This is a genomic window from Micromonospora trifolii (assembly GCF_022229005.1).
GTDB classification, from domain to species: domain Bacteria; phylum Actinomycetota; class Actinomycetes; order Mycobacteriales; family Micromonosporaceae; genus Micromonospora; species Micromonospora trifolii.
This window is the reverse complement of record NZ_JAKKFD010000037.1, coordinates 57,672-113,690: the sequence shown is the minus strand read 5'-3', so window position 1 is coordinate 113,690 and position 56,019 is coordinate 57,672. Positions and strand designations below refer to the sequence as shown.

At 71.5% G+C, this 56,019-nt stretch carries 54 protein-coding genes, 2 tRNA genes and 2 pseudogenes (1 of these 58 cut by a window edge); 19 read left to right on the top strand and 39 right to left on the bottom strand.

What is annotated here, in order from left to right; all coding sequences use genetic code 11:
* From NIE79_RS22705 to NIE79_RS22685, 5 genes are all read right to left on the bottom strand, one after another.
* Window positions 1-332 carry the 5' portion of a hypothetical protein gene (locus NIE79_RS22705; RefSeq protein ID WP_238680472.1) on the bottom strand. It extends 79 nt beyond the left edge of the window, so the window shows 332 of its 411 coding nt (coding positions 1-332); the start codon lies at window positions 330-332; its stop codon lies off the left edge, out of view.
* Window positions 329-1,051 (bottom strand): glycosyltransferase family 2 protein, encoded by a 723-nt coding sequence (locus NIE79_RS22700; RefSeq protein WP_238680471.1) that lies wholly within the window; start codon window positions 1,049-1,051, stop codon window positions 329-331. Before NIE79_RS22700 ends, NIE79_RS22705 begins: the two co-directional genes overlap by 4 nt.
* 170 nt (window positions 1,052-1,221) lie before the next feature.
* Window positions 1,222-2,097, bottom strand: coding sequence for a sugar ABC transporter permease (locus tag NIE79_RS22695; RefSeq protein WP_238680470.1), 876 nt, complete (start codon window positions 2,095-2,097; stop codon window positions 1,222-1,224).
* A 108-nt stretch (window positions 2,098-2,205) separates the two neighbouring features.
* Window positions 2,206-3,849, bottom strand: a complete 1,644-nt coding sequence (locus tag NIE79_RS22690; RefSeq protein ID WP_238680469.1) for an ABC transporter permease subunit — start codon at window positions 3,847-3,849, stop codon at window positions 2,206-2,208.
* A complete protein-coding gene (locus NIE79_RS22685; RefSeq protein WP_238680468.1) occupies window positions 3,849-5,096 on the bottom strand; it encodes a sugar ABC transporter substrate-binding protein in 1,248 nt (415 codons plus the stop codon). The genes NIE79_RS22690 and NIE79_RS22685 overlap by 1 nt, the downstream gene beginning before the upstream one ends.
* Window positions 5,097-5,294: 198 nt before the next feature.
* On the opposite strand from NIE79_RS22685, the gene NIE79_RS22680 reads away from it, so the two are divergent.
* The 3 genes from NIE79_RS22680 to NIE79_RS22670 all read left to right on the top strand — a co-directional run bounded on the left by NIE79_RS22680 (window position 5,295) and on the right by NIE79_RS22670 (window position 8,587).
* The gene (locus NIE79_RS22680) at window positions 5,295-6,341 is read left to right on the top strand and encodes a LacI family DNA-binding transcriptional regulator (RefSeq protein WP_238680467.1); all 1,047 of its coding nucleotides are present in this window, start codon (window positions 5,295-5,297) and stop codon (window positions 6,339-6,341) included.
* A 32-nt stretch (window positions 6,342-6,373) separates the two neighbouring features.
* Entirely contained in the window at window positions 6,374-8,008 is a 1,635-nt protein-coding gene (locus tag NIE79_RS22675) for a glycoside hydrolase family 13 protein (RefSeq protein ID WP_238680466.1), read from the top strand.
* Window positions 8,009-8,215: 207 nt separating this feature from the next.
* Complete coding sequence (locus tag NIE79_RS22670; RefSeq protein ID WP_238680465.1) at window positions 8,216-8,587, top strand: VOC family protein; 372 nt, start codon at window positions 8,216-8,218, stop codon at window positions 8,585-8,587.
* Window positions 8,588-8,591: 4 nt separating this feature from the next.
* On the opposite strand, the gene NIE79_RS22665 is transcribed toward NIE79_RS22670, so the two are convergent.
* From NIE79_RS22665 to NIE79_RS22640, 6 genes and pseudogenes are all read right to left on the bottom strand, one after another.
* A complete protein-coding gene (locus tag NIE79_RS22665) occupies window positions 8,592-9,029 on the bottom strand; it encodes a hypothetical protein (protein ID WP_091394593.1) in 438 nt (145 codons plus the stop codon).
* A gap of 81 nt (window positions 9,030-9,110) precedes the next feature.
* Window positions 9,111-9,497 (bottom strand): GntR family transcriptional regulator, encoded by a 387-nt coding sequence (locus NIE79_RS22660; RefSeq protein WP_238680464.1) that lies wholly within the window; start codon window positions 9,495-9,497, stop codon window positions 9,111-9,113.
* Window positions 9,497-10,423 (bottom strand): YihY/virulence factor BrkB family protein, encoded by a 927-nt coding sequence (locus NIE79_RS22655; protein ID WP_238680463.1) that lies wholly within the window; start codon window positions 10,421-10,423, stop codon window positions 9,497-9,499. The genes NIE79_RS22660 and NIE79_RS22655 overlap by 1 nt, the downstream gene beginning before the upstream one ends.
* A 124-nt stretch (window positions 10,424-10,547) precedes the next feature.
* Window positions 10,548-11,117, bottom strand: a complete 570-nt coding sequence (locus NIE79_RS22650; RefSeq protein ID WP_238680462.1) for a 2'-5' RNA ligase family protein — start codon at window positions 11,115-11,117, stop codon at window positions 10,548-10,550.
* Window positions 11,118-11,142: 25 nt separating this feature from the next.
* On the bottom strand, window positions 11,143-12,168 hold the full coding sequence (gene trpS, locus NIE79_RS22645) for a tryptophan--tRNA ligase (protein WP_238680461.1): 1,026 nt from the start codon (window positions 12,166-12,168) through the stop codon (window positions 11,143-11,145).
* Between the two features lie 240 nt (window positions 12,169-12,408).
* Window positions 12,409-13,371, bottom strand: a pseudogene (locus NIE79_RS22640) (hemolysin family protein); the annotation flags it as partial.
* A 250-nt stretch (window positions 13,372-13,621) separates the two neighbouring features.
* On the opposite strand from NIE79_RS22640, the gene galE reads away from it, so the two are divergent.
* Together galE and galK are read left to right on the top strand one after the other, a co-directional pair.
* Window positions 13,622-14,551: a UDP-glucose 4-epimerase GalE gene (galE, locus tag NIE79_RS22635; RefSeq protein WP_238680490.1), complete on the top strand. Its 930-nt coding sequence runs from the start codon at window positions 13,622-13,624 to the stop codon at window positions 14,549-14,551.
* Window positions 14,548-15,717 (top strand): galactokinase, encoded by a 1,170-nt coding sequence (galK, locus tag NIE79_RS22630; protein WP_238680460.1) that lies wholly within the window; start codon window positions 14,548-14,550, stop codon window positions 15,715-15,717. The genes galE and galK overlap by 4 nt, the downstream gene beginning before the upstream one ends.
* Before the next feature lie 168 nt (window positions 15,718-15,885).
* On the opposite strand, the gene NIE79_RS22625 is transcribed toward galK, so the two are convergent.
* From NIE79_RS22625 to NIE79_RS22590, 8 genes are all read right to left on the bottom strand, one after another.
* Window positions 15,886-17,214 carry a sulfate adenylyltransferase subunit 1 gene (locus NIE79_RS22625; protein WP_372471753.1) on the bottom strand — a complete coding sequence of 443 codons (1,329 nt, stop codon included), beginning with the start codon at window positions 17,212-17,214 and terminating at the stop codon, window positions 15,886-15,888.
* Window positions 17,214-18,125, bottom strand: coding sequence for a sulfate adenylyltransferase subunit CysD (gene cysD, locus NIE79_RS22620; protein WP_238680459.1), 912 nt, complete (start codon window positions 18,123-18,125; stop codon window positions 17,214-17,216). The genes NIE79_RS22625 and cysD overlap by 1 nt, the downstream gene beginning before the upstream one ends.
* Before the next feature lie 75 nt (window positions 18,126-18,200).
* Window positions 18,201-19,031 (bottom strand): 3'(2'),5'-bisphosphate nucleotidase CysQ, encoded by an 831-nt coding sequence (locus tag NIE79_RS22615; RefSeq protein ID WP_238680458.1) that lies wholly within the window; start codon window positions 19,029-19,031, stop codon window positions 18,201-18,203.
* Between the two features lie 132 nt (window positions 19,032-19,163).
* Complete coding sequence (gene pth / locus NIE79_RS22610; RefSeq protein ID WP_238680457.1) at window positions 19,164-19,754, bottom strand: aminoacyl-tRNA hydrolase; 591 nt, start codon at window positions 19,752-19,754, stop codon at window positions 19,164-19,166.
* Between the two features lie 95 nt (window positions 19,755-19,849).
* Window positions 19,850-20,539 (bottom strand): 50S ribosomal protein L25/general stress protein Ctc, encoded by a 690-nt coding sequence (locus tag NIE79_RS22605; protein ID WP_238680456.1) that lies wholly within the window; start codon window positions 20,537-20,539, stop codon window positions 19,850-19,852.
* Between the two features lie 333 nt (window positions 20,540-20,872).
* Window positions 20,873-21,853 (bottom strand): ribose-phosphate diphosphokinase, encoded by a 981-nt coding sequence (locus NIE79_RS22600; RefSeq protein WP_030329105.1) that lies wholly within the window; start codon window positions 21,851-21,853, stop codon window positions 20,873-20,875.
* 58 nt (window positions 21,854-21,911) lie between these two features.
* A complete protein-coding gene (glmU, locus tag NIE79_RS22595) occupies window positions 21,912-23,444 on the bottom strand; it encodes a bifunctional UDP-N-acetylglucosamine diphosphorylase/glucosamine-1-phosphate N-acetyltransferase GlmU (RefSeq protein WP_308193208.1) in 1,533 nt (510 codons plus the stop codon).
* A 110-nt stretch (window positions 23,445-23,554) separates the two neighbouring features.
* Window positions 23,555-23,626, bottom strand: a tRNA-Gln gene (locus tag NIE79_RS22590).
* Window positions 23,627-23,938: 312 nt separating this feature from the next.
* Here NIE79_RS22590 and NIE79_RS22585 point away from each other — a divergent pair.
* Both NIE79_RS22585 and NIE79_RS22580 read left to right on the top strand, forming a co-directional pair.
* Window positions 23,939-24,904, top strand: coding sequence for an acyl-CoA desaturase (locus NIE79_RS22585; protein ID WP_238680455.1), 966 nt, complete (start codon window positions 23,939-23,941; stop codon window positions 24,902-24,904).
* 224 nt (window positions 24,905-25,128) lie between these two features.
* Window positions 25,129-25,836, top strand: a complete 708-nt coding sequence (locus tag NIE79_RS22580) for a TetR/AcrR family transcriptional regulator (RefSeq protein WP_238680454.1) — start codon at window positions 25,129-25,131, stop codon at window positions 25,834-25,836.
* Between the two features lie 6 nt (window positions 25,837-25,842).
* Here the strand turns inward: NIE79_RS22580 and NIE79_RS22575 are convergent, their stop codons facing one another.
* The 7 genes from NIE79_RS22575 to NIE79_RS22545 form a co-directional block, all read right to left on the bottom strand.
* Window positions 25,843-26,319 carry a DUF4383 domain-containing protein gene (locus NIE79_RS22575; protein WP_238680453.1) on the bottom strand — a complete coding sequence of 159 codons (477 nt, stop codon included), beginning with the start codon at window positions 26,317-26,319 and terminating at the stop codon, window positions 25,843-25,845.
* Window positions 26,320-26,537: 218 nt separating this feature from the next.
* Window positions 26,538-26,993 carry a DUF4383 domain-containing protein gene (locus tag NIE79_RS22570; protein ID WP_238680452.1) on the bottom strand — a complete coding sequence of 152 codons (456 nt, stop codon included), beginning with the start codon at window positions 26,991-26,993 and terminating at the stop codon, window positions 26,538-26,540.
* 100 nt (window positions 26,994-27,093) lie between these two features.
* Entirely contained in the window at window positions 27,094-28,899 is a 1,806-nt protein-coding gene (locus tag NIE79_RS22565; RefSeq protein WP_238680451.1) for an ABC-F family ATP-binding cassette domain-containing protein, read from the bottom strand.
* A 120-nt stretch (window positions 28,900-29,019) separates the two neighbouring features.
* Window positions 29,020-29,967, bottom strand: coding sequence for a 4-(cytidine 5'-diphospho)-2-C-methyl-D-erythritol kinase (locus NIE79_RS22560; protein WP_238680450.1), 948 nt, complete (start codon window positions 29,965-29,967; stop codon window positions 29,020-29,022).
* Window positions 29,964-30,548 carry a Uma2 family endonuclease gene (locus NIE79_RS22555; RefSeq protein WP_238680449.1) on the bottom strand — a complete coding sequence of 195 codons (585 nt, stop codon included), beginning with the start codon at window positions 30,546-30,548 and terminating at the stop codon, window positions 29,964-29,966. Before NIE79_RS22555 ends, NIE79_RS22560 begins: the two co-directional genes overlap by 4 nt.
* A gap of 32 nt (window positions 30,549-30,580) precedes the next feature.
* The gene (rsmA, locus tag NIE79_RS22550; RefSeq protein WP_238680448.1) at window positions 30,581-31,450 is read right to left on the bottom strand and encodes a 16S rRNA (adenine(1518)-N(6)/adenine(1519)-N(6))-dimethyltransferase RsmA; all 870 of its coding nucleotides are present in this window, start codon (window positions 31,448-31,450) and stop codon (window positions 30,581-30,583) included.
* A 46-nt stretch (window positions 31,451-31,496) separates the two neighbouring features.
* Window positions 31,497-32,396 (bottom strand): TatD family hydrolase, encoded by a 900-nt coding sequence (locus NIE79_RS22545; RefSeq protein ID WP_238680447.1) that lies wholly within the window; start codon window positions 32,394-32,396, stop codon window positions 31,497-31,499.
* Window positions 32,397-32,525: 129 nt separating this feature from the next.
* On the opposite strand from NIE79_RS22545, the gene NIE79_RS22540 reads away from it, so the two are divergent.
* On the top strand, window positions 32,526-33,773 hold the full coding sequence (locus tag NIE79_RS22540) for a hypothetical protein (RefSeq protein ID WP_238680446.1): 1,248 nt from the start codon (window positions 32,526-32,528) through the stop codon (window positions 33,771-33,773).
* 46 nt (window positions 33,774-33,819) lie between these two features.
* Here NIE79_RS22540 and metG read toward each other — a convergent pair whose 3' ends face one another.
* Complete coding sequence (metG, locus tag NIE79_RS22535; RefSeq protein WP_238680445.1) at window positions 33,820-35,622, bottom strand: methionine--tRNA ligase; 1,803 nt, start codon at window positions 35,620-35,622, stop codon at window positions 33,820-33,822.
* A 149-nt stretch (window positions 35,623-35,771) separates the two neighbouring features.
* Between metG and NIE79_RS22530 the strand changes: the two genes are divergently transcribed.
* Window positions 35,772-36,833: a hypothetical protein gene (locus NIE79_RS22530; protein ID WP_238680444.1), complete on the top strand. Its 1,062-nt coding sequence runs from the start codon at window positions 35,772-35,774 to the stop codon at window positions 36,831-36,833.
* A 30-nt stretch (window positions 36,834-36,863) separates the two neighbouring features.
* Here NIE79_RS22530 and rsmI read toward each other — a convergent pair whose 3' ends face one another.
* Window positions 36,864-37,703, bottom strand: a complete 840-nt coding sequence (rsmI, locus tag NIE79_RS22525; RefSeq protein WP_274524511.1) for a 16S rRNA (cytidine(1402)-2'-O)-methyltransferase — start codon at window positions 37,701-37,703, stop codon at window positions 36,864-36,866.
* A 140-nt stretch (window positions 37,704-37,843) separates the two neighbouring features.
* Here rsmI and NIE79_RS22520 point away from each other — a divergent pair, with 140 nt between their 5' ends.
* The 3 genes from NIE79_RS22520 (at window position 37,844) to NIE79_RS22510 (ending at window position 41,930) form a co-directional block, all read left to right on the top strand.
* Complete coding sequence (locus NIE79_RS22520) at window positions 37,844-39,505, top strand: dolichyl-phosphate-mannose--protein mannosyltransferase (RefSeq protein WP_274524510.1); 1,662 nt, start codon at window positions 37,844-37,846, stop codon at window positions 39,503-39,505.
* A 365-nt stretch (window positions 39,506-39,870) separates the two neighbouring features.
* Window positions 39,871-41,148, top strand: coding sequence for a VWA domain-containing protein (locus NIE79_RS22515; RefSeq protein ID WP_238680441.1), 1,278 nt, complete (start codon window positions 39,871-39,873; stop codon window positions 41,146-41,148).
* On the top strand, window positions 41,148-41,930 hold the full coding sequence (locus tag NIE79_RS22510) for a peptidase (RefSeq protein WP_238680440.1): 783 nt from the start codon (window positions 41,148-41,150) through the stop codon (window positions 41,928-41,930). Before NIE79_RS22515 ends, NIE79_RS22510 begins: the two co-directional genes overlap by 1 nt.
* Window positions 41,931-41,976: 46 nt before the next feature.
* On the opposite strand, the gene NIE79_RS22505 is transcribed toward NIE79_RS22510, so the two are convergent.
* The gene (locus tag NIE79_RS22505) at window positions 41,977-42,246 is read right to left on the bottom strand and encodes a hypothetical protein (RefSeq protein WP_203122828.1); all 270 of its coding nucleotides are present in this window, start codon (window positions 42,244-42,246) and stop codon (window positions 41,977-41,979) included.
* Window positions 42,247-42,444: 198 nt separating this feature from the next.
* Between NIE79_RS22505 and NIE79_RS22500 the strand changes: the two genes are divergently transcribed.
* Complete coding sequence (locus tag NIE79_RS22500; RefSeq protein ID WP_238680439.1) at window positions 42,445-43,101, top strand: 4'-phosphopantetheinyl transferase family protein; 657 nt, start codon at window positions 42,445-42,447, stop codon at window positions 43,099-43,101.
* 202 nt (window positions 43,102-43,303) lie between these two features.
* The gene (locus NIE79_RS22495) at window positions 43,304-44,074 is read left to right on the top strand and encodes a DUF4352 domain-containing protein (RefSeq protein ID WP_238680438.1); all 771 of its coding nucleotides are present in this window, start codon (window positions 43,304-43,306) and stop codon (window positions 44,072-44,074) included.
* Between the two features lie 72 nt (window positions 44,075-44,146).
* On the opposite strand, the gene NIE79_RS22490 is transcribed toward NIE79_RS22495, so the two are convergent.
* The gene (locus NIE79_RS22490; protein ID WP_238680437.1) at window positions 44,147-45,232 is read right to left on the bottom strand and encodes a Gfo/Idh/MocA family protein; all 1,086 of its coding nucleotides are present in this window, start codon (window positions 45,230-45,232) and stop codon (window positions 44,147-44,149) included.
* A 59-nt stretch (window positions 45,233-45,291) separates the two neighbouring features.
* On the opposite strand from NIE79_RS22490, the gene NIE79_RS22485 reads away from it, so the two are divergent.
* Window positions 45,292-46,041 (top strand): hypothetical protein, encoded by a 750-nt coding sequence (locus NIE79_RS22485; protein WP_238680436.1) that lies wholly within the window; start codon window positions 45,292-45,294, stop codon window positions 46,039-46,041.
* A 302-nt stretch (window positions 46,042-46,343) separates the two neighbouring features.
* Here NIE79_RS22485 and NIE79_RS22480 read toward each other — a convergent pair.
* The 6 genes from NIE79_RS22480 to NIE79_RS22455 form a co-directional block, all read right to left on the bottom strand.
* Window positions 46,344-46,417, bottom strand: a tRNA-Ala gene (locus NIE79_RS22480).
* A 236-nt stretch (window positions 46,418-46,653) separates the two neighbouring features.
* Entirely contained in the window at window positions 46,654-47,436 is a 783-nt protein-coding gene (gene sepX, locus NIE79_RS22475) for a divisome protein SepX/GlpR (RefSeq protein WP_238680435.1), read from the bottom strand.
* 200 nt (window positions 47,437-47,636) lie between these two features.
* On the bottom strand, window positions 47,637-48,287 hold the full coding sequence (locus tag NIE79_RS22470; RefSeq protein ID WP_238680434.1) for a GNAT family N-acetyltransferase: 651 nt from the start codon (window positions 48,285-48,287) through the stop codon (window positions 47,637-47,639).
* Between the two features lie 111 nt (window positions 48,288-48,398).
* The gene (locus tag NIE79_RS22465; RefSeq protein ID WP_238680433.1) at window positions 48,399-49,712 is read right to left on the bottom strand and encodes a molybdopterin molybdotransferase MoeA; all 1,314 of its coding nucleotides are present in this window, start codon (window positions 49,710-49,712) and stop codon (window positions 48,399-48,401) included.
* Window positions 49,709-50,671, bottom strand: coding sequence for a UTP--glucose-1-phosphate uridylyltransferase (locus NIE79_RS22460; protein WP_238680432.1), 963 nt, complete (start codon window positions 50,669-50,671; stop codon window positions 49,709-49,711). Before NIE79_RS22460 ends, NIE79_RS22465 begins: the two co-directional genes overlap by 4 nt.
* Before the next feature lie 9 nt (window positions 50,672-50,680).
* Window positions 50,681-53,038, bottom strand: coding sequence for a diguanylate cyclase (locus NIE79_RS22455; protein ID WP_238680431.1), 2,358 nt, complete (start codon window positions 53,036-53,038; stop codon window positions 50,681-50,683).
* 85 nt (window positions 53,039-53,123) lie between these two features.
* Here NIE79_RS22455 and NIE79_RS22450 point away from each other — a divergent pair, with 85 nt between their 5' ends.
* Window positions 53,124-53,801, top strand: coding sequence for a 5-formyltetrahydrofolate cyclo-ligase (locus NIE79_RS22450; RefSeq protein ID WP_238680430.1), 678 nt, complete (start codon window positions 53,124-53,126; stop codon window positions 53,799-53,801).
* Window positions 53,798-54,004: pseudogene (locus NIE79_RS34070) on the top strand (FmdB family zinc ribbon protein); the annotation flags it as partial. The gene NIE79_RS22450 and the pseudogene NIE79_RS34070, both read left to right, overlap by 4 nt.
* 14 nt (window positions 54,005-54,018) lie before the next feature.
* Here NIE79_RS34070 and NIE79_RS34065 read toward each other — a convergent pair.
* Window positions 54,019-54,246 (bottom strand): hypothetical protein, encoded by a 228-nt coding sequence (locus tag NIE79_RS34065; RefSeq protein ID WP_238680493.1) that lies wholly within the window; start codon window positions 54,244-54,246, stop codon window positions 54,019-54,021.
* Window positions 54,247-54,529: 283 nt separating this feature from the next.
* Here NIE79_RS34065 and NIE79_RS22435 point away from each other — a divergent pair, with 283 nt between their 5' ends.
* Window positions 54,530-54,778: a hypothetical protein gene (locus NIE79_RS22435; RefSeq protein ID WP_238680429.1), complete on the top strand. Its 249-nt coding sequence runs from the start codon at window positions 54,530-54,532 to the stop codon at window positions 54,776-54,778.
* A gap of 22 nt (window positions 54,779-54,800) precedes the next feature.
* Here NIE79_RS22435 and NIE79_RS22430 read toward each other — a convergent pair whose 3' ends face one another.
* Window positions 54,801-54,983 (bottom strand): hypothetical protein, encoded by a 183-nt coding sequence (locus tag NIE79_RS22430; RefSeq protein ID WP_238680428.1) that lies wholly within the window; start codon window positions 54,981-54,983, stop codon window positions 54,801-54,803.
* Between the two features lie 143 nt (window positions 54,984-55,126).
* Here NIE79_RS22430 and NIE79_RS22425 point away from each other — a divergent pair, with 143 nt between their 5' ends.
* Complete coding sequence (locus tag NIE79_RS22425; RefSeq protein ID WP_238680427.1) at window positions 55,127-55,498, top strand: hypothetical protein; 372 nt, start codon at window positions 55,127-55,129, stop codon at window positions 55,496-55,498.
* 37 nt (window positions 55,499-55,535) lie between these two features.
* On the opposite strand, the gene NIE79_RS22420 is transcribed toward NIE79_RS22425, so the two are convergent.
* Complete coding sequence (locus NIE79_RS22420; RefSeq protein WP_238680487.1) at window positions 55,536-56,018, bottom strand: DUF2231 domain-containing protein; 483 nt, start codon at window positions 56,016-56,018, stop codon at window positions 55,536-55,538.
* Between the last annotated feature and the right edge of the window lies 1 nt (window position 56,019).

Genomic DNA, 56,019 nt, shown 5'->3' with positions numbered 1-56,019 from the left:
TAGTCCCGCGGCGCGCCCTCGACGACCACACATCCGTGCAGCACTGCCAGCTCACTCAACCGCTGACGCCACAGGTCCCTGTTGGCCCGGGCCGGGGTGAGCGAGATCCGGCTGCCCGTGGGCACCTGCTCGACGAACTGGCCCCAGAGCGTCTCCAGGTCCACCTGGTGCTGTAGTGCGGGGAGGTCGTGTTCCCGGTCACTCATCAGGGCGGCGCCGCGGCCGGTGGCCTGCACGGCACCCTGGACGGTCAGGAGCAGGCAGCCCACCCCGACGAGCGCCACGACGATCCGAGCGATAGTGGTCGGATTCCGGTACGTCGTGGTCGTCATCGGTCAGCGAGCGTCTTGGCGGGGACGCCGTGGGGACGACGCCGGGCCCGTTCCCGGCCCAGGATCCACAACGCCTCGACCCCGTCCCGCCAGGTGATCTTCTTGCCCTCGTCCCGGCCCCGCGCCCGGTAGGTGATCGGCACGTCGTAGGGGCGGATCCGCCGCCGCAGCAGTTTGCCAGTCACCTCGGCCTCCATGCCGAACCCGCGGGAGCGGATGTTCAGCGACCGGTACAGCTCCACCGGCATCAGCTTGAAGCACGTCTCCAGGTCACCGATGTAGGAGTTGAACAGGACGTTCGCCGCCGTGGTGACTCCCCGGTTTCCGACCACGTACCAGAAGCTGTAGGCGCTGTGGCTGCCGAAGGTGCGGTTGCCGTAGACGACTGTCGCGTGCCCTTCCAGGACCGGTGCCAGCAGCCTCGGAATGTCCTGTGGGTCGTACTCCAGGTCGGCGTCCAGGATCACCATGTACTCGCCACGGGCGCTGTCCGCTGCCGTCTTGATCGCCGCGCCCTTGCCCGCGTTACGCGGGTGCGTCACGACCCGCAGCCGCGCGTCATCCATCCGACCGAGGATCTCCGCAGTTGCGTCAGTACTGCCGTCGTCGACCACCACGATCTCAATCTCGCACGGGTACCGCACGGCGAGGGCCTGCTTCAGTGCCTCCGCGACGCGTTCCGCTTCGTTGTAGACCGGCATCAAGATCGACAATTGCACGAGAGTTCTCCCCGGGAACCGCACCGGACGGCGGATGAAGAGGCGGTGGAACCGCCAGCGGCTAGTGAAGCAGGCGCGCCACCGTTCGCTGGCCCGCTCTCGCTGAGCAGCGTCGTGGCGGTGCCGAAGCACAGTACCTCGCGCCACCGGAGGTCGACCGCCCCCCGGCCTCAACCCTTGACGGCGCCCGAGGTCAGCCCGGAGACGATGTACCGCTGGAGGAACTGGAAGACCAGCACCGTCGGGATCGCGGTCAGCAGGGTGCCGGCCGCGAAGATCCCGAAGTTGTTGTTGCGCTCATTGCCCTCCAACAGGCCGTACATCCCCACCGCCAGGGTCTTGGAGTCCGTGCTGGTGAGGAAGACGTTGGCCATCAGGAACTCGTTGATGGTGCCGATGAAGGCCAGCAGCCCGGCGACCGCCAGGATCGGCGCCACCAACGGCAGCATGATCCGGAAGAAGACCTGGGCGTGCGAGGCGCCGTCCATGGTCGCCGACTCGTCCAGCTCCCGGGGCAGCGTGTCGAAGAAACCCTTCATCAACCAGGTGTTCACCCCGAGTGCACCACCCAGGTAGAGCAGCAGCAGGCCCCAGGGAGTGTTGAAGCCGATCGACGGCCACAGGTCGGTGATCGTGCCGAAGATCAGGTAGATCGCCACGATCGCCAGGAACTGCGGGAACATCTGGATCAGCAGCAGCGAGAGCAGCCCCACCCGGCGGCCACGGAACCGCATCCGGGAGAACGCGTACGCGGCGAGCGCCGAGAGGAACACCGAGGCGAACGACGCCACCCCGGCGATCAGCAGTGAGTTGAGGAACCACCGGCCGAAGGCGGTTCGCTCGAACAGTCCGCCGAAGTTGCCGAGGGACACCCCGCCGGTCGGCACCAACTCGGTGGTGGACAACGTGCCGAGCGGGTTCAGTGCGGCGGAGAGCACGAACACGATCGGGAAGAGGCTGAACAGCACGCCGAGCACTGCCACCAGATGCCGCCAGCCGACCTGGGCGAACCAGCGGTTACGCCGCACCCCGTTCCTCGCGCTCACGCGAGCCACCTTTCGTTCGCGACTGCGGGGCTCGCAAGCTCACTCCTCGCGCTCACGCGAGCCACCTTTCGTTCGCGACTGCGGGGCTCGCAAGCTCACTCCTCGCGCTCACGCGTACACCTCTTCCTGTTGGCGGGTCCGCCGGAAGCTCACCGCGGAGACCACCGCGACGATGGCGAAGATGAACAGTGAGATCGCGGCGGCGAAGCCGAACTGCGCGCCCTGCCCGCCGAAGGCCAGCCGGTAGGTGTACGTGATGAGCAGGTCGGTGGCACCGTTGGCCGGGTTGTCAGCGGGGAAGGGCGCGCCCTCGGTGGTCAGGTAGATCGCGTTGAAGTTGTTGAAGTTGAACGCGAACGACGAGATCAGCAGCGGGGAGAGCGCGACCAGCAGCAGCGGCAGGGTGACCGCCCGGAAGGACTGCCAGGGCGATGCCCCGTCGACCGATGTGGCTTCGGTCAGCTCACGCGGGATGGCCTGCAACGCGCCGGTGGCGACCAGGAACATGTACGGGTAGCCGAGCCAGAGCTGCACGAGGATGACCGCGAAGCGGGCCGTCCACGCCTGCCCGAACCAGTCCACATTCACCCCGAACAGGCTGTTGATCAGCCCGAAGTCGGCGTTGAACATGTCCCGCCAGGCCAGCAGCATCGCGAACGACGGCATGGCGTACGGCAGGACGAGCAGCACCCGGTAGAAGTTGGTGCCGCGCATCCGGGGCGAGTGCAGGACCAGGGCGATCAGCATGCCGAGCAGGAACGTTCCGCCGGTGGAGCCGATGGCGAAGGCGAAGTTCCAGATGAGACTGCTCAGGAACGGGCCGGAGATGTTCTCGTCGGTGAGCACCCGGGTGAAGTTGGTCAGCCCGACGTTGACCTTCCAGCCCTGGGCCAGCCGCTCACCGTCGGCGGCGACGAAGGCGCCCGCCTCGGCGTCGGCGGTCCAGGTCTGCCCGGTCTCGGCGTCCCGGACGCAGTCGCAGCCGGCGTCGTACGCCCGCACCGCCTTGCCCTCGTACGCGCGGGACAGTCCGCTGGAGCGCACCGCGCCGCCCGGGGTGGGCACCACCAGATCGGTGATCTCCTTGCTGCGGGAGCTGGCCTGGCCGACGGTCAGCACTGTGTACCCGTCGGCGGCGGTGACCCGGCCACCGGTGGCGACAGTGACGTCGGCGGGGTCGAGTCGGCGCAGCCCGTCAGTGTCGCCGACGGAGACCGCGCCGGTGCCCGGGTCGGTGACCAGGAAGACCAGCGCGCCGGTGGCCGGGTCGCCCTTCGTGGCGATGGACAGGGCGTACTCGGCGGACCCGGGTACCTGGGTGACCGACGAGGACCCGATGGCGACGATCGCGTCGTCCTTGCTGCCCCGGTGCCCGTCGCCGAAGTTGGTGAAGGCGGTGCTGGCGGTGTAGAGCACCGGGAAGACCTGGAAGGCGATCAGGAACAGGGTTCCCGGGACCAGGTACTTGGCCGGGATGTGCCGGCGGGTGAGGTACAGGTAGAACAGCCCGGCGGTGCACGCCGCCAGCAGTGCCAGGCCGGGCCACATTCCGGCGGCGATGAGCGGGAACGCCGCCCAGACCGCGACACCGGCGGTCAGGCCGAGCAGGAGCACCTTGCCGGCGAGACCGGTCAGGCTGATCGGCGCGTCGTCGCGGGTACGCGACGGGCGAGAGCGCGGGGGGCGGGAGCCGGCGGGCTCCCGGCCCGGGGCCTGCGTGGCAGACCCCGGGCCGGACAGCGGCGTACTCATTACTTGATCTGGCCGGAGATGGTCTTGCCGGCCGCGGTGATGGTGCTGGTCGGGTCCGCCCCGCCGATGACGGCTGCCTCGGCCTTGCCGAACGGGTCCCAGATCGCCGCCATCGCCGGGATGGCCGGAAGGACCTGCCCGTTCCTGCCCGCCTCCTGGAACTTGGCCAGGTCCGGGTCGGTGCCCTTCACCTGGTCGAGGGCGGCGGTCAGCGCCGGCGGGCGGGGCTCGGCGTTGTACAGCGCGACGGCCAGCTCGGGAGTCGTGGTGTAGTTGGCCACGAACTCCTGGGCCAGCGCCTTGTTCTTGCCCTTGGCGGCGACGTAGAACGCCTGCACGCCCACGAACGGCTGGGCCTCCTTGCCACCGGCGAAGCCGGGGATCGCCGAGATGTCGTACTTGATGTTGGCCTTCTTCACGTCGGCCACGGCCCAAGGCCCGGAGACCAGGTACGCGCACTTCTTGCCGGTGAAGGTGGCGATCGAGTTGGTGTCGGCGATGGAGCGCTTGAGTACGCCCGCGCCCTTCTCGCCGAGCGCGCCGATCTTCTTGAAGGCTTCGATCGACTCGGGCTTGCCCACGCCCAGGTCCTTCGGGTCGTAGTCCCCGTTGGCGCCGGTCCCGAAGAGGTAACCGCCGGCCGAGGTGTACAGCGGGTAGATGTGGTACGCGTCGCCGTTCTGGCCGACCTGGAGGCAGAGCGTCTCGGTGGCCTTCTTCGACGCCTTGAGCGTTTTGCCGGCGGCGACCAGGTCCTCGATGGTCTTCGGCGCCTCCGGGGCCAGCTCGGTGTTGCGGATCAGCGCCAGGTTCTCCTGCGCGTACGGCACTCCGTAGAGCTGGCCGTTGAAGGTGACAGCCTTGATGGCTGTCGCGTTGAAGGCGCTCTTCTGCTCGGCGGCGAGCTGCACCGGGTCGATGGCGCCGTTCTGCACCAGGTTGCCGATCCAGTCGTGCGCGCCGACCACCACGTCCGGCCCGCTGCCCTGCTGGGACGCGGTGACGAAGTTGGTCTGGAGGTCCTTGCTGACGGCCTGGACCTCGACGGTGACGCCGTTCTCCTGGCCGAACTTCTCGGCGAACGGCTTGAGGGCGGCGGTCCGCTTGTCGTCCGCCCAGATCACCAGTTTGCCGCCGGCGGCCTTGGGGGTGTCCTTCGCGGCCGGCTCGTCGCTGTCGCCACCGCAGCCCGAGGCGGCGAGCGCCAGGGCGAAGAGGGCGACCACACCCGCGGTACGGATGCGCATCGGTGCTCCTGTCGTCATGGCGGTCCGCCGGGGGAAGGGCGGCCCGCCAGTGGAAACCTCTGGAAGTTCTTGCCATCCGGCGCACGGATGCTGCGCCGCTGCTCTCGCATGTTGCGGGGACGTTAGCAAGACGTTGCAAGTAATGGAAGGGCTTGCAAGACACCCCGCAAGAACTTGCCGGTGGGCTAAAGTGCCGCCATGCGCGCTCGACTGTCCGACATCGCCCAGCAGGCCGAAGTCAGCGAGGCCACGGTGTCGCGGGTGCTCAACGACCGCCCCGGCGTGGCCCCGGAGACCCGGCAGGCTGTCCTCACCGCCCTCGACGTGCTCGGGTACGAGCGCCCGGCCCGGCTGCGTAAGCGCAGCGCCGGGCTGGTCGGCCTGGTGGTGCCGGAGCTGGACAACCCGATCTTCCCCGCCTTCGCCCAGGTCATCGAGTCCACACTGGCGCAGAGCGGGTTCACCCCGGTGCTCTGCACCCAGACCGCCGGCGGCGTGACCGAGGACGAGTACGTGGAGATGCTGCTGGACCGGCAGGTCTCCGGGATCGTCTTCGTCTCCGGGCTGCACGCCGACACGGCCGCCAACCACGACCGCTACCGGGCGCTGCTCGCCCGGCCGTTGCCGGTCGTGATGATCAACGGGTACGTGCCCGGCATCGGCGCGCCCTTCGTCTCCTGCGACGACCGGGAGGCGGCCGAGCTGGCCGTCGCCCACCTGGTCGCCCTCGGGCACCGGCGGATCGGCCTGATCACCGGCCCGGACCGGTTCGTTCCGGTGCAGCGCAAGGTGGCCGGCTGGCGCTCCGCGATGACCCGACTGGCCGGCGTCGCCGAGGCCGACCTGGGTCCGCTGGCCGAGCTGTCACTGTTCGGAGTGGAGGGTGGCGAGGCCGCCGCCGGCCGCCTGCTGGACCGCGGCGTCACCGGCGTGGTCTGCGGCTCGGACCTGATGGCGCTCGGCGCGATCCGGGCCGCCCGCCAACGCGGCCTCAACGTCCCCGACGGCCTCTCCGTGGTCGGCTACGACGACTCCCCGCTGATGGCCTTCACCGACCCGCCGCTGACCACGATGCGGCAACCGGTCACCGCGATGGCGGTGGCCGCCGTCCGCGCCCTGGTGGACGAGATCAACGGGCACGGCGCCCCGCACTCGGAGTACCTGTTCCGCCCGGAGCTGGTGGTGCGCGGTTCCACAGCTGTCGCGCCGAGTTCCGCCCGTCTGTCTTACGCAAGATCTGCTTGACTCTTGCAGCAGCCGGCCGGCATATTGCTCGAATGATCAGCACCGCCACCCCGCCGCACGCCACCGACGACGACTGGTGGCGCTCCGCGGTCGTCTACCAGGTGTACGTCCGCAGCTTCGCCGACAGCGACGGCGACGGCACCGGCGACCTCCAGGGCATCCGGCAGCGCCTGCCGTACCTGCGCGACCTCGGGGTGGACGCGCTCTGGCTGACCCCCTTCTACACCTCGCCGATGATCGACGGCGGGTACGACGTGGCCGACTACCGCGACGTCGACCCGATGTTCGGCACCCTCGCCGATTTCGACGCCATGATCACCGACGCGCACGCCCACGGCCTGCGGATCATCGTCGACCTGGTGCCCAACCACACCTCCAGCGCGCACCACTGGTTCACCGCCGCGCTCGCCGCCGGCCCCGGCTCACCGGAGCGGGCCCGCTACCTCTTCGCCGACGGTAAGGGCGCGCACGGCGAGTTGCCTCCGAACGACTGGGAGAGCATCTTCGGCGGCCCCGCCTGGACCCGGATCGCCGACGGTCAGTGGTATCTGCACCTGTTCGACCCGTCGCAGCCGGACCTGAACTGGCGTCACCCGGAGGTCCGCGCCGAGTTCGAGGACGTGCTGCGGTTCTGGCTGGACCGGGGCGTCGACGGATTCCGCGTCGACGTGGCGCACGGCATGATCAAGGCGGAGGGGCTGCCGGACGTCGGCTTCAGCACGGCAACCACCGGCCAGCGCCAGGTCGAACTGCTCGGCAAGGGCCGGCTGCCGTACTTCGACCAGGACGAGGTGCACGAGATCTACCGGGCCTGGCGGCCCATCCTGGACAGCTACACGGGCGGTCGGATGGCGGTCGCCGAGGCGTGGGCCGAGACGCCACAGCGCCTGGCCCGCTACATCGGCCCGGACGAGCTGCACCAGGCGTTCAGCTTCGACTTCCTCGACGCCACCTGGTCGGCCGACTCGTTCCGCAAGGTGATCGACACCGCGTTGGCCGAGGCGACAGTGGTCGGGGCGCCGACCACCTGGGTGCTGTCCAACCACGACAAGCAGCGGCACGTCACCCGGTACGGCGACGGCGTCGAAGGGCTGCGCCGAGCCCGGGCCGCCAGCCTGCTGATGCTCGCCCTGCCCGGCTGCGCCTACCTCTACCAGGGCGAGGAACTGGGCCTGCCGGAGGTCCTCGACCTCCCCGACGAGCTGCGCCAGGATCCGGCGTTCCTGCGCACCGGCGAGAGCCGCGACGGCTGCCGGGTGCCCATCCCATGGAGTGGTGAGCTGGCCCCGTACGGCTTCGGGCCGGCCGGCAGCGAGCTGAGCTGGCTACCCGCCCCGGGTCTCTGGCAGGCGCTGTCCGTCACCGCGCAGACCGGCGTGCCCGGCTCGACCCTGGAGCTGTACCGGGCCGCGCTGCGGATCCGCCACGTCCACCCCGCGCTCGCCCTCGACGCCGACGGGGTCACCTGGCGGGAGAGCGAGCCGGGCGTGCTGGCCTTCTCCCGCTCCGCCGGCGCGACGGTGCTGACCTGCGTGGTCAACTTCAGCGGCGCTCCCGTCCTGATCGACGGGTACGGTCAGCCGCTCGTTGCCAGCGACGAGCTCACCGAACAGGGCTCCGGTCAGCTGCTGCCAATTGACGCGGCAGTCTGGTTGGAACGGCCCTGAACGGGTAACTCGTTGTCGACCTGGTCGTTCGTCGTGCCCCGCGCCGACGGGCGACTGGGCTACCGACCCCTTGTGGTGGGGGGTGAGGTGCCACCGGCGCCGCGCGGAGTCCGCTCCGCGTGGCGCCGGTGTCCGTGCGACGCCGGTGGTTACACCCGCGGACGTCACGGGTACCGCATTGGGCACCATCACTACGGAGGTGACCCCATGGTGGTACGGATCGCCCAGTGCACGCTCGACGTCGAGGACCTGGACCTGATGGTCTCGTTCTGGTCAGCGGCACTCGGCTACGAAATCGAGCAGGGCGACGACGGCAGCGCCAAGCTCTGGCCGCCGGGGCAGCCGTCCGCCGCCGCGCCCACTGTGTGGTTGCAGGGCTCGGGCACCGCCAAGCGGGGCAAGAACCGGCTGCACCTCGACCTGGTCGCGGACACGGACCCCCAAGCCGAGGTACGACGGCTGCTGAGCCTCGGCGCGCGGCAGGTCGACGTCGGGCAGACCGGGGCCGAACAGTTCACGGTGCTCGCCGATCCCGAGGGCAACGAGTTCTGCGTGCTGGACCACGGCCCGACCCGCTGACCTCCTACTTCGCGGTGAGCAACGCCGCGATCCGGGTGAAGCCGGCGCGTACCTCGGCCTCGTCCGGCGGTTCGGCGGGCTCACCGTGGCCGGCCTCGTCGGCCGCCGCGTCCAACTCCTCGTCGATCACGTCCTCGAAGTCCCCGTACAGGTCGGCCCCCTCCACCTGGCGGGCCTCGTCCTCGGCGGCGACCTGCGCTGCGGCGATCTCGCTGCGGATCTCGTCGGCGGACAGCGCCGGCAGCAACGGCTCCACCACGGCCATCAGTTGCTCCTCGGCCACCACCGCCTCGGCCAGGGCCAACGCGTGCGGTCGCTCGTACGGCCCGCAGACCACCGGCTCCCACTCGTCGAGATCACCGAGCGGTCCGAAGGTGATGATCCACGGCAGGCCGAGGAGCGGTGAGTCCGCCGGCAGGTCCAGTGTCATGAGTGCGCCCACCGGCTCATCATGGTCCGCGAACGCGAGCGCCGACGCCGTTCTGCTCGGTTATCGCCCGTCCGACTGTCGATCGGCGGCCGGTCAGCCGGGGCGGGCGGCGTCCAGGGCGGCGCGGACCAGGGCGAGCGCGGTGGCCGGCGGCACGCCGAGCCGGGCCGCCTCCGCCGCGTAGCCGGCCGCCGCGCGCTGCAACCGGTCGACAGCGTCGTCCCGTCCGGGGGCGACGAAGGTGCCGTTGCGTCCCCGCGTCTCCAGCAGCCCGGCCGCCTCCAACTCCCGGTAGGCGCGGGCCACGGTGTTCGCGGCCAACCGCAGGTCGGCGGCGAGCTGCCGGACGGTCGGCAGTCGGCTGCCCACCGGCAACCGGCCGTCGCCGATCAGCTCGGCGAGCTGCACACGCACCTGCTCGTACGGGGGCACCGACGAGTCCGAGTCGACCGAGATCAGCACCTGCGCGCCTTCCGTCATCAGCCCCCACCGCCCGGCGTACCGGGATCGATGCCCTCGTCGACATCCTTCGGTGGCGCGGGGGTTTCCGCCAGGTCCACCACTCGGCCGTTGGTGCTGGTCGCCAGGAGCGCCGCGCCGAACAGCACCAACTGGTTGAGCAGGTAGAGGTAGAGCAGCAGACCGACGGCACCGGCCACCACGGTGTACGCCGGGTTCCGCTCGGTCCGCACCACGTAGTACCGCCCTACCGTGTTCAGCAGCGTGATACCGACTGCCACCAGCACCACCACCGGGCGCAGCCGGGACCGGCTCATCCGCAGCCGGGGCACTGCCAGTAGCAACGCGGTGGCGAGCACTGTGTTGACCAGCACGCTGAGCACCGCGCTGATGGTGGTCAGACCCACCGACCCGGTGCTGCGCAGCAGGAAACGCAGCAGCGACTCCAAGGCGTCCACCGCCGCGACCGAGACGCCGAGCAGCACGAAGACACCGATCATCACGCCCAGGTCGACGAGCCGCCGCACCACCAGATTGCCCGGCTGCTGGTTGAGCTGGTACATCAGCCGCTGCGAGGACCGGATGGCCTCCACCCAGCCGATCCCGGTGAAGACCAGGATGACCAGGCCGACCACACCGACAGTGCCGCTGGAGTTGGCGATCTGCTCGGCGTCCAGGAACGGCAGATTCTCCTTGAGGAAGTCGGCAGCCGCCGCGCTGACCTCGTCGTTGTCCTCCAGGATCGCGCCGAAGATGGAGAACGCCACCAGGGCGAGGGCGAACACCGCGAAGAAGCCGTAGTAGGCGATCGCGGCGGCCAACCGGCCGGCCAGCACCTCGCCGTACAGCACACCGGCCCGCCACACATGATCGAAGAGCCCCGACCGGTGGCGCGCGGCGCTCACCCAGCGGTCGATGCCCGCCTCGATCTGGCCGATCACGTTCACGCGATCATCCTCGCCGATCTCCCACCGCTGTAGTGGCAACCGGCTCCCGATGCTCGCCGGCCGGCGCGTCGCCGACGCTTCAGGTGCTGGCGGTTCGGTTGCCGACGGTCTGGTTGCCGGCGCTTCAGTTGCCGAGGCAGAAGTCCCGACGCGGCTGCCACCTGGCCTGCCCGCTGTGCGAGAAGAGAGTGAACCCGTCGACCTCGAACATCGCGGAGAAGTCGGCCAGATCCTCGTACACCTTGTCCAGCGCCTCTGGTGTCACGTCCTGAGCCACTGTGACGTGCGGATGGTACGGGAACCGGAGTTCGCGGTGCAGGCCCGGCGCCGCGGCGATGGCCGCGGCGAGCAGCTCGCACTCGCTGATCCCGGCGGCCACCGCGACGAAGACCACCTGGGTGACCGGACGGAACGTGCCGGTGCCCCGCAGGTGCAGCGTGAACGGCAGGTGCGCGGCGGCGACGGCGGCCAGGTGCCGCTCGACCGCCGGCAGGTTGGCCGTTCGGATCTCGGTGGGCCCGAGCAACGTCACGTGCGCGGGCACCGCCAGCGGGTCACCGGCCTCGACCCGCCGCCGGGTGAGCAGGGCACCCCACGGCTCGGGGATGTCCACCGCGATGCCGATCTGGATGGTGTCGCCGGTCGGCGGCACCCCGCCACTGCGATCCACGCTTCGCGCCGCCCCTCCGACCACCGAGCCGTCCACCTGTACCGCGGAGCTACTCGCCGCGTACGGGCGGGAAGAACCCGACCCGCTCGTACGCGGACCGCAGTGTCGTCGCGGCCACCGCACGGGCCTTCTCCGCGCCGGCCGCGAGAAGCTTGTCCAACTGCGCCGGGTCGTCGAGGTAGGCGCGGGTGCGCTCCTGGATCGGCCGGACGAAGTCCGTCACCACCTCGGCCAGTTCCTTCTTCAGATCGCCGTAGCCGCGGCCCGCGTACGCGGCCACCAGCTCGTCGATGCTGCGGCCGCTGAGCGCCGAGTAGATGGTCAACAGGTTGGACACACCCGGCTTGGTCTCGGCGTCGAAGACGATCTCGCGACCGGTGTCGGTCACCGCCGAACGGATCTTCTTCGCCGACCGGGCCGGATCGTCCAGCAGGTCGATGATGCCGGCCGGTGAGGACGACGACTTCGACATCTTCGCGGTCGGGTCCTGCAAGTCGGTGATCTTGGCAGTGTCCTTGACGATGTGCGGCGCGGGCACCGTGAACGTCGCGCCGAACAGCGAGTTGAAGCGCTGGGCCAGATCCCGAGAGAGCTCCAGGTGCTGGCGTTGGTCCTCGCCGACCGGCACCGCGTTGGCCTGGTAGAGCAGGATGTCGGCGGCCTGGAGGACCGGGTAGGTGAACAGCCCGACGCTGGCCCGCTCGTTGCCCTGCTTCTGCGACTTGTCCTTGAACTGGGTCATCCGGCTGGCCTCGCCGAAGCCGGTGATGCAGCCGAGCACCCAGGCCAGCTGCGGGTGCTCGGGCACCTGCGACTGGACGAACAGGGTGCTGCGTTCCGGGTCGAGCCCGACCGCGAAGAGCTGGGCCGCCGCCACCCGGGTGCGCTGGCGCAGCAGCGCCGGATCATGCCCCGCGGTGATGGCGTGCAGGTCCACCACGCAGTAGAACGCGTCGTGGGTGTCCTGTAGCGCCACCCAGTGCCGCACCGCGCCGAGATAGTTGCCGAGGTGGAACGAGTCGGCTGTCGGCTGGATGCCGGAGAAGACGCGGGGCCGGGCGGGAACGTCGGACATGGCGATAATTCTGTCAGCAAGCAACCCGGTCCGTCATGACGGGCCGGCGGGTCGGCTCCGGCCCGCCGGTGCCGGGGTGCTGACCTCGCGTGGTTCGCCCGCGCCGACCCGGCGCGTCGGCCCGACCGCGACCCGGCGGTGCTGCGCCGCCACCGTCTCCCGGACCTGCTCGGGGCCGCCCGCCGAGGCCGACGCGGCGTCGTACTCGCGGCGCCGCCCGGTGCTCTGACCGGTGCTCTGCTCGGTGGTGCGGGCGGCGGAGACGGCCAGTTGGGCCACGCGGCGGCCGTCCAACGTGAGCACCCGCAGCAGCCAGCCGGCCGGCAGTTCGGCCGGATCGGGCGCGCCGGCCCCGGCGGGCTCACCCGGCACCGGCACCTCGTCGCCGGTAACCGGGAGCCGCCCCAGCGCGGCCATGACGAACCCGCCCACCGTCTCGTACGGCCCGGCGGGTAGTGCCACCCCGGTCCGCTCGGCGAAGTCGGCGAGGTTGAGGCGGCCGTCCACCACGGCGGGCAGGCCGGCGTGCACCGGGTCCGGAGTGGCGTCGTACTCGTCGTGGATCTCGCCGATCAACTCCTCGATGAGATCTTCCAGGGTGACGATCCCGGCAGTGCCGCCGTACTCGTCGACCACCACCGCGAGGTGCTGGCCCTCCCGGCGCATCTCGGTCAGCGCGGCGAGCACCCGTTTGCTGCCCGGGAGCCGCTTCACCTCCCGGGCCAGCTCGCCGACGGTGAGGCACGGGTCGGCGTCCGGGCGCAGCAGCACGTCACGCAGGTGCACGAAGCCGACCACGTCGTCGTGCGTGCCGTCGGTGACCGGGTAGCGGGTGTGGGTCTCGGCGCGGACCAGTCGGGCGGCTTCGACGATGGTCAGCCGCGCCGGGAGGAAGACCACCTCGGTGCGCGGCATCATCACCTCGCGGATCAGACTGGCACCGGCAACCAGGACCTCGTCGATGATCCGCCGCTCGTCCGGGTCGAGCACCGTGTTCGCCGCGACCAGATCCCGCAGGTCGGCCTCGGAGATGTGCTCCCGGCCGGCCGTCGGACCGGTCCCGAGCAGGTCGGTGACGAGCCGGGTGGCGCCGTCCGCGGCGCGCACCAGCACCCGGGCGACGGCCCGGGCGAGCGGGCCAGGGTCGCGGCGGGGCTGTGCCCGCGCGTGTCGCCGGAGCCCGGTACGGGCCGCTTCCCGCATGACAGAGATGGTAGACACCGTGGGCCCACCGCACCGGGGATCACGCGGAGCGGCGGGCAGATGTTCGGCTCTGTTTAATCATGAGAGATTATGATGGAATGGGGTTGACGGTGGCAACGGCGAGAGCGCCGGCCACCGCCCTAGTGTGATCACCGAAGGGCCACGTCCCGGGCGGGCCAGGCAGGGAGGCAACGACGTGAAACTGCTCGTCACCGGGGGCGCCGGCTTCATCGGGAGCGTGGTGACCCGGATGCTGCTGGACGCGGGTCACCAGGTGGTCATCCTGGACGACCTGCGCACCGGCCACCGCGAGGCCCTCGCCCCGGACGCCACCCACGTGGAGGCGTCCATCCACGACGCCGCCCAGGTCGTCACAGCGGACGCCGGGTTCGACGGGGTGCTGCACTTCGCCGCCCTGATCGCCGCCGGCGAGTCGATGGTCAAGCCGGAGCTGTACTGGCAGAACAACACCATCGGCACGCTCGCCCTGATCGACGCGGTCCGGGCCGCCGGGGTGCCCCGGATGGTCTTCTCCTCCACCGCCGCCGTCTACGGCAACCCCACCGAGCTGCCCATCACCGAGAACGCGGTGAAGGCACCCACCAACACGTACGGCGCGACCAAACTCGCCGTCGACATGGCACTCACCTCCGAGGCGATCGCGCACGGGCTGGCCGCCGTGTCGCTGCGCTACTTCAACGTGGCCGGCGCCCACCTCGACGGCGACATCACCCTCGGCGAACGGCACGACCCGGAGACGCACCTGATCCCGATCGCGCTGGACGTCGCCGCCGGCCGGCGGGAGAAGCTCCAGCTCTTCGGGGACGACTACCCCACAGTTGACGGCACCTGCGTCCGCGACTACATCCACGTCGCCGACCTGGCCCGCGCGCACCTGCTGGCGCTGGACGCGGCCACCAGCGGCCAGCACCGGATCTACAACCTGGGCAACGGCAACGGCTTCACCAACCGCCAGGTCGTCGACGTGGTCCGCGAGGTCACCGGGCACCAACTGCCCGTCGAGGTCGCGCCGCGGCGGGAGGGCGACCCGGCCGAGTTGGTCGCGTCCTCCGCGCTGGCCCGCGAGGAGCTGGGCTGGGTGCCGCAGAAGCCGACCCTGCACGACATGGTCGGGGATGCCTGGGCGTTCTACCGCACGCACATCCTGGGGCAGTCATGACCGACCAGAGTGGTGACGTCGCCGAGCGTGCTGCCGCCGGCTTCGCCGCGCAGTACGGCGCCGAAGCCGCCGGCCGCTGGGCGGCGCCGGGCCGGGTCAACCTGATCGGTGAGCACACCGACTACAACGAGGGCTTCGTGCTGCCGTTCGCGCTGCCGATGCGTACCGTCGTCGCGGCCGACCGGCAGGACGGGGAGCAGTGGACGGTCTGGTCCGAGCTCTCCGGCGAGGCGATCACGTTCGGCGCGGACGACGTCGCCGAGCCGGGTCGAGTCACCGGCTGGGGCGCGTACGTCGCGGGTGTGGTCTGGGCGCTGCGCGAGGCCGGCCACCCGGTGCCTGGTGCCCGGCTGGCGATCGCCTCCGACGTGCCGCTGGGCGCCGGGCTCTCCTCCTCGGCCGCGCTGGAGTCGGCAGTGCTGGCCGCCCTGCTCGACCTCGGCGAGCTGGAGCTCGCCCCGGAACTGCAACCCCGGCTGGCGCAACGGGCAGAGAACGTCTACGTGGGCGCGCCGACCGGGATCATGGACCAGTCCGCGGCGATCCGTTGCCGCGCCGGGCACGCCCTCTTCCTGGACTGTCGCGACGAGTCGGTCGAGCACATCCCGTTCGACCTGGACGCCGACGGGCTGGCTGTGCTGGTCATCGACAGCCGGGCGCCGCACCGCCACGCCGACGGGGAGTACGCGGCCCGCCGTCGCTCCTGCGAGGCCGGGGCCAGTGCGCTCGGCGTTGCCGCCCTGCGCGACGTGGGGGTCGACCAGCTCGACGCCGCGTTGGCGCAACTCGACGACGAGGAGACCCGGCGACGGGTCCGGCACGTGGTGACCGAGGACCAGCGCGTACTGGACACTGTGGCGCTGCTCCGCGCCGCCCGGGTCCGCGACATCGGCCCGCTGCTGACCGCCTCCCACGTCTCGATGCGCGACGACTTCGAGATCACCGTGCCGGAGATCGACACCGCGGTCGAGGCAGTGTTGGCGGCCGGTGCGCTGGGCGCCCGGATGACCGGCGGCGGCTTCGGCGGCTGCGTGCTCGCGCTGATCGAGGCCGATAGTGCCGACGCGGTTGCCGCCGCCGTGACCGACGCGTACGCCGAGCGAGGCTTCACCGCCCCCACCACAGTGACGGTCCTCCCCTCCCCCGGCGCCACCCGCCTGCCCTAACCCCACCCCGCCCCTGCCCCACCCGCCCCGCCGGCCCAGTTCCGCTCCAACCGGAGGCGGAATGGAGATCGTGCTTGTTCATGGAAGTAGTGGCCTCGCCCGTTGGGCGAGGCCACTACTTCCTGGATCGAGCGCGATCTTGCGGGCGGGCGAGCCGGTGGGTTGGGGCTAGCTGGCTTCGACGATCATGGCGGCGCCTACCGTGCGGTTGGTCGCCTCGTCGATGATGACGAAACCGCCGGTGGTGCGGTTACGGCGGTACTCGTCGGCAAGCAGCGGCACCGTGGTGCGCAGTCGCACCCGGCCGATCTCGTTGAGCCGCAGTTCGTCGGCGGACTCGTCGCGGTGCAGGGAGTTGATGTCCAGCCGGTAGTGCAGCCCGCGCACGATCGCCCGCGCCGACCGGGTGGTGTGCTTGATCGCGTACCGGCCGCCGACCCGCAGGGGGGCCGTCTCGTCCATCCAGCAGACCATCGCCTCGATATCCTGGGCCACCGCCGGTGCGTTGTTCGGCCGGCAGATCAGGTCACCACGCGAGATGTCGATCTCGTCGGCCAGTCGTACCGTCACCGACATCGGCGGGAACGCCTCCGCGACCGGCCCGTCGGCGGTCTCCACGGCGGCGATCCGGCTGGTGAAGCCGGACGGCAGAACCATCACCTCGTCGCCCGGCTTCAGCACGCCGGAGGCGACCTGGCCGGCGTAGCCACGGTAGTCGGTGACAGTGGTGGACTGCGGACGGATCACGTACTGCACCGGGAACCGGACGTCGACCAGGTTGCGATCGCTGGCGATGTGCACCCGCTCCAGGTGGTGCAGCAGCGACGGGCCCTCGTACCAGGGCATGTTGTCCGATCGGGTGACGATGTTGTCGCCGCGCAACGCGGAGACCGGCACCACTGTCAGGTCCGGTGCGTCGAGCTTCGCCGCGAACGCGGTGAACTCGTCGGCGATCCGCTCGTAGACCTCCTGCGACCAGTCGACCAGGTCCATCTTGTTGACACAGAGGACCAGGTGCGGCACCCGCAGCAGGGAGCAGAGGAACGCGTGCCGGCGGGACTGCTCGACGAGACCCTTGCGCGCGTCGACCAGGATCAGCGCCAGGTCGGCTGTCGACGCCCCGGTGACCATGTTGCGGGTGTACTGGATGTGGCCCGGAGTGTCGGCGATGATGAACTTGCGCCGGGGGGTGGCGAAGTACCGGTACGCCACGTCGATGGTGATGCCCTGCTCCCGCTCGGCCCGCAGACCGTCGGTGAGCAACGCCAGGTTGGTGTATTCGTCACCGCGGGCGGCGCTGACCGCCTCCACGGCGGCCAGCTGGTCGGTGAAGAGCGACTTGGTGTCGTAGAGCAGCCGCCCGATCAGAGTCGACTTCCCGTCGTCCACGCTGCCGGCGGTGGCGAACCGCAGCAGGTCCATCGCCCGGGCCTCCGGCCCGGCCCCGGTAACAGCCCGGGCCTCCGCATTCGCGGACGCCATGATTTCGGTACTCATCAGAAGTAGCCCTCCCGCTTGCGGTCCTCCATGGCGGCCTCACTGACCCGGTCGTCACCACGGGTGGCGCCGCGCTCGGTGATCCGGGTGGCCGCCACCTCCTCGATGACCTTCTCCACGGTGTCCGCGTCGGAACGGACCGCGGCGGTGCAGGAGGCGTCGCCGACGGTGCGGTAGCGCACCTGCGCCTTGAACCGCTCCTCACCAGCGCGGGGGCGGAAGAACTCGTTGACGGCGTAGAACATGCCGTCCCGCTCGATCACCTCGCGCTCGTGCGCGTAGTAGATCGACGGCAGCGGGATGCGTTCGTGGGCGATGTAGTGCCAGACGTCCAGCTCGGTCCAGTTGGACAACGGGAAGACCCGGATCGACTCGCCCGGGTGGTGTCGGCCGTTGTACAGCGACCACAGCTCCGGCCGCTGGTTCTTCGGGTCCCACTGACCGAACTCGTCGCGGAAGCTGAACACCCGCTCCTTCGCCCGGGCCTTCTCCTCGTCCCGGCGGGCGCCTCCGAACAGCGCGTCGAAGCGGTGCTTCTCCACCGCGTCCAGCAGCACCGGCGTCTGGATCCGGTTGCGCATGCCGTCACCGGACTCCCGGACCATGCCACTGGCCAGGGCCTCCGGCACGCTCGCCACCACGAGCTGCAACCCCAGCTCGGCGACCCGCTGGTCGCGGTATTCCAGGACCTCGGGGAAGTTGTGCCCGGTGTCGACGTGCATGACCGGGAAGGGGACGTTGGCCGGGGCGAACGCCTTCTGCGCGAGCCGCAGCATGACTATCGAATCCTTGCCACCGGAGAAGAGCATCACCGGGCGTTCCATCTCGGCGACCACCTCGCGCATCACGAAGATGCTCTCCGCTTCCAAGGCGTCCAGGTGGGAGACCTGGTACGCCGCGGGGGTGGTCATGACACCGGCTCGATTCGCTCGCTCATCCGATTTCCAGACCTTTCCGGTCGGGCATGTCAAGAAAGTTCGCTCAGGCTACCCGGAATGTTTTTGCAGCGCTGCAAGCAACCGGGTGGCGAGATCCTCGCGGCAGACCAGGAGGTCGGGCAGCCGCGGATCCGCCTCGTTGTATTTCAGCGCAGAACCGTCGATCCGGGAAGCGTGCAGTCCGGTGGCCGTCGCCACAGCGATCGGGGCCGCCGAGTCCCACTCGTACTGCCCACCAGCGTGGATGTACGCGTCCACCTCGCCGGTGACCACGGCGGCGATTTTCGCTCCGGCCGAGCCCATCGGCACCAGGTGCGCCCCGACGTCCTCGGCCAGATCGGTCAGGAAGACCGGCGGTCGGCTCCGGCTCGCGGCCAGGCGGATCTTCCGCTCGCCGGCCGCCGCGGCCTCCACAGTCATCGGCGGGTACGCCGGCGGGTAGTCAGTGCCCAGCACCCGGTCCTGCGCCGGCAAGCCCACCGCCCCGGCGATGAGCCCGTGCGGACTCGGCGCGTTGCGCGCCCAGAGCGCCACGTGCACCGCCCAGTCCGAGCGGCCCTCCTCGGAGAACTCCCGGGTGCCGTCCAACGGGTCGACGATCCACACCCGGTCCGCGTTCAACCGCGACAGCGCTCCGGTGTTCACCTCCGCGGCCCAGGCCAACCGCGACCCCTCGTCCTCCTCGGAGAGCACCGCGTCGCCCGGACGCCACTTCGCCAACTCCGTGCGGATCAGGTCGTGCGACACCTTGTCCCCGGCCGACTTCAGCGCGCCGGCGTCGGCGAAACCCATCTCCGTGCGCAGGTCGAGCAGCGCCTGCCCGGCCCGGGACGCCAACCATCGGGCGAACGCGCCATCGATCATCGGAGGACTGCTCATCTGTCCGCTCCCGTCGCCTCGCCGCGCTGCCCGCACGGGCCGATCCGCCGCGACTCGCGTCGCCGGTCGCGGCACGCTGAAAGGCGCAGACTACCGGCCCGCCGTTTCCGATTCGGGTACGCCCCGCCCGGCTCAGCTGCCGTGGTAGAGGTTCTGGGTCGGCTCCACGCCCTTGGTGATCACCGACTCCACCACATCGGCGGCCCGGTCCACCAGGAAATCGAGCTCCTTGCGCTCGGCCGCGCCAAAATCCGACAGCACGTAATCCGCCGGATCCTGCCGCCCCGGCGGGCGGCCGACGCCGAACCGCACCCGGGCGTAGTCCTTCGTCCCCAACGACTTCGACATCGAGCGCAGGCCGTTGTGCCCGCCCTCGCCGCCGCCGAACTTGATCCGCACCTGACCGAAGTCGATGTCCAGCTCGTCATGCACCGCGATCACCTGCGTCGTCGGCACCTTGTAGAACTGTGCCAACGCCGCTACCGGCCCACCGGACAGGTTCATGTACGTCAGTGGCTTCACCAGCACCAGCTTCGGCCCACCGAACCCCAGCCGCGCCTCGGCCACCTCGGCCACCGCCCGCTTGTGCCTGCCGAAACGCGCACCCACCCGGCCGGCCAGCAGCTCGGCGACCATGAACCCGACGTTGTGCCGGTTGCCGGCGTACTCCCGGCCCGGGTTGCCCAGGCCGACCACCAGCCACGGCCCCGCCTCGTCCGTCACGACCCGTCCCTCCCGACGCCCATCCCACCGACTCCCGATATGCCGACAGGCGCCCCCGAACATCCGGGGACGCCTGTCGCAAAGGTACGAACCGATCAGGCCTCGGTGCGCGCCTCGGTGGCCTCGGCGGCCGCCTCGGTGTCCGCGCCCTCGGAGCCCTCGGTGGTCTCGCCGACCTCGGCCTCGGCCTCGTCGGTGGCAACCTCGACCTCGGGCAGCGTCGCCTCGAGCTGCTCGGCGGTCGGGGCGGCGGTGATCGACGCGACGGTCAGCTCCGAGTCGACGGCCAGCTCGACGCCGGTCGGCAGCTCGACGTCACCGGCGGTCACCAGGGTGCCCGCCTCCAGGCCCTCGATCGACGCCTCGAGGTGGTCCGGAACCTTGGTGGCGTCAGCGGTCACCGAGAGGGTGTCGTGGTCGTGCACGATCAGGGTGTCCCGGGCGGCCTCGCCGGTCAGCTGGACCGGAACGTCGACGGTGACCTTCTCGCCCCGGCGGACCAGGATGAGGTCGACGTGCTCGAAGCTGTCACGGATCGGGTCACGCTGGATCGCCTTCGGCAGCGCCAGCACCTGGGTGCCGTCGGCGATGTCGATCGCGAAGAGCTGGTTGGCACCGCCCTTGCGGATCGCGGCGGCGAACTCCCGCGACGGCAGCGAGATGTGCTTGGGCTTCTCGCCGTGGCCGTACAGCACGGCGGGCACCTTGCCGGCCCGGCGGGTACGGCGGGCACCACCCTTGCCGAACTCGGTACGGGGCTCGGCGCTGATCTTTACCTCGGACACGGGGAAACTCCTGATGCTTTTCGCTGCGGCGGCTTGTCGTCTAACGGTGCTGGGGCGAGGGGCTCGCTGGGGCTCATGCGTCATGAACGACTGCCCGGAGCACCGCGTCGATGACGGTGCCTCCGTGCGGCGCTTTTCAGCGGCCCGCCGGGCACCCTCGCCGTGGCAACCGCACCAGTCTACCCGAGCTGTTTCCAGGGTTTCCGGCAGTCCCCGATCACGGCTCAAGACCGGCGCGTCGGTGGTGCTCCCACCAGCGTGCCGGCCCCGTTTCCACCAGTTTGCCAGCCCCGTCCCCGCCAGCGTGTCGAGTGGCGGAAACGGGGCTCAGGATCAGCTCAGGCCGCCGAAGAGGGTGGTCACCGAGCCGTCGTCGAAGACCTCCCGGATCGCCCGCGCCAGCAGCGGCGCGATCGACAGCACTGTGAGCTTGTCCAGCTGCTTCTCCGGCGGGAGCGGCAGGGTGTTCGTCACCACGATCTCGCTGATCGAGCTGTTCTTCAGCCGCTCGGTGGCCGGGTCGGACAGCAGCGCATGGGTGGACGCGACCACGATCTCCGCAGCGCCCGACTCCTTGAGGATGTCGGCGGCCTTGGCGATGGTGCCCCCGGTGTCGATCATGTCGTCGACGATCAGGCAGACCCGACCCTCCACCTCGCCGACCACCCGGTTGGCCACTACCTGGTTCGGCTTCATCGGGTCACGGGTCTTGTGGATGAACGCCAGCGGGCAGCCGCCCAGCCGGTCGGTCCACCGCTCGGCCACCCGCACCCGGCCCGAATCCGGCGCCACCACTGTCATCGGCCGGCCGGCGTACTTGTGCTCCACGTACTCGGCCAGGATGTCCATCGCGAAGAGGTGGTCCACCGGGCCGTCGAAGAAGCCCTGGATCTGCGCGGTATGCAGGTCGACGGTGAGGATGCGGTTCGCGCCTGCGGTCTTCAGCAGGTCCGCCACCAGGCGGGCCGAGATCGGCTCCCGACCACGGTGCTTCTTGTCCTGGCGGGCGTACGGGTAGAACGGCAGCACCACGGTGATCCGCTTGGCCGACCCCCGCTTCAGCGCGTCCACCATGATCAGGGTCTCCATGACCCAGGTGTTCACCCCGTGCGTGACGGACTGCACCACGAAGGCGTCCGAACCACGTACCGAGTCCTTGAACCGTACGAAGATCTCGCCGTTGGCGAACTCGTACGCGTCGGCCGGCGTCGGCGCTACGCCGAGCACCTCGCCGATCTCCTTGGCCAACTCCGGAAAGCCACGTCCGGAAAAGAGCATCAGGCTTTTGCGGTTTTCGGCGACGATGCTGCCCATGGGCCCGTCTGCTCCCGTTATGTCGGCGGTACCCGACCCGGTGGTGGCGGGTCAGGGACTATTCGGTTGCAGTATCTCCCGCGCCGGATGCGCCGCCCACCGTCTCGGTCGCCCCGTGGATTGCCTCACTGTGGCTTGCGGCACCAGTCGTACCGGACGCACCCTTCGCGTCGCGGGCCCGCTGCGCCGCGTCCGCCGCGGCAGTGCCGGCGCGCCGCTTGACCACCCAGCCCTCGATGTTGCGCTGGCGCGCCCGGGCGACGCCCATCGCCCCTGGCGGCACGTCGTCGACGATCACCGAACCGGCCGCCGTGTACGCCCCGTCACCCACCTCGACCGGTGCCACGAACATGTTGTCCGCACCCGTCCGCGCGTGGCTGCCGATCACCGTGCGGTGCTTGTTGACCCCGTCGTAGTTCACGAAGACCGACGCGGCACCGATGTTGGTCTGCTCGCCGATCGTCGCGTCGCCGACGTAGGTCAGGTGCGGCACCTTCGCGCCGGCGCCGATCTGCGAGTTCTTCACCTCGACGAACGTGCCGACCTTCGCCTTCTCGGCCAACTGGGCGGCCGGCCGGAGGTACGCGTACGGCCCGACGGTCGCGCCCGCGCCCACCTCGGCGCCGACGGCGTGGCTACGGACCACCGACGCGGCGGGGCCGACGATCGTGTCGATCAGGGTGACGTCAGGCCCGATCAGCGCGCCCGCGCCGACGACGGTGCCGCCGCGCAACTGGGTGTTCTGGTCGACGACCGCGTCCCGGTCCAGCGCGACAGTCACGTCGATCCAGGTGGTGGCAGGGTCGAGCAGGCTCACCCCGGTGCGCATCCACGCCTCGTTGATCCGGTCGCGGAGCAGCCGGCGCAGCGTGGACAACTCCACCCGGTCGTTGCAGCCCAACGTCTCGACGTGGTCCACGGCGACGTGTACCGCCACCGGCTCGCCGGCGGAACGGAGCAGACCGAAGACGTCGGTCAGGTACTCCTCGCCCTGGTCGTTGTCGGTGGAGAGCTTGCCCAGCGCCTCGCGCAGCCGCACCGCGTCGAACGCGTAGATGCCGGCGTTGATCTCCCGAATCGCGCGCTGCGTCGTGTCGGCGTCGCGCTCCTCGACGATCTGCTTCAGGTGGCCGTCAGCGTCCCGGACGATCCGCCCGAGGCCGGTCGGGTCGGGCACCTCGGCGGCCAGCACTGTGGCCGCCGCGGCGGCGTCCTCGTGGGCGGTCACCAGCGCGCCCACCGTCTCGGGTCGTAGCAGGGGCACGTCACCGTTGATCACCACGACTGTGCCGGCACCGTCCGGTACGGCCTCCAGCGCGATCCGTACGGCGTGCCCGGTGCCGAGCTGCTCGGCCTGGAGCACCGGCGTGGCGTCCGGGGCGACCTCGGACAGGTGCGCCCGCACCTGGTCGGCGCCGTGCCCCACCACGACGACGGTGCGGTCGGCACCCAACGGGGCGGCGGCGCTCAGCACGTGACCGAGGAGCGTCCGACCGAGCAGGGGGTGCAACACCTTGGGCAGTGTCGACTTCATCCGCTTGCCCTCACCGGCGGCAAGTACGACGACGGTACGGAGGTGGGGCTGGGGCACGACGTGGCTCCCGTCGGGACGGCGGACACTCTCGCGGCCATGCTAGCCGCGAGGCCCGGCACGTTCTCCTCTTACCCCCACCGGACCCTAAAACGGACGTAGGTGGGCAGCTCGGCCGCCAGGGTTCGAACCTGAAATACGGGTACCAAAGACCCGGGTGTTGCCAATTACACCACGGCCGATCAGCGACGCGAGCACGTCGCACGAGGGATGGACATCCCGCCGCTACACCTTAGCGCCCCGGCCGTCGGACGCCAGCGCTCATCCCGCCGCACGGCGAGCGATCGATGCCTCAACCTTCCGGGGGTGGTCGGCCCGCACGTCGGCCGCCCGCCTCCCGGGTCGGTCAGGTAGCCGCCACCTAACCGGCTGACCTGCCACTTCGGGCAGTTACGCGAAGGGGATTCGAAACTTCCCCGTGCGATCTACGGTGCCGTAAGTTACGGTGACGTAGGCGTAGCTTTGTGATCGTTACCATCCCCCTGCGAGGTCCCATGTCCACTGCTCTGCTCGATCCCAACACCGCCGGACCCGGCCCCAAACCACTCACCGACGGCAGCCAGTCCCCCGGCATCCTGGCCGCCCTCTGGGCCTTCGTGGTGATCCCCTTCGTCGCGCTGCTGGTCGCCGTGCCGGTGGCGTGGGGCGGCTGGCTGGGCTGGAGCGACGTGATCATCGGCCTGGTCTGGTACGTCGTCTCCGGGCTCGGCATCACCGTCGGCTTCCACCGCTACTTCACGCACGGCTCGTTCAAGGCCAAGCGGTGGCTGCGGGTGACTCTGGCGGTCGCGGGTTCGCTGGCGGTGCAGGGCGAGATCATTCAGTGGGTCGCCGACCACCGGCGCCACCACGCGTTCTCCGACCTGGAGGGCGACCCGCACTCGCCGTGGCGCTTCGGCACCAGCTTCTGGGCGTTGACCCGGGGCCTGTTCCACGCGCACGTGGGCTGGCTGTTCCGCCGGGAGCTGTCCAACCGCGGGCGTTTCGCACCGGACCTCATCGCCGACCGGGACATCAGCCGGGTCGATCGGCTCTTCCCCGCGCTGGTGGCCATCTCGCTGCTCGGCCCGGCGCTGATCGGCGGCCTGGTCACCTGGTCCTGGCAGGGCGCGCTGACCGCGTTCTTCTGGGCCGGGCTGGTCCGGATCGGCCTCCTGCACCACGTCACCTGGGCGATCAACTCGGTGTGCCACGTCTACGGTGAGCGTCCGTTCGCGATGCGCCAGGGTGACCGCGCGTCGAACTTCTGGCCGCTGGCGATCCTGTCGTTCGGCGAGAGCTGGCACAACCTGCACCACGCCGACCCGACCAGCGCCCGGCACGGCGTGCTGCGTGGTCAGGTGGACATCTCCGCCCGGGTGATCTGGTTGTTCGAGAAGGTCGGCGCGGCAACGCAGGTGCGCTGGCCAAAGCCCGAGCGTCTCGCCGCCAAGCTGGTGAAGCCGGTCGCACCCCGCTGAAACCGGGCGGTGCACGACGATGCCTCCTGGCAGGATGGCCGGGTGACCGAGCCATGCGGGGGGACCGGGCGGCTCGGCGGACGGGGGGCCGAGCCCGATCCGGGTACGGTCGAACGGCACGTCAGGGCGGTCAGACCGCCCGACAGTGAGGCGACGACGTGAACGGGCACAGCGGAGGAACCATTCCACGGCAGGGCGTCACCGAGCGCCAGCGAGGCGGCGACATGCCCGAGGTCAGCGACGACGCGACGGCAGCTGTCGGCGGCCGACGGACGTCGCCGACGGCGGCGGCGGCGGCACCGAAAGTCAAAGCCCCCTCCCGGGTTCGCATGTCGGCCGCCCAACGCCGGGAGCAGTTGATCGCGACCGGCCGGCAGCTCTTCGCCGAACGCGGTTTCGACGCCACCTCCATCGAGGAGGTGGCGGCCCGCGCCAAGGTCTCCAAGCCGGTGGTGTACGAGCACTTCGGTGGCAAGGAAGGGCTCTACGCGGTGGTGGTGGACCGGGAGGTCCGGGCCCTGTTGGACCGGATCACCACGGCGTTGACCGCCGGGCATCCCCGGGAGCTGCTGGAACAGGCGGCGCTCGCCCTGCTGACCTACATCGAGGAGGAGACCAGCGGTTTCCGGGTGCTGGTCCGCGAGTCGCCGCTGATGTCCGGCACTGCCACTTTCAGCAGCGTCATGAACGACGTGGCGCACCAGGTCGAGCACATCCTGGGCGCCGAGTACAAGAGCCGCGGGTACGACCCGAAGCTCGCCGAGCTGTACTCGCAGGCACTGGTCGGCATGGTGGCGTTGACCGGCCGCTGGTGGTTGGAGGTGCGCAAGCCGCGCAAGGAGACGGTGGCGGCGCACCTCGTCAACCTGGCTTGGAACGGGTTGTCACACCTGGAGGCGAAGCCGACGCTGATCACCGCGCGGCGGCACTGACCCCGATCAGCTGCGGTGCACGTCGGCCACCGGGTGCTTGCGGTGCTCCAACTCCGCCTCGGCGGACTCCGGTGGGCCGACCTTGTCGTAGAGGCCGGTGCCGAGCAGGATCAGGCCGAAGAGCATCGACACGATCACTGTCGACATCGAGAAGTTGAGAAAGTTCGCTCCGGTCTGCAGCACCGACATGATCAGGATGCTGGTCACCAGGAACACCACGCCAGCGGTCAGGTTCATGTAGTGGCCGAGGTTGGTACGCCGCGAGGCCCCGATGATCAGGACGACCCCGAAGATCACCGAGGCGAGCGAGAAGGCCAGGTTGGTCCGGAGCCCGAGGGCCCAGGTGCTGCTGCGGGCAAAGAGCGGATCCCCGATCGTCTCGGCGACGCCCCAGACGCCGAAGATCAGGATGTAGACGCCGATCAGCCCGGAGAGGACCCGGTAGAGCGGCCGTGCCGGATGGTTAACCGGAAAATGCGGCATGCCCAGACCCCCTGATGTGACCGTTTCAGGGGAATTGTCGCCCAAGGCAGAGCCGACTGTCCGAGGAACCACAAAGCCGGAAGGTCCGCCGAAGGCTGGACCGAGTCAGGTTTTCGCCGGAGCCCGAGCTGCGCAGGGATCAAGCCTGACCGCCCGGAGCAGCTCGGGCTCCGGCGAAAACCCACGGCCGCAACCAACGGCCGAACCGCGAAAGAAGATCAGAGAACCAGACGAGCCTTCTGGAACGCCTCCGCCTCATCCTCCGTGCCGACCTTGCCGTACATGCCGACCATGAGCAGCACCAGGGCGGCCGACATGACCACGACCACAGTGGTGATGCTGAAGTTGAAGATGTTGGCGTCGGTCCGGATGAACGCGAGACCGGCCAGGCTGACCACCATGAGGCTGTACGCCAGCCACTGGTTGATCGCTACGTCGATGTTGCGGCCGAGCGCGGTGCCGACCAGCACGACGATCCCGAGCAGCACGCTGAGCAGCGAGAAGCCGAGGTTGGTGCCCTGACCGAGGACGCGGGTGTCGTCCTGGGCGAGGATCTCGTTGCCGGTGCTCGCGATGATGCCGAGCACACCGAAGACGACCAGGTACAGACCGGTCAGCCCGCCGATCGCCCGGTAGATCGGCCGCGCGGGGTGGTTGACGGGGGTGTGTGCCATGTCTGTGTCTCCAACGCCGTGGGGTAGGTGTCGCCGACGATTGTCTCGCATGTGGTGGTGTGACGCCGCACACGGGGCCCGGGCCGGCGCGCCCGACCGGTCAGCTCTCGGGCAGGTCCTCGGCGAGGGTCATCCAGCTCTCCTCGATCCGCTCCCGTTCGGCGCGCAGATCCTTGAGCTGGGTGTCCAACTCGGCGACCCGGGCATAGTCGGTGGCGTCCGCAGCGAGCTGATCGAGCAGCGTGGTCTCGCGCTGGTCGAGCTTGCTGAGTTGCCGCTCCAGCCGGGTCAGCTCCTTACGGGCCTGACGGACCTCGGCGGCGGACATGCCACCTCCCGAGGGGGCAGCGGGTGCGGAGGTCGAGGTGGCGCCCGCCCGAGGAGAGCCGGCCCGCTCGGCGGTCCGCGCGAGGTACTCGTCCACACCGCCCGGCAGGTGCACCAGGCGACCGTCGCCGAACATCCCGTACGCCGTGTCGGTGACCCGCTCGATCAGGTACCGGTCATGGCTGGCCACGATGATCGTGCCGGGCCACGAGTCGAGCAGGTCCTCCAGCGAGGCGAGGGTGTCCGTGTCCAGGTCGTTCGTGGGCTCGTCGAAGAGCAGCACGTTGGGCTCACCGGCCAGCAGCCGCAGCATCTGCAACCTGCGGCGTTCGCCACCGGAGAGGTCACTGACCGGGGTCCAGAGGCGGCGGTCGTCGAAGCCGAACACCTCGGCGAGCTGCGAGGCGGAGACCTCCCGGTCGCCGAGCTGAACCCGCCGGGCGACCTCCTCCACCGCCTCCAGCACCCGCAGGTGCCCGGGCAGCTCGGTGAGCTCCTGGGAGAGGAACGCGGGCCGCACCGTGGAGCCGGTGCCGAGGCGGCCGCCGTCGGGGCGGGTGATGCCGGCGAGCATCCGCAGCAGCGTGGTCTTGCCGGCGCCGTTGGCACCGAGGATGGCGATCCGGTCGCCGGGCCCGACCAGCCAGGTGACGTCGCGAAGGATCTCCTTCGGGCCGGCGTGCAGCTCGACGTTCTCCAGGTCGAACACCTGCTTGCCCAGCCGGGAGGTGGCCATCCGCTGCAACGACATGGTGTCGCGCGCCGGCGGCACGTCGGCGATCAACGCGTTCGCGGCGTCGATGCGGAACTGCGGCTTGGAGGTCCGCGCGGGCGGGCCACGGCGCAGCCAGGCGATCTCCTTGCGGAGCAGGTTCTGCCGGCGGGCCTCGGTGGCGGCGGCGACCCGCTCGCGCTCGGCGCGGGCGAGGGTCCAGGCGGCGAAGCCACCCTCGTAGGCGCGAACGGTCTGGTCGGCGACCTCCCAGGTGTTGGTGCAGACCGCGTCCAGGAACCACCGGTCGTGGGTGACCACGACCAGGGCGCCCTTGCGGCCGACCAGGTGCCGGGCCAGCCAGTCGACCCCGCCGACGTCCAGGTGGTTGGTCGGCTCGTCGAGGATGAGCAGGTCGGACTCGCGCACGAGCAGCGCGGCGAGCGCCACCCGGCGGCGTTCGCCACCGGACATCGGGCCGACCGGCTGGTCGAGGCCGAGGTGCGGCATGCCCAGGCCGTCGAGGATGGCCCGCACCCCGCTGTCGCCGGCCCACTCGTGCTCGGCGCCCATGCCCTCGGCGAGCCAGGCGGTGCCGAGCACCACGTCCCGGACGGTGGCCTCGGGGGCGAGGGTGAGCTGCTGCGGCAGCCAGAGCACACGCAGGTCACGGCGGTGGGTCACCCGACCGTCGTCGGGGTCCTCCTGCTTGGTGAGCAGCCGCAACAGGGTGGACTTGCCGGCGCCGTTGAGGCCGACCACGCCGATCCGGTCGGCGTCGTCCAGGCCGAGCGAGACGTCCGTGAGCAGCCGCCCGGCGGCGCCGTACCCCTTGGACACCCGGTCCAGATTGACGATGTTCGCCACGTTCCACCCTTCATGATCAAGGCGTCCCGGTGCCGGCGGGCACCTGGACGCCTGTCCCAAGGGTACGCGGAAGCCCCGAACGCCCGCGCCGCGCGCCAGCAGCTCCGGTGGAACGCGTCGTCAGCCGACGCGGGCGCCGGCTACCGGACCGTGCGCGACCCGCGCCTCCCGGCAGACGCCCGCGGCGGTCAGCTCGGCGGCGATCCGCTCCGCGTCGGCTGCGTTGGCGGCGAGAAACACGCAGGTCGGGCCGGAGCCGGAGACGATGCCGGTGAGCGCACCGGCCGCCTCGCCCGCCTTGAGCGTGTCGGCCAGCGCCGGGCGCATGGCCAGCGCGGCGTCCTGGAGGTCGTTGCCGATCGTACGGGCGAGCACCCGGGGGTCGCGCTGGCGCAGCGCGCCCAGCAACGCGTCGGTGCTGCCCAGCGGGGCGCCGGCGGCACCGGAGTCACGGAGCCGATCCAGCTCCCGGTACGCGGTCGGGGTGGACAGGCCGCCGTCGGCGATCGCCACCACCCAGTGCCAGGAGGTGGGGCGCGCCAGCACCGGGCTGATCGCCTCACCCCGGCCGGTGCCCAGCGCGGTGCCACCGTAGATCAGGAACGGCACGTCGGAGCCGAGGTCGGCGGCGATGCCGGCCAGCTCGTCGCGGGACAGCCCGGTGCCCCAGAGCGCGTCGCAGGCCACCAGCGCGGCCGCCGCGTCTGCGCTGCCACCGGCCAGGCCACCGGCGAGCGGGATCTGCTTGCGCAGATGCAGTCGGGCGTGCGGCAGCACCCCCGCGTACCCGGCGAGGGCATGCGCGGCGCGGATCACCAGGTTGGTGTCGTCAAGGGCCAGCTCGCCGGTGCCCTCACCCTCCATGGTCAGGGCGAGGGTGTCGCCCCGGCGGGCCGTCAGCTCGTCGTAGATCGAGATGGCGTGGTAGATCGTGTTCAGCTCGTGGTAGCCGTCCCGGCGCAGCGGGCCCACCCCGAGGTGCAGGTTGACCTTCGCAGGCACCCGCACCCGCACCGGGCCGATGGCCCCGCGTCGCTCGTCGTCGTCCGGTCGCCAGGCCTCGGTCACGGGGTGATGTCCCGCAGGTGCAGGCGGATGTCGAACGGCTTGGCCACGATCAGCTCCTCGGCGGAGTCGGCGGCCAGCTCGTAGCGGCCGTCGACCAGGTCGTACGCGTACACGTGCACCGGATTCTGCTCGATCCGCCAGTAATGCGGGATCCCGGCGTCGGCGTAGTCGGCCGGCTTCTCCAGCCGGTCCCGCCGGCGGGTGCCGGGCGAGACGACTTCGACGGCCAACACAACCTGCTCAGCCTCGAAGTAGTGGTGGTCGGCCGCCACCGGACGCTTCAGCAGGACGACGTCGGGTTCGAAGGAGTTCCGGTAGTTGATCGCCACCCCGACGGCGGTGGCTGGCGTCAGCTCGACCGGCGCGTGCTGCCGCAACCACATCCACAACAGGTTGCCGGTGTTCTGATGACCAAAGGTCGGGGAGGGGACCACGACGAGGACTCCGTCACGTAGCTCGACGCGGGGGGCGTCGTCGGGCAGGGCCAGCACGTCCTCGATGGTGTGGTTGGCCAGCCGCTGCCGGACAGGATCCGGACTCCACATCCCGTGGGCGGCGGGCTCGATCGGCTGCGCGGTCACTCGTACACCTCCTCGGCGGGCACGGCGTCAGCCTACTTCCCGGCCGGCGTACCGACCGGAGCCGACGCGGCGATGGCGGCGAACTGCTCGACGGTCAGTGACTCCCCCCGGGCGCCGGGGTCGACGCCGGCGGCGGTGAGCGCCGCGGCGGCCCGGTCCGCGCCACCGGCCCAGCCGGCCAGCGCGGCCCGCAGCGTCTTGCGCCGCTGCGCGAACGCCGCGTCCACCACGGCGAAGACCCGCTCCCGCGGTACGTCGGTGCGGGGCGGCTCGTGGCAGGTGAAGGAGACCAGGCCGGAGTCGACGTTGGGCACCGGCCAGAACACGTTCGGCGGCACCTTGCCGGCGCCCCGGGCCTGGGCGTACCAGGCGAGCTTCACCGACGGAATGCCGTACACCTTGGAGCCGGGACCGGCGACGAGCCGGTCGGCGACCTCCTTCTGCACCATCACCAGGCCGTGTCGCAGGGTGGGCAGCACGGCGAGCAGGTGCAGCACCACGGGCACGGCGACGTTGTAGGGCAGGTTCGCCACCAGCGCTGTCGGTGCCGGGTCGGCCAGCTCGGCTGCGGAGATCCGCAACGCGTCCGCGCGGTGCACTGTGAGCCGGGCGGCGTCGGCCCCGGCGTGCCGCGCGACGGTCTCCGGTAGCGCCCCGGCGAGCACCGGGTCGATCTCCACGGCGTGCACGTGCCCGGCGACCGGCAGCAGCCCCAGGGTCAGCGAGCCGAGCCCGGGCCCCACCTCCAGGGCCACGTCGTCGGGGGTCAGGCCGGCGGCGGTGACGATCCGGCGGACGGTGTTCGGGTCGTGCACGAAGTTCTGGCCCAGCTTCTTGGTGGGCGCGACGCCCAGCCGGGCGGCGAGTTCCCGGATCTCCGCCGGGCCGAGGAGACCGGTCATGGCTGGCAGCGTAGCGACGGGGTCGGTGCCGACCGTCGGGCCGGGCTCACCATGGGCCGAAGGCCCGGTCGCCGGTGGCCGAGATGGCCGCGCACAGCTCGTCCAGGTCGCTGCCGGTGGTCGCGGCGAGCGCGCGGACGGTGAGCGGAATCAGGTACGACGCGTTCGGCCGGCCGCGGTACGGCATCGGGGTGAGGTACGGGGCGTCGGTCTCCACCAGCATCTGGTCCACCGGGGTGAGCGCGGCGGCCTCGCGCAGCGCCGTCGCGCTGCCGAAGGTGACGGTGCCGGCGAAGCTCAGCAGGTAGCCGCGGCGGACGCACTCGCTGGCGAAGTCGGCGTCGCCGGAGAAACAGTGCAGCACCACCCGGTCGGGAGCGCCCTCGTCGTCGAGGATCCGCAGCACGTCGGCGTGGGCGTCGCGGTCGTGGATGACCAGCGTCTTGCCGTACCGCTTGGCGATGGCGATGTGCGCCCGGAAACTCTGCTCCTGCGCCGCGCGCCCCTCGTCGCCGGTCCGGAAGAAGTCCATCCCGGTCTCGCCGATCCCCCGGACCCGGTCGCGGGCGGCGAGTGACTCGATCTCCCGCAACGCCTCGTCGAGGTCGCCCAGCCGGGGCGCCTCGTTGGGGTGCAGCGCCACGGTGGCCAGCACGGCGGGGTACCGGTCGGCGGTGTCCGCGCCCCACCGCGAGGAGGCGACGTCCACCCCCACCTGGACCAGCCGGTCCACGCCAACCTTCGTGGCCAACGCGATGGCCACCGCGACCGGGTCGTCGGCCGGCCCGCCGCCGGGCACACCGGCCTCGCTGACTGTGATGTCCAGGTGGGTGTGGCTGTCCAGCACCGCCCGGGGCAACGATTCGGGGGCGGGCGGAAACTCTCCGGCCCGCCGGGCGGCACGCTCGCGGCGGGATTCAGTGGGCTCGCTCATCAGCGACAGCATCACACACCGGGCCTGTCCATCTGCCCGCCACCCGACGTTCACCTCGACTACGTCGCGCGACTCTACGGTCGCTCACGAGCGGACGCGACAGCGTGCGAACCTCATCCCACCGAGCAGGGAGGCGACGGCGTGAGCGTCACCCCCCAGGCCGGCGGCAGCGCCGGCGAACGGACCGGACTGCACGTGGCGTTCGACGGCGGCGTGTACCCGGCCGAGGAGATCGCCCGAGGCGCCGCGTACGAGTTGTTCAGCGCCGACGAGGTGGCCGGCTTCGAGTGGGCGCCCCGCCCGGGTAGCGCCCTGCCGTGGCGTCGATTCGTGCACGTCACCGAGGTGAGCGCTGTACACGGGGCGACGGAGCCGGCCGACGAGCCGGAGACGCCGCTGCTGATGCCCGCCCACCGCGAGCGGGGTTGGGCGTACCTGCACCAGCTCAGTCAACAGCCGGCGGCGGCGGGCGACCCGATGCTGGCGGCGGCGCGCGCGTCGGCGGTGGTCCGGCGGGGCACCCGCATGATGAAGGTGCTCTCGGCCCAGCAGCTCGCCGGCTTCGTACGGGGCTGGCTGCCGCACGGCTTCTGCTACCGCGAGCACGATGTGGCGCACCTGCGTACGCCGGCGACGACGACGGTGCTGCGTACGGATGGTGACGCTGGCCGGGACGGCCCGGACGTCGCGTACGCGCTGCGCTGGCGCGCGTCCGACCCGGGCGACTACGACGTGCCGGTGGGCCCGGCACACCGCGGCCTGACCGCGCTGGGCTCCCGGGATCGGCTCGGCGCCCCGGTGCTCGGCACCGGCTTCGTGCCAAGCAACGCCCAGCTGATCCCGGAGTTCATCACCCGGGACTTCGCCGATCTGCCGATGCCGGCGAACGCCGCCCTCATCGCGTACCCGGCCGAGGGGGTGGAGGTGGTGCTGTACACCTACCAGGCCGAGCAGCGCGGGTGGCTGCGGATGGTGGGCCCGCAGTGGCGGCACCTGTTGGCCGCGGTGCCGGGCCTCTCCCCGGACCAGGAGTACGTGCCGAACGCCGACGCACCCCGCTCCACCCAGCTGGTCGGCATGTACGGCGACAGCGAGTACGAGGCGGTCGCCGACCTACCGGGTGGGTTCCGGGTGCTGGCGATGACCCGGGCGGCCCGTTACCCGGTGGAGGCGGTGGCCCGCCGGGTCCGGTTCGCCCAGTGGCGGGGGGTGCCGTGCCTGGTGCTGCGGGAGGAGGCCGGCTGGCTGCGGATGCGCCTGCGCTACCCGAACCCGGACACCGTGGTCAGCACCGGCGCGCAGTGTCAGGAGCGTGGCGTGTACGAGGCCTGGGCGCCGGGCGCCGAGGTGACCGACGACCAGGTGATGGACACCCGGTACGCGATGTGACGGCGCGCGGCGGCAGGGCACCCCGCCGCCGCGCGTCGTGTTGTGCTCAGTCGGCGAGCCGGGCCAGTTCCTCGTCGACGATCGACGGGTCGAGCTTGCGGAACACCGGCTTCGGCGCGGCCAGCGGGCGACCCGCCTCGATCGACACCGACTCCCAGCGCGCGCCGACTGTGTAGTCCCCGGTGAGCACCGGGTACTCCGGGCCGCCGTCCAGGTCGTCGACCTGCTCGATCACCGGCATCGGCGCGTGCACGCCGGTGCCCCCGAGCAGCTCGTGGACCTGCTGGGCGGAGTGCGGCAGGAACGGGGTGAGCAGCGTGTTGGCATCGCTGATCACCTGGAGGGCGACGTGCAGGATGGTGCCCATCCGGGGCTTGTCCGCCTCGTCCTTGAGCTTCCAGGGCGCCTGCTCGGAGAGATACCTGTTGGCCTCGGCGACCACCTTCATGGCCTCGCCGATCGCCTGCTTCTGCCGGTGCCGGCCGATCAGGTCGCCGACGGTGGTGAAGCCGGTCCGGGAGACAGCGAGCAGCGCCTCGTCGGCCTCGGTGAGCCCGGCCGGGTCGACCGGCGGGATCGCCCCGAAGTTCTTCGCGGCCATCGAGACGCACCGGTTGACCAGGTTGCCCCAGCCGGCGACCAACTCGTCGTTGTTGCGGCGCAGGAACTCGGCCCAGGTGAAATCGGTGTCGTTGCTCTCCGGGCCGGCGGCGGCGATGAAGTAACGCAGCGCGTCGGCGTCGTAGCGCTCCAGGAAGTCGCGAACGTAGATGACCACCTTGCGGGACGAGGAGAACTTGCGCCCCTCCATGGTCAGGTACTCGCTGGAGACCACCTCGGTGGGCAGGTTGAGCCGACCCAGCTCGCCCGGCTCACCGTCGCGGGAGCCCTCGCCGGAGTAGCCGGAGAGCAGCGCCGGCCAGATCACCGAGTGGAAGACGATGTTGTCCTTGCCCATGAAGTAGTAGGACTGGGCGTCCTTGCCCGCACCGTCGGCGGACCAGTACTTGCGCCACGCGTCCGGGTCGCCGGACCGGCGAGCCCATTCGATCGAGGCGGACAGGTAGCCGATCACGGCGTCGAACCACACGTAGATCCGCTTGTCCGGCCGGTCGCGCCAGCCGTCGAGCGGGATCGGCACGCCCCACTCCAGGTCACGGGTGATCGCCCGGGGCTGGAGGTCGTCGAGCAGGTTGCGGGAGAACCGCAGCACGTTGGGCCGCCACCCCTCGCGGGTGTCCAACCACTGCCGCAGCACCTCGGCCAGGGCCGGCAGGTCCAGGAAGAAGTGCTCGGTCTCGACGAACTTCGGGGTCTCCCCGTTGATCCGCGACTTCGGGTTGATCAGGTCGATCGGGTCGAGCTGGTTGCCGCAGTTGTCGCACTGGTCACCGCGGGCGCTGTCGTACCCGCAGATCGGGCAGGTGCCCTCGATGTAGCGGTCGGGCAGGGTGCGCCCGGTGGACGGGGAGATCGCGCCCATGGTGGTCTTCGGCACGATGTAGCCGTTGCGGTACATCCCCTCGAACAACTCCTGCACCACCGCGTAGTGGTTGCGGGTGGTGGTGCGGGTGAACAGGTCATAGGAGAGACCGAGGCCGTGCAGGTCCTCGACGATCACCCTGTTGTACCGGTCGGCCAGCTCGCGCGGGGTCACCCCGTCGGCGTCGGCCTGCACCTGGATCGGGGTGCCGTGCTCGTCGGTGCCGGAGACCATGAGCACGTCGTGGCCGGCCATCCGCATGTACCGGGCGAAGACGTCGGAGGGAACGCCGAAACCGGAGACGTGGCCGATGTGGCGGGGGCCGTTGGCGTACGGCCAGGCCACTGCCGCGAGAACGTGACTCATGAGCAGTGAGCCTAGTGACCCGTCCGGGGCGTTCGCGAACCAATGGGGGGTGCCCGACCGGCGGACCGGCTCGACCACGCCGCCCGTTGGTCCGATTTGTCGTCGACACGCGGCTCAGCTGCCCGTTTCACCTCCTGGTGCGGTGTGCAATGAACGTCGTGACGGGCAGAGGAGCGGCGCGGGACCACGAGGACCGTCCCACCGGGCCGGCGGTCGGCGACGACCCGGGGCCCGAGCCCGCCGCGCCCCGGGTCGCCGGGGTCGCGCCGCAGCCCCGGCTGGTGCCCAGCGCCGATCCGGGTGTCCAGCGGCCCACCCCGGCGGGGAGGTCCGCCGCCCCGGCCCGCCCCACGCCGGTGGCGCCGTCGCCCACCCCGACCCGTCCGACCCCGGGTGCACCCGTGCCCAGCCCGGTCCGGCCCGGCTCGTCGGGCCCGCCGGTCGGCTCGGCCCCCGCCGGCGCGGAGCCCGTCGAGGTGGAGCCGACCACCGGCGCGCCGGTGGACGCTGTGCCGCGTCGGGTGCCGGTCCGGCAGCAGGGTCGCCGGCAGCGGGACCATGGGTCCGACGGCGACCCCCCGGACGACGACGGCGGCGCTTTCTGGGCCCCCATCGAGCAGGTGCACTGGGATGGCACCCCGGTCCGCAAGGACGCGGCACCGGCACGGCTTCGCGGCTTCCGACTGGCGCGACGCCGCACACCCAGCCGCACACCCCCGCCGCCGGATCCGCTGCCCGGGCTCGCCGCGCTGGTGGTGCTGAGCCTTGTCGCGGCCTTCTTCGCCTGGGTCAGCGCGGGCCCGTTCTGGCTCGCGGTCGGGCACGCCCGGACGGGCACTGTGGTGATCGACGACTGCTCCGGCGGCGGGCTCACCCAGCGGTGCCGGGGGATCTTCACAGCCGAGAACGGGCGGTTCATCGCCCACGGGGTCCGGGTCAGCGGCGTGCCCGTCGAGGGGAACGCGGCCGGTACCTCGCTGCCAGCGCGGATGACCGGCCCGGACAGCGGCACCGCGTACGCGGACGTCGGAGTGGGCCGGCACCTGCTGTGGCTCCCCGGTCTGCTGGTGGTGCTGGCCTGCACCGCCGGCATCGTCCGGTGGACCGGCTCGGCCCGGCTGCCCGGTCGCCGGCACCGTCGCTGGGCGGTGGCCGCCGCCGTCGCCGGCCCCACGCTGATCACCGTCGGCTTCCTGGCCGCCGCGTGGTGAACTCCCGTCGGGCGAGTCGGAGCACAGTGGTCAGCTGTGCACGATCGTGTAGACGTCCCGGCGGCGCATCGCGTACTCGGTGGCGACGTCGGTGATGGCGTCCCGGCGGGACCGGCCGGCGGCCTCCCGCTCGGCGACGGCGGCGCGCAGGGTGTCGTCGTCGGGGCGTTCGGCCGCGGTCACCGGGGCTCCGGCCACCACCAGCGTGATCTCTCCGCGCGGGTCCCCCTCGGTGGCCCACCGGGCCAGCTCGCCGAGGGGGCGGCGGAGCACCTCCTCGTAGGTCTTCGTGAGTTCGCGGCAGAGCGCGGCCGGCCGGTCCGCCCCGAACGTGTCGGCCAGGTCGGTGAGCGTCGCCCCGATCCGGTGCGGCGCCTCGAAGAAGACCAGGGTGCGCTCCTCGGCGGCGAGCGCGCGCAGCCGGGATCGACGCCCGCCGGGGGTGCGGGGCAGGAAGCCCTCGAAGCAGAATCGGTCGCAGGGCAGCCCGGAGACGGCCAGCGCGGTGGTGACCGCGCTGGGCCCGGGGGCGACGGTGACCGGCGCCCCGACATCCAACGTGGCACGGACCAGGCGGTAGCCGGGGTCGGAGACGCTGGGCATCCCGCCGTCGGTGACCAGCGCCACCACGTACCCGCCGAGGATGGCCTCGACCAGCTCGGGGGTGCGCCGCTCCTCGTTGCCCTCGAAGTAGGAGACGATTCGACCGCCGACGGTGAGGTCGAGATCGCGGGCCAGCCGGGTGAGCCGGCGGGTGTCCTCGGCGGCGACCACGTCGGCGCTGATCAGCACCTCCCGGAGCCGGGCCGACGCGTCGGCGGGGTTGCCGAGTGGAGCACCGAGCAGAATCAGGCGCCCGACTTCGGACATTTCACCCACGGATTCGTCTCCTTCATTGCTGGGAATACCGGTATCAGGGACGACGGACGCCACCGGACACCTTGGCAGCCTACGATCGCCGGGTGACGAGTGCGTCGACAGCGCAGAGCCCGAGCGCGGATCCGGACAAGATGATCCAGGTGACGGGCGAGCCCAGTGCCACCCAGGAGCCGACGGCATCGAACGCCGAGGGCGGCGGGGTGGCCGCCATGGTCCGGCGACGGTTCGCCACCGTCGACACCCAGGCGGACCGGTTCTCCTGGCTGGCCACGGCGGTGGTGGTGGCCATCGCGGCGATCCTGCGCTTCGTCGGGCTGTCCAGCCCGAAGGGCAAGATCTTCGACGAGACGTACTACGCCAAGGACGCCTACGGGCTGATCTCCCGTGGCGTGGAGTGGAACTACAAGGACAACGTCGCGTCGTACGTGGTGCACCCGCCACTGGGCAAGTGGTTGATCGGCGTCGGCGAGTGGGCCTTCGGCTATCAGGACGCGGATTCCAAGGTCTCCGTCCCGGGCCACCTGATGACCACCGCGCCGGAGTTCGGCTGGCGATTCTCGGCGGCGGTGATCGGCACCCTGTCGGTGCTGCTGCTGGTGCGCATCGGTCGGCGGATGTTCCGCTCGACGGTGCTCGGCTGCGCGGCCGGCCTGCTGCTCGCCCTGGACGGCTTCCACCTGGTGCTGTCCCGCGCGGCCCTGCTCGACATCTTCCTGCTCTTCTTCGTGCTGGCGGCGTTCGGTGCGCTGGTGCTCGATCGGGACGCCCGCCGTCGGCGCTGGGCTCGGGCTCTGGACGACGGGCTCGATCCGAGCCAGCCGGGTCGGGCCGGCCGCCCGCCGACCGGTTGGCGCACCTGGCCGTGGTGGCGGCTGGCGGCCGGGGTGCTGATCGGCTGCGCCTGTGCGGTGAAGTGGAGCGCCCTGTACTTCGTGCCGGCCTTCGCGCTGCTGGTGCTCTTCTGGGAGGTCGGCGTCCGCCGCTCGGCGGGGGTCCGCCGGCCCTGGCGGGACGCGCTCGTCGACGAGCTGCCCTGGCTGGTGCTCGCCGGCGTGGTCATGGTGGGCACCTACCTCGCCACCTGGTCGGGCTGGCTGCTCACCGACGACGGTTACTACCGGCTCGCGTCGGCCCATCCCGGTGCCCCGCTCAGCGACCGCCCGGTGATCGGCCCGCTGATCAATCTCTTCGAATACCATCGCGCGGCGTACGGCTTCCACGCTCAGCTCGACGACTCGCACAAGTACCAGTCGTGGCCGTGGCAGTGGCTGCTGTTGGGCCGGCCGGTGGCGTTCCACTACGCCAGCAACGGCGTCTGCGGCGCGCCGACCTGCGCTTCCGAGATTCTGCTGCTCGGCACCCCGCTGCTCTGGTGGTCGTTCCTGCCCGCCCTGGTGGCGCTGGCCTGGCTGGGCGTGGCCCGTCGGGACTGGCGGGCCGGCGCGATTCTGCTCACCGTGGCCGCCGGGCTGCTGCCGTGGTTCTGGTTCGCCCTCGACGGCCGGACGATGTTCTCGTTCTACGCCGCGCCGGCGGTGCCGTTCCTGGTGCTGGCCGTGGTGTACGTGCTGGGCGCGCTGATCGCGCCCGCCGGGGGTGACGTGGGTGCTGTGGCGCCGCTGGTGCCCGGTGACCCGAGTTATGAGCGCCGACTGGTGGGCAGCATTGCCGCGGGAGCGTACGTGCTGCTGGTGGCGCTCTGCTTCGCGTACTTCTATCCGATTTTCGTCGGCCGGGTGATTCCGTACTCGGACTGGCTGTCCCGGATGTGGCTCGACGGTCGGTGGATATAAGCATCGACAGGCGACGCGCCGCGTAGCGCGACGGAAGAAGGGCCCGCACGCCGAAGCGTGCGGGCCCTTCTTGACAAAGACGCGCGCCCCGATCGCCTGCCACGGGGGAAGCGGGCGATTGGGGCGCGCATGAAGAGCTTAACCACCGCGCACCACCGGCACAACGGGTCGACTTGGGTCAGATTTCCGACGGATGCTGGCCGAACCGACACCTCCCCTCACACAGTTGACCGAGGGTGACCCGGCGTGGACCCTGAGCGCGGGCGCGGCCGGTCAGAGGCGGTCCCCGACCCGGCTGGAGCCGTCGGTGCCGCTCCCCTGCACCCAAACGATCATCCAAAGTGGATCTCACTACACTGCGGATCGTGATCAACTTCAGACGACCGACGGCGGTCCTTCTCGGACTGCTGGCGACCACCGCGCTGACCGGGCCGGCGCAGGCCGACGAGGAGCCGGCGCCCGAGCCGCCCCGGGTCGAGCTGGTGCTCGACGTCAGCGGGTCGATGCGCGCGGCCGACATCGACGGACGCACCCGGATCGCTGTCGCCCAGCAGGCCTTCAACGAGGTGGTGGACGCGCTGCCCGAGGAGACACAGCTCGGCATCCGGGTGCTCGGCGCGACCTACCGCGGCAAGGACAAGAAGGTCGGTTGCCAGGACACTCAGCAGATCGTGCCGGTCGGCCCCGTGGACCGGTCCGCCGCCAAGGCGGCGGTGGCGACACTTCGGCCGACCGGGTTCACTCCGGTCGGGCTGGCGCTGCGCTCCGCCGCGCAGGACCTGGGCACCGGGGCCACCACCCGGCGAATCGTGCTGATCACCGACGGCGAGGACACCTGCGCTCCGCCCGACCCGTGCGAGGTGGCCCGGGAACTGGCCGCCCAGGGCACCAGCCTTGTCGTCGACACCCTCGGCCTGGCCCCCGACGAGAAGGTTCGCCGGCAACTGCTCTGCATCGCCAGCGCGACCGGCGGGACCTACACCGCCGCGCAGAGCGCCGAGGAGCTGACCGACCGGATCAAACAGCTCGTCGAGCGGGCCGCCGACACGCACACCCGGGCCCCGACCGTTGTCGGCGGCACGAACGCGTGCGACTCGGCGCCACTGCTCGCCCCCGGCGTCTACGCCGACCGGGAGGCGTTCTCCGAGCATCGCTACTACCGGGTGCCGATCCGCCCCGGGCAGGAGCTGCGGGCCTCGGTGAGCATGGCGTTGGATCGGGCCGTCAACCGGGACTACGGGGTGCTGCTGCGGGCCACCGCGGCCGACGGCCGGGAACTCGTCCGGGGCGCCGATGCCGGCAGCGGACGAGCCGACGTGCTCTCCGCCGGGCTGCGCTGGTCGGCCGCCGCTGACGACGAGGATGCCGCCGAGACCGAGGAGAGTGCGGCGCCGGTCATCGAACCCACCACCGTCTGCCTGGTGGTCAGCAACTCGTTCGCCCCGCGTCCCGGCACCGCGGCCACCCCGGGCATGCCGGTGGAGTTGACCATCGACGTGGTCGCCGCCGCACCCGCACCGGACGGACCGGACCTCGGCCGGGGCTGGGTGCTGCTCGCCCTGCTCACCATCGCCGGGCTGATCACCGGTCTGCTCGCCGGTCTGCTCACCCGCTGGTGGGTCGCCACCTGGAGGGAGAACTGATGCGAACCGCACTCTTCCGGTCGATGGCGGCGCTGCTCGCCGCCGGCGGGGCCGCTCTGCTTCCCGCTGCGGCCGTCGCCGCACCGACCCCCTCCCCGGGCGCCACGCCGGTGAACCGTGCCGGCACGTCGTTCCTCACCGCCACCCCGATCACCGCCGGACAACCGGTACGGGTGGATGCGTCGATCGGCGACCACCTCTACTGGTCGTTCCCCGCGACGGCCGGCCAGGTGCACGAGATCAACGCCACAGTCACCTTCCCGAAGGGGCGCAGTGGCGCCTCGACGTGGACGGTGGACGTCTTCGACGGGTTGCGCCGACGCCAGGCGTGTACGGCGGGAGCCCAGACCCCGACAGTGGACGCGAAGGCGTCGAACGTGGTGCTGGGCTGCACGCTGCGCGAGGTGCGGCCGTGGGCGGAGCCCTGGTCGGCCGACCCACTGCCCGGCACGTACGTCGTCCGGCTCTCCGTGATCGAGCTGCCCGAGCCGGATCTGGGTGCGCCGATCGACGTCGACCTGCTGGTCGGCACCGTCGCCGACCGCGGCGCCTCGGCTGACGACGGCGAGTTGGCCGCCCCGCTGGTGCCGAACACCAAGGCCGGCACGGTGCTCAACGCCGTACCCCCGGTGGACGCGGAGACCGACGACGAGAGCGGCTCGCTGACGGGCTGGTTGCCGGATCTGGGCTCGCGCTGGGTCTGGACCGGCATCGGCGGCGCGCTTGCCGCGGTGGCTGGCGTGTTCGGCTTCGCGGTGACCCGGCGGCCTCGACGTCGCTGAGGCGATCCCTCTGGTGGCCCCGCCCAGCGGCGGGGCCACCAGAGGCTCAGCTACGTCGGGAGCCGCGTGGCAACCAGCCGATGAACCGGTCCTGGAGCGACATCACCGGGGCGGCACGCAGATCCTCGGTGGCGGCGGCGAGGCAGGAGCCCAGGTAGACGCTGAGCATTGCGCGGTCACCCCCGTACTCCGCCAGCAGCCGGGTGCGCTTCGTCGCGCACGGCCACTCGTCACCGCAGGAGCCGCAGCTCCAGCAGGGGGTCTTCGGGGCGTGTTCGTCAGCCCGCACCCCCGGCCGTTCCAGGCCATCGGTCATCGCACGTCCTTCCAGATGTCCACGGGACTGGCGGCTGCCGTGCCGGCCAGCATTGATGGTGGTCCCCCCGGAGCCATCAGAGAGGGCGCTGCGCGGCCCTCCGGTGTTACATCTTTGCGGTACCTTCGGCGGTCGTGGGAGTCGGAAATTTGACGGTTAACTCGATGCGTCATTCCTACCGACCAGTAGGTCACCGGAATGCGTGACCTGCTGCCATCGACGGTCGCCGTCGCCGTCGCCGGGCCGGCGGACTGGACAGGCGAATTGCTCCCCGCTGAGCAGGCATGTCTCGGCGAGCGGGCGGTGCAGACCCGTCGGCGGGAATTTGCCGCAGGAAGGATCTGCGCCCGCAGGGCCTTGCGCGACCTCGGCCTGCCGGCGACCGCCGTGCCGGCCGCCGCCGACCGCGCGCCGGTCTGGCCGGCCGGGGTGGTCGGCAGCATCACCCACACCGCCGGCTACTGCGCCGCCGCCGCGGCGCACACCACCGACATCCGGTCCGTCGGAATGGATGCCGAGCAGCACCGCGAGGTCAATCCGGGAGTACGCAGACTCGTGCTGCTGCCCGAGGAGGAGGCCGCCTGCACGCGCTTGCCCACCGGCACCTACTGGCCGGTCGTGCTGTTCAGTGCGAAGGAGACCGTCTACAAGGTGTGGTACCCGATCGTCCGCGGCTGGTTGGACTTCCACGACGCCCGACTCGACATTGATCCGGATGCCGGCACGTTCACCGCCCGGATCGCACCGGCCCGGGTCGACGCGGCGGGGGTCGACGACCCGCCGGCGTCGATCAGCGGCCGATTTGTGATCACCGACGGGTTGGTCCGCACCGCCGCCGCGCTTCCGGCGCGTTGACCTCGCCTGGTTACTCATAGCCATGGATGGAATACCGATCCACATTGGCGTTCGGTGACCAGTTGAACACCGTCCACGCTGGCCAGAGCGGTTTCGCGCCCTCACGGTCGGAAGCGCTCCGCCGTGGCGGCTGGACGTTCCGCCACCCACGGTAACGTCGAAGAGTTCCCGCACCGCACGTACCGAAGCGTCAAGGAGTACGGTGACCCACCCCCAGCCCCCCGCCAGGCCGCACGACCCTCGACAGCCGAACCCGCAGCCGCCGACCCGCTCGTTCGCGGCGACACCGCAGCCGCCGTTCTCGGGGGCTGCGTACCCGGCGGCGAACGGGTACGCGGACGCCGGCGGCGGATATCGGGCACCCGGTGGCGCCGGCTACCCGATCATCGCACCACCACCGGTGCAGACAGAGCGCGCCAAGAGGTCCGTCGTGGTCGTCGCGGTCACCGCGGCCGTACTCACCCTGCTCTCCTGCGCCGGGGGCATCGTGGCGGTCGTCATCGGCACCAAAGGCACCTCGACCACTGTGAGCGAGGCGCGGGCCACCCCGCCGACGCCCCCGTCGACGAGCGGCGACACCCGCGGCATGTCGCCGGGCGACACCCTGGTCGTCAACAGCGAGGCCGGCACCGTCGAGATCACCGTGACGAAGTTCAGCAGCGCCACCAAACCCTGCAAGTCCCACGGATTGAAGCCCGGCGAGGGCATGTACGTGATCGCCGACGTGACGGTGGCCGTCACCAAGGGCACCGCGTCGACGAACCCGCTCTACTTTCAGTGGGTCGCCGCCGACGGCACCAAGACCACAGCGATCGGTGGGGCCTTCTCCGGTTGCGGCAAACCGATGCCGGCCGTCGACGACCTGACCGTCGGCACCAGACGCACCGGCAGCGTGGTGTTCGACGTGCACGACACCTCGGGTGCGTTGGAGTACCAGGACCAGTTCCAGACCGCCGGTTCCTGGAAGCCGTGAACGTCCGGGAACCGGGCCGGCCCGGTTGGGCCAGCCCCGCCTCCGGCGTCGTCAGTAGGCGTAGCGGGTGGGTTACCGCCCCCACGCCTCGGTGGCGGTGACGACCGGCCGGCCGGTGCGTACCGATTCTTCGATGGCGAGGCTGATCAGGTGGTCCTGGCAGGCCTCGGCGAGGGAATACGGCGCCGGGCCCTCCTCCCGCGCCCACGCCCCGGCGCGGGCGACGATGTCGGCCACCGCGATGTCGTCGTCGGACATCCCACTGCCGACGAACGGGTTGCGGTAGACCACGTCGCCGTCGAAGCTGATGTGCTTCAGGTCGAGCCCCTCCAGGTTGAGGTCGAGACCCGTCTGGCGTCGCATGAGCGATGACTCCACCGGCGTGGTCGGGTCGACCAGGCGGACCACCCGGTCGTCCACCAGCTCACCGCGCGAGCCCCTGACCATCAACCGACGGGTACGCAGCGGGTTCCACCACTGGTTGTCGGTGAAGTCGTACAACCCCATCCGCCCGCCGAAGTCGATGGTCGCGAGGGTGGTGGAGAGCTGCTGCGGGGTGTCGTCGCCGCTCCAGCCGGCCGGCGAGAGCGGGTTGGCCAGCGGTGCGACGAAGGCTTGCGCGCTCACCTCGGCGCTCTCGTGACCGACGCCGAGCAGACCCCGGATCAGTGAGACCGCGTGGTACAGGTGGGTCGAGGAGATCTGCACCGAGGTCGGCTCACCGAGCACCCCGGCGCGGACCAACGCCAGGCGCGCGGCATGCCCGGGCATCAGCAGGTACTGCTCGGCGACCTGCACCAGGCCGCTGCCTCCGACGTCGGTCCAGAGCGAGCGCAGACCCGTCAGGTCGGGGGCGGGCGGCGTCTCGGCGAGCACCGGTACGCCGGCCGCCACCAACTCCCGGGTCACCTCGGGCGTCACCGGCCACGGCACCGACACGATGACGAAGTCCGGCCGCTCGTGGGCGAGCAACTCCGCCGTCGTGCGGAAGGTCGGCACGCCCCAGTCGGCCGCCACGGCAGTTCCCCGCGATTCGGTACGGGTCACCACCCCGGTCACCCGGAACCGCTCGGGGAGCAGCCGGGCCAGGCGAAGGAAGAACTGACCTCGCCAACCGCTGCCGACGATGCCGAACCGGGTCTGGGCCACCGAAGTCATCTGGGCTCCTCACGTAGAGGTCCGGATGCTAACCGTTCTCCTTCGCTACGGTTGTGTCGATGACCACCGACCCATTCCGCGCGGCGTCCGTGTCGGCCATCGTGGAGGTGACCGGGCCGCGACCGTCCCTGGACTACTACCTGGTCCTCGCCCAGCACGGGGACCGTGACCCGACCGGCGATCATCCGGAAGGGATCGTCGTCGAGGAGTTCACCCACCACCACGACCACTCCACGACGGGCCTGGACAGCGCGAGCTGGACGCCGGCTTCCGGCTGGTGGAGTTCGGCGTCGCTGAGCCGCGGCCTGCGCACCGACCCCGACGCGCTCGCACGGGTGGTGCCCACCTGGCGTCGCGAGGCCGAGAGCGTCTACCGCACGCTCGGTGGCGGGCGCCTCCCCGACGAGACGACGCTTCGGACGTACTTCCTCGACCACCAACCGATCGCGACCGCCCAGCCGCTGCGGCTCGGCCCCATGCAGCCACCGGACGGCTTTCACGAACGGCGCGTGTACCGCGTCCTGTTCGCCAGGGATCTGCTGGCCGAGCAGGTGGCGGACCTGCGGGCGGCCTGGCAGACGCCCGTGGACGGTGCCGGCGCATCGGTCGCGAGCGGTCGTCTCGACCGGGGCGGTGACCGGTTCACCTGGGAGCTGCGACGGGTCGGCCACACCCTCGCCTGGTGTCTGGACGTGACCGTCCTGCTGAGGACCGCCGCCGCCGGGGCGGTGGGTCCGATCCTGTCCGACCTGACGAACGTCCTGCGACAGCACGGCCTGATACCGGTGACGACCGAACGCTTCGCCTAGCTGGCTGTTTCGGAGGAGCACTGTCTGGCGTTCCACGTCGAAAAACACGACCCTCGCGCGACCCGCCCACCGCGTCGATCATGGAGTTGTGGTGCCGGCTTGATGCCATGACGGCCGCTTTGTCACCCACCACAACCGGCGGCGTACGCGTATCGGTTACCGATGGCCGGGTCCGCGAGGAAGCTCGGGCTGTCCTGCTGCCGTTCGGGCCAGTTCGGGCCCGTTCGGGACGCGCCTCGCCTGCCGCTACACAAGATCGAAAAGGCCGCCTCCCACACGGGAGACGGCCTTTTTACCTGGGGTGGAGCTGAGGGGATTTGAACCCCTGACCCCCTCGATGCGAACGAGGTGCGCTACCAGTCTGCGCCACAGCCCCCCGCCGGCGAACCGGCTTCGGTCCCACCCGGCTTACACCGGGCGGGCCGGCAGCAAGGCTAACAGGTCGCCGGCCTCCACCGCGAATCCGCCCCCCGGCCTACACGAAGATCGACTCGGTTTTCTTGAAATCGGGGCATCCCGGACGTCGCGACCACCCGACTATCAGGAATCCGAGTCGATCAAGCCAGCCGCCGCGACCGGCGCCGAAGCACGGCCGGGTCAGGCGCCGCCGCGTCAGGCGCCCCGGCCGGCCTCGTAGGGGCGGCCACGCAGGCCGCCCGACCGCCGGTACGACACCGATCCGCCGTTGACCGCCGCCGGCAGGTCGCCCGGTCGGTCCAGACCCATGGCGGCTCGGCGTACCCCCTCGCGCTGGGCGGCCAGGCGGCGCTGCGCCTCCCGGCGAGCCGCAGCCCGGCGGGCCTGCTCCCGGCGCACCTCGGCCTGCCGGTCGGCCAACCAGGCGGCCTCGCGGGCTCGGACGCGGCGGCGGCGACGCCCGGCGAGGGCCTGGCCCCGCAGGTGGACGACATACAGGGCCAGGAGCAGGAAGGTGACCCCGAAGCCGACCCAGAAGCCGGGGCTGACGAACAGCACGCCGATCAACTCGACGACGTTGAGGAGCAGCAGGGCGGCGAGTACCCGGCGACGCCGGTACACGGCGGGGGTGTGCTGTCGGCGCGGCGGCGGGCGGCGACGGGACCGCTTGGACGCCGCGGGCACGGCGCGCAGCCGACCGGAGCGACGGCCGGCCGGGGGCGCGGAGACCGGCGCGCTCAACGCGCCAGTAGTCGCATCTTCACTGAGGGTGACGATCAGTGAGCGCGGGGGATGGACGGGTCGCCGTCCCGGCACAGTGCGGCGCCGCCGGCGGCGCTGGAGCACCCGCGCCGTCGACTGCGCCCGCTCCGCCACCAGCCGCTCGGTGGCGTCGTACCGGCGAACCAACGCCGGAGCCAGGGCGAGCAGGCCGGCGGCGGCGAGGACGGCGAGGAGCACCGAGGTCGGCACCCTCACCCCTCCCGTCACCGAATTCGAAGCAACCGCCATCCGACCGCAGGATCTTCCACCGATCGCGCCTGGGCGCGTGGATCGTCCGGCCGGGGAGCGCTTGCCGCAGCTTGCAGTTACTTGAGGTTACGGCGCGCCGACCGGGATGCCGCCGCGCCGCGCCGATCCCGTCCGTGGGACGAGTGGGCCGATGTCGGGAAATCCTCCTACCGCGCGTTGGCACGTACCCGGTGCCAGCGGGCCAGCAGGCCACCCTCGGCGGCGATCTCCTCACTCGTCATCGCGTACCCGATGTGGTCCCGCCACGCGCCGTCGATGTGCATGTAGCGCACGTGGTACGACTCCTCGCGGAAGCCCAACTTCTCCACCACCCGCCGGGACGGCCGGTTCTCCGGACGGATGTTCACCTCCACCCGGTGCAGCCCGCCCGAGCCGAACGCGTGGTCCACGGCGAGCGCGAGCGCCGTCGGGATCACACCCCGGCCGGCGACCCGCGCGTCCACCCAGTAGCCGACGTAGCCGGAGCAGAGTGCCCGCCGCACGATGCTGCCCACGTTGATGTGCCCGACCAGCCGGTCCCGGTCGGCCTCACGCAGGCAGACCGCGAACGGCATGCCCTCACCCTCGCGGGCCGAACGTCTCTGGTCACGGTGGACCCAACGGAACGCGGCCGGGGAGTTCATCTCGTCCCAACCGCCGGGCAGCGACGACTCCCAGGGCGCCAACCAGGCCCGGTTGGCCCGCCGCACCTCCGACCACGCCGCCGCGTCGGAGCGCCGGTAGGGCCGCAACAGCACCGGGCCGTCGGTCAGCTCCACCGGCCAGCCCGGTGCCCGCGCGGGTCCGAAGAGACTCACCGGCACAGTCTCCCGCGCGGGACCGTGTCGCGCGCAAGTGGCCCCACCGCGTTCACCGCACAGATCCGACGAGCGCCCGACGCGGGCCGCGAGCGGACCGGCCGGGACGCGTCACCGGCGGCGGTCCAACAGCAGGACATCCACTGTGGAGCCGGCCGCGGCCGTGGTGACCCGCTCGCCGAGCACCAGCAGCCCGTTGGCCTCGGCCAACCCGGAGAGGGTGAACGGCCCGCCGCTGAGCGGCTGGACCGTGTACCCGCCGCCGCGCCGCTCGGCGACGTGCGCCGGCCGGAACTCGCGCAGGCCCGTCGGCGACGACACGGTCTCCAGCAGGTGTGCCCGCACACTGGGTCGGAACACCGGCTCGGCGCCGGCGAGCAGTTGGATGGCGGGGCGGGCCAGCACCTCGAAGCCGATCAACGCAGCGCCCGGGTCGCCGGGCAGGCACACCACCGGCACCTCCTCGGCGCCGACAGTGCCGAACCCGAGCGCAGTGCCGGGATAGAGCGCCACGTCGGTGAAGGTGACCGGCCCGACGCGACCGCCCTCGCGGCGGGAGAGGATCCGGCGCACCATGTCCCCGGGGCCGGTGCCGGTGCCCCCGGTGGTGATGATCAGGTCGGCGCGCAGCGTCTGGTCCTCCAGCAGCCCGCGCAACCCCTCCGGGTCGTCGTCGCAGATACCCACCCGGTACGCCAGTGCGCCCACCTCGGCCGCGGCGGCGGTCAGCGCGTGCGAGTTCGCGTCCACCACCTGACCGGGCTGACTGCCCCGGCCCACGTCGACGAGTTCGTCACCGGTGGCCACGATGACCACCCGGGGACTGGGCCGGACCACCACGTGCCCGATGCCGGTCGCCGCGAAGACGGCGACCAGGGCCGGGGACACGTAGGTGCCGGCCCGAGCGAGCAGGGTGCCGGCGGGCAGCTCCTCACCCGCTCGGCGTACCCCGTACCCCCGTTTGGGGGTGCGGAAGATCTCCACCGCGGCCATGCCCTGGTCGGTCCACTCCACCGGGACCACGACGTCCGCGGCGACCGGCAGCGGCGCCCCGGCGGCCACCGAGAAACACGAGCCGGGGGTGAGCCGGACCGGCCGCCAGCTCGCGGCGCCGAGATCGCCGACCACGTTGAGCCGGATGGTGCGGCCACCGGGCGTGCCGGAGGGGGCCGGGACGTAGCTCGGCCCCCGGCCCCCTCCGGAAATGTCCTCCCAGCGCGCGGCGTAGCCGTCCACGGCCGCCTGGTCGAAGGCCGGGAAGGCGTGCGGCGCGACGACGTCCTCGGCGAGGACGTTGCCGTGCGCCTGGGTGAGGTCGAGGTCGAGTGGCGGCAGCGCGCGCAACCTGCGCAGCACGCTGCCCAGGTAGTCGGCGAGCGGCGTCAACTCGTTCGCGGCCGCCTCGGCGTCGGCCGTCGCGGTCATGTACCAGATCCGCCTGCCGCGTCGGCCTTGACGAAGTCGGCCAGCCAGGACCGGAACTCGGCGCCCAGGTCGTCGCGCTCGGCGGCGATCTGCACGACGGTCTGGAGGTAGCCCAGCGGCATGCCGGTGTCGTAGCGGGTGCCCCGGTAGACGATCGCGTGCACCGGGATGCCCTCGGTACGCAGCAACTCCATCGCGTCGGTCAGCTGGATCTCGCCGCCGCTACCCGGCTTGGTCCGCCGGATCGCGTCGAAGATCTTGCCGGGCAACACGTAGCGGCCGAGCACCGCGAGGTTGCTCGGGGCGTCCTCGGGCTGCGGCTTCTCCACCATCCCGGTCACCTTGACGACCTCGCCGATGTCGGTCAGCTCCGACTCGGCCGGCTCGACCGAGGCGATTCCGTACCGCTTGGTCTCGGACGGGTCGACCTCGAAGAAGGCGAGCACCACGCCGCCGGTGCGGGCCTGCAGCTCCAGCATCGCCGGCAGCAGCGGCTCCGACGGCTTGACGAACTCGTCGCCGAGCAGCACCGCGAAGGGCTGGTCGCCGACGTGCGACTCGGCGTACCCGATGGCGTGGCCGAGCCCGAGCTGCTCGGGCTGGCGCACCGTGTAGATCTCGGCAAGCTCGCTGGGCCGGCGCACGGCGGCCAACCGCTCGGAGTCGCCCTTCTCCTCCAACCTGGTCTCCAGGTCCGGGCGACGGTCGAAGTGGTCCACCATCGACGTCTTACCCCGACCGGTGATCAGCAACACGTCACCGATGCCAGCCTGCGTGGCCTCCTCGACGATGTACTGCAACACCGGCCGATCCACCACTGGCAGCAGTTCCTTGGGCACCGCCTTGGTGGCCGGCAGGAACCGGGTGGCCAGTCCGGCGGCCGGGATGACGGCCTTGACCGCCAGGGGACGGCCGTTTGCGGCGACCGTCGATGAGGGGTTCGCTGAGTGCTCCGACATGCCGCGAGACTATCGGCCACGGCTCTGCCGCGGCGGGTGTGGCCCAGAAGACGCGCCGCCACCCGGCCCCGGCCGGGCCGCGTCCGGGCCGGCCCGCGCCGCGCCCGTCGCGCTGTCCGGCGTGTCGTCGGCCGAATCCGGTCGGGCGTGCGCCGGGCCCGCCAGCGATGATTCCGGTACGCCCACCGCCGGGTCGGACCGGGCGGGCCCGCCCGGCTCCCGGCTGACCTGCACCGGCTGGCCGGCGCGCGGCAGCCCGTCGGGTGGGCTCACCGCACACGCGAGCACCGGAATCTCCCGGGTCGGCAGATCCGAGCGCACCTCGGCGACCCGGTACGTGTCGCGGCCCGCCGCCTTGGCCGCGTAGAGCGCGTCGTCGGCCGCCTCCAGCACCTCCCGCCCGGTGCTGCCGTGGTCCGGGAAGACGGCGATGCCCACCGACACGGTCACCAGGACCGGCCCGGCGTACGCCTCGACGGCGATGGGCGTGTCGCGCACCGCCGCGCCGAGTCGCTCGGCCACGATCGCCGCGCCCCGCGCGTCGGTCTCCGGCAGCAGCAGCACGAACTCCTCACCACCCTGGCGGAAGGCCAGGTCGACCTCACGGATCTCCCCGCGCACCCGGCGGGCGAACTCGGCCAGCACGGTGTCCCCCGCCGCGTGCCCGTAGGTGTCGTTGACGTCCTTGAACCGGTCCAGGTCCAGCGCGAGGACGCTGAGCATCCGCCCGAAGCGGCTGGCCCGTTCCACCTCCCGCCGGATCGACTCGCGCAGGTACCTGTAGTTCCACAGCCCGGTGAGCGGGTCGGTGAGGGAGAGCCGCTGCGCCTCCTCGTGCACCCGGACGTTGTCGACCGCCACGGCCGCGTGGCCGGCGAAGGTGCGCAGGGTGGCCAGGTCGTCGTCGTCGAACTCGTCGGCGCCCAGCCGGTCGTAGAGGGCCAGAACGCCGAGCGCGGCAGCCGCGCCCGCCTCGTCGACCGGCCCCGAGGGTCCGCCGAGGGTGGCCGTGGCACCGCCGGGCGGGGCGGCGAACGGAACCGCGACGTAGGTGCGGCAGCGTGGCTCACCCGTTGGCGCCTCGCTCGGCTCCGCCCTGCCCCGCTGCGGTTCCCCGGTAGCCGCGACCTCACCGACCACGCCGACGCCGACCGGCACCCGGAGCGTCGGCGACCCGTCGGCCGCCTCGGCCGGCCAGCGCCCGTCCAACCCCTCGGTGCACTGCGCGACGAGCACCCCGCCGGTCTCCACGAGCAGCACGGCGCCGGCACGCGCGCCGGTGGCCCCGATCGCACTGCGCAGGATCACCCGCAGGATGCGTTGCAGGTCGTGCGTGCTGGCCAGGGTGTCGCCGAGCACCGCCAGGTGCCCGCGCAACTGATCGCGGTTGCTGGTCAACGCCGCGACGTAGGAGCCGGTCTCCCGGGTCATCCGGTTGAACGCGGCGGCCAACCGTCCCAACTCGTCGCGACTGCGTACCGGCACCCGGGCGGTCAGGTCACCCTGGGCCACCCGGTCGACAGCACCGGCCAACTCCGCCAGCGGCCGGGTGGTCACCCGGGCCAGTCTCCAGGCGGTCAGCACGGCGAGCAGCCCGGCCAGCACGACCACCCCGACCAGCGTGGCGTGCAGCCCCGGTGGCCGTTCACTGGGCACGGAGAGCACCAGTGGCAGCGGCTGCGCGTCGGTGGGCCCGAGGCGGCGCACGTACCGACCCTCGTTGGTCTCGGTGACCTGCTCGCCCCGGACAACGACGGCGGCGGCCAGCACCGCGTCGCGGACGTCGCGGGATTCGGTCGTGTGGGTGACCCGCGCGGCACTCGCCCCGCTGTCGAGCAGGGTGACCGCCACCCCTGTCACCGCCGCCAGTCGGGCCACGAAGGCACTGTCGACCAGTTGCGCGGCGGTCACCGTGCCCAGCCGGGTGCCGGCCCGATCGTGCAGGTCGACCTGGGCGGCCAGCGCACGGACCGGGCCTGGGTCCGAGCCCTCGGTCGAGCCCCCGTTCGTGGCCTCGGTCGAGCCGGCGCAGTCCTGCCACGGGGTCGAGGGCGCACCGGGCGAGACGTAGGTGACCTGACCGGCCACGTCGGTGATCAGCACCGCGGCGGCCAGACCCCGGCCGACCAGTTGCGCGGCGGCGACGGCCGGATCGGCGGTGAGCGCCACCGCGTCGGCCGTGGCCCGTAGCTGCTGGCAGAGCGCGTCGACCGAGGTACGCACTGTGGACGCCGCCACCGCCAGGCGCTCGGTGGAGCGGCTGCGGTCAACCGCCGCGACGGTGGAGGCGACGAAGAGCGCCCCGAGCAGGACCGGCCCGAGCACCACCACGAGGAAGGCTGCCGTCAACCGCCCGCGTAGCGTCACTCGGTCCCCCCGGAAGTTCCGCCTCCGTTGCTTGCGATGCTGACACAGAGCAACCGTGGGAGAGGCGTTGCGTCAGGAGTGTTGCGTGCCGGAATTTTCTGATGAAGCGGAAGTGACCCGAATGGCGAAGCGGGACACCCGTGTCGAACTGCTCGCTCGCCGCCGGTCGCTGCCCGCCGAGACCCGGGCGGCCGCCGCCGAGCGCGTGCAGGCCGAGCTGGTCGCCCTGGTACGCCGGCTGCGCCCACACCGGATGACGGCGTACGTGCCGGTCGGCAGCGAACCGGGCGGCGCCGACCTGCCCGAGGTACTGCGGGCGGCCCTGCCGGCGGACGCCGAGTTGCTGCTGCCGGTGCTCCTCGCCGACCTGGATCTGGACTGGGCGGCGTATACCGGGCCGGGTGCCTTGATCGCGGCGGGTCGGGGTATCCGAGAACCAGTCGGTGCCCGTCTCGGCGTGACCGCCGTGGCGCACGCGGAGCTGGTGGTCGTACCGGCTCTCGCGGTCGACCACGACGGTCGCCGGCTCGGGCGCGGTGGCGGTTCGTACGACCGTGCGCTCGCCCGGGTACCCGACGCAGCCCTGACGGTGGTGCCGTTGCACGACGGTGAGCTGGTCGAGGCGCTGCCGGTGGAGCCACACGACCGTCGGGTGCGCGCGGTCGTCACCCCCGCCGACGGGGTGCGTACGCTTGACGACGGCCCGGATGCGGCGCACGGTGTCGCGCCCCACACGTCCGCTGGACGAACCCGGGCCGAATGACGCACCATTGGCACTCGAATACGTCGAGTGCCAACTGGCCGAGCCCAGATCCGGAGGAGAACGTGCCCACGTACCAGTACGCCTGCACCACGTGCGGTCACCAGCTCGAGGCGGTGCAGTCCTTCTCTGACGAGCCGCTGACCGAGTGCCCGGCGTGTCAGGGGCGGCTGCGCAAGGTCTTCAACTCGGTCGGCATCGTCTTCAAGGGTTCGGGCTTCTACCGCACCGACTCCCGGGCGTCCGGTTCCGAGACGACGGCCGGCGGCACGGCCACCAAGCCGGCGAAGTCCGAGTCGTCCTCCGGTGACAGCTCGTCCTCCTCGTCCTCTTCGGGGTCCTCGTCGTCGTCCGGGTCGTCCTCGGGCTCGTCGTCCTCCTCGGGGTCGTCCTCCGGTTCGTCCTCTGGTGGATCGGGCGGCGGCAAGGCTGCGGCGGCAAGCTCCACGTCCTGATCGCCGAAGGCCCGACCCCACCTCGGGTCGGGCCTCGATCAACTCGGCTTCCAGAAAGTCGGCCTGTCCCCCGCCGCTCTGACCGCCTGGATTCCTTGATCGCGAGTCGATCGAGGCGGGCGCCGTAGCAGATCGCACCGACGGATGGGCGTTGTCCACAGGCCGCGCGGTTGTCCACAGGCGGCGGCCAGAGGGTCGGCCGAGGCAGTTGGACCTGCCTAACCTGCCGTCCAGGAGTGCCGCTGCGGCGCTCGGGGACGGGAGGCGGCAGAGCCGATGCTCGATCCGGATTCCGCGCGGGCGTTGCGCCCGCTGCGCCAGCTCACTCGGCCCGGCGGGCGCGCCCTGCTCCGGGCCGGTCTGGTCGCCGCGCTGCTCGGCCTGGCCGCCGCAGTCCTGCACACCCCTGCCGGATGTCCTCCGGCCGCCGTTCCCTCCGACGCACCCTCGGTGGCAGACCGAACCCCACCAGCACCGACCCCACCGCCGTCAGCGGGGGCCGGAACTGTCGGATCGACGTCGTGAGGGTCGGGCCGCGCCGCCGGGGTCAGTCCCAGTGCGGGGGGCGTTCCGCGAGCAGCCAGTCGTCGTTGCCGCCCGACCGCTCGCCCCAACCACTGTCGGTGTCGTCAGTGGTCTGCTCGGGCAGCACCACGAAGTCTTCGCTCAGGTCGACGGCGCGGTCATCGTCGCCACGTGCGCCGTGCGTGCCAGGGTCCTCGGTGCTCACGAGCGGCAAGACTAGCGCAGCCGACGGCGGTGCACCGGGCCATCGACCGTGGGCGCGTTCGCCAGAACCGACCGAACCGCCGACCGCGGGCGCGCCGGCCAGAAGCGACCGGGCCGCCGGTCGCGTTGGTAGCGTCGGACGGCGTGACGACCCCCAGCGGTGGCAGCACCCCGGACGACTACTGGCGACGGCCCGACACCGGTGACGACGCGGTGGCGGACCAACCTCCCGCCGCGCCCGCGACCGCACCACCGACCGGGCAGACCGGCCCAGCGTCAACGGGGCGCACTGCCAGCGGGTACCCCGGCCCGCCGCCGAGCGTGCCGCCTCCGGCGGGTTGGCGTCCACCAGTACATCTGCAGCCGGCGCCACCGCGACAACTGCCACCACAGGACATGGCCGGCCTGGACGCGGCCGAGCAGCGTTCGCAGCGGGTCACCTACGGCTTCGGCGCGGCGGCCGGCGTGGTGCTGCTGGTGCTGCTCTGTCTGCTCTGCTCGCGAGTCATCTTCTGAACGCCCCACCCCCGGGGCAGCAGCAGAGAGCGGCAGCTCAGAGGGTGGTGCCCCAGACGGTCTCGGCGCCGGAGTGGCCGGTCAGGTAGACGTAGATCAGGGCGGCGATGGCAAGGCCCACCGTCGCTACCGCCAGCACCGGGGTGACCAGCGCGGGCAGTTGCGGCACCCGGGGATGCCCACTCGTCGCCACGAGCAGCAGGACGGCCACGATCCCGAGCGGCACCACGATGCGGAACAGGATGTCGCCGTAACGGGAGTGCTCGAAGATCTGATCGAGGATCGGCCCCTGGAAGCCCCGGGCGACCAGCGCGTCGGTGAGTGCCTCACCCGACTTGACCGCGACGTACGCGGTCACCGGCGCGGCCACGGCGAGGAGGCCCAGGGCCCAGTCCAACCGGTGCCGCCACCGCGGCAGCCCCACGTACGCGATGGCCAGCACCGCCAGCAGCGGCACGAACACGACGACCGCGTGGATTACCAGGACGTGCACCGGTAGACCCAGGATCTCCTCGAACATC

Excerpts from the sequence above, each read along its gene's own strand:
- NIE79_RS22690 (WP_238680469.1), bottom strand. The coding sequence starts at position 3,849 with ATGAGTACGCCGCTGTCCGGCCCGGGGTCTGCCACGCAGGCCCCGGGC.
- NIE79_RS22685 (WP_238680468.1), bottom strand. The coding sequence starts at position 5,096 with ATGCGCATCCGTACCGCGGGTGTGGTCGCCCTCTTCGCCCTGGCGCTC.
- NIE79_RS22680 (WP_238680467.1), top strand. The coding sequence starts at position 5,295 with ATGCGCGCTCGACTGTCCGACATCGCCCAGCAGGCCGAAGTCAGCGAG.
- NIE79_RS22675 (WP_238680466.1), top strand. The coding sequence starts at position 6,374 with ATGATCAGCACCGCCACCCCGCCGCACGCCACCGACGACGACTGGTGG.
- NIE79_RS22670 (WP_238680465.1), top strand. The coding sequence starts at position 8,216 with ATGGTGGTACGGATCGCCCAGTGCACGCTCGACGTCGAGGACCTGGAC.
- NIE79_RS22660 (WP_238680464.1), bottom strand. The coding sequence starts at position 9,497 with ATGACGGAAGGCGCGCAGGTGCTGATCTCGGTCGACTCGGACTCGTCG.
- trpS (WP_238680461.1), bottom strand. The coding sequence starts at position 12,168 with ATGTCCGACGTTCCCGCCCGGCCCCGCGTCTTCTCCGGCATCCAGCCG.
- galE (WP_238680490.1), top strand. The coding sequence starts at position 13,622 with ATGCTGCTGGACGCGGGTCACCAGGTGGTCATCCTGGACGACCTGCGC.
- galK (WP_238680460.1), top strand. The coding sequence starts at position 14,548 with ATGACCGACCAGAGTGGTGACGTCGCCGAGCGTGCTGCCGCCGGCTTC.
- NIE79_RS22625 (WP_372471753.1), bottom strand. The coding sequence starts at position 17,214 with ATGAGTACCGAAATCATGGCGTCCGCGAATGCGGAGGCCCGGGCTGTT.
- cysD (WP_238680459.1), bottom strand. The coding sequence starts at position 18,125 with ATGACCACCCCCGCGGCGTACCAGGTCTCCCACCTGGACGCCTTGGAA.
- NIE79_RS22615 (WP_238680458.1), bottom strand. The coding sequence starts at position 19,031 with ATGAGCAGTCCTCCGATGATCGATGGCGCGTTCGCCCGATGGTTGGCG.
- NIE79_RS22600 (WP_030329105.1), bottom strand. The coding sequence starts at position 21,853 with ATGGGCAGCATCGTCGCCGAAAACCGCAAAAGCCTGATGCTCTTTTCC.
- NIE79_RS22585 (WP_238680455.1), top strand. The coding sequence starts at position 23,939 with ATGTCCACTGCTCTGCTCGATCCCAACACCGCCGGACCCGGCCCCAAA.
- NIE79_RS22580 (WP_238680454.1), top strand. The coding sequence starts at position 25,129 with ATGCCCGAGGTCAGCGACGACGCGACGGCAGCTGTCGGCGGCCGACGG.
- NIE79_RS22575 (WP_238680453.1), bottom strand. The coding sequence starts at position 26,319 with ATGCCGCATTTTCCGGTTAACCATCCGGCACGGCCGCTCTACCGGGTC.
- NIE79_RS22570 (WP_238680452.1), bottom strand. The coding sequence starts at position 26,993 with ATGGCACACACCCCCGTCAACCACCCCGCGCGGCCGATCTACCGGGCG.
- rsmA (WP_238680448.1), bottom strand. The coding sequence starts at position 31,450 with ATGACCGGTCTCCTCGGCCCGGCGGAGATCCGGGAACTCGCCGCCCGG.
- NIE79_RS22545 (WP_238680447.1), bottom strand. The coding sequence starts at position 32,396 with ATGCTGTCGCTGATGAGCGAGCCCACTGAATCCCGCCGCGAGCGTGCC.
- metG (WP_238680445.1), bottom strand. The coding sequence starts at position 35,622 with ATGAGTCACGTTCTCGCGGCAGTGGCCTGGCCGTACGCCAACGGCCCC.
- NIE79_RS22530 (WP_238680444.1), top strand. The coding sequence starts at position 35,772 with ATGAACGTCGTGACGGGCAGAGGAGCGGCGCGGGACCACGAGGACCGT.
- rsmI (WP_274524511.1), bottom strand. The coding sequence starts at position 37,703 with ATGTCCGAAGTCGGGCGCCTGATTCTGCTCGGTGCTCCACTCGGCAAC.
- NIE79_RS22520 (WP_274524510.1), top strand. The coding sequence starts at position 37,844 with ATGATCCAGGTGACGGGCGAGCCCAGTGCCACCCAGGAGCCGACGGCA.
- NIE79_RS22510 (WP_238680440.1), top strand. The coding sequence starts at position 41,148 with ATGCGAACCGCACTCTTCCGGTCGATGGCGGCGCTGCTCGCCGCCGGC.
- NIE79_RS22505 (WP_203122828.1), bottom strand. The coding sequence starts at position 42,246 with ATGACCGATGGCCTGGAACGGCCGGGGGTGCGGGCTGACGAACACGCC.
- NIE79_RS22500 (WP_238680439.1), top strand. The coding sequence starts at position 42,445 with ATGCGTGACCTGCTGCCATCGACGGTCGCCGTCGCCGTCGCCGGGCCG.
- NIE79_RS22490 (WP_238680437.1), bottom strand. The coding sequence starts at position 45,232 with ATGACTTCGGTGGCCCAGACCCGGTTCGGCATCGTCGGCAGCGGTTGG.
- NIE79_RS22485 (WP_238680436.1), top strand. The coding sequence starts at position 45,292 with ATGACCACCGACCCATTCCGCGCGGCGTCCGTGTCGGCCATCGTGGAG.
- NIE79_RS22465 (WP_238680433.1), bottom strand. The coding sequence starts at position 49,712 with ATGACCGCGACGGCCGACGCCGAGGCGGCCGCGAACGAGTTGACGCCG.
- NIE79_RS22460 (WP_238680432.1), bottom strand. The coding sequence starts at position 50,671 with ATGTCGGAGCACTCAGCGAACCCCTCATCGACGGTCGCCGCAAACGGC.
- NIE79_RS22435 (WP_238680429.1), top strand. The coding sequence starts at position 54,530 with ATGCTCGATCCGGATTCCGCGCGGGCGTTGCGCCCGCTGCGCCAGCTC.
- NIE79_RS22420 (WP_238680487.1), bottom strand. The coding sequence starts at position 56,018 with ATGTTCGAGGAGATCCTGGGTCTACCGGTGCACGTCCTGGTAATCCAC.